A 51,310-nucleotide genomic window follows, 5' to 3' on the forward strand; every position below is an offset into this window, starting at 1 on the left:
CAAGGTGGGGAATTTTCTCCGCCAAAAGTGGGTACTTTTATTATGCCATTCACAGGCTGTCCATTATGAATGGGCTAAAAGGTCGTGGTGTCGGAAATATTTGGGTTCGTTACATTAAATATCCCAACAATGCTATTGCAACTTTCAAAGAACCTGCCACAATATACATATTTACTAAACAAAAAGTCCTGTCTATTCTATTCATTTACTTTACTAATATAATTGAGCAAAATAAGATACTCCACCATATGCATAAATTCGATTATTTGAATCTGGTGCACTAAAGTACAGATAATATACCTTGCTTGTAGATAAGCCAGTAAAGTTATATGCCCACAAATTTCCATCCGCTACATATTTTAAAACTACTTTTGATGGTATATATTTTTTGAATTTTACATATTTGACCGTTTGGGTGTTATAAATTAGTACTCCCCATTTGATAAGTTAAGTATACTATTAGTTACGATACCTTATATAAACAGTAAAAATGAGGGACAACTTTTATAATGTCCCTCATCAGCGCCTATTTATTCTTTTAAAAATTTCCCGTGGCAAATAACATTATATTCGCTTGGTGTGACAAATTTAAAATTATAGTTAGTTTCTGAATGAAGATTATAGAATTTTTCAGGTGTTTTTCGCTTGAATTTAATTCTATTGTAGCCGTGTACTTTATGCGACCTAACTTTATTCTCAACTTAGGCTGTTCATTAAGATTATTTATCGTCACAGAAGCTGGAACAAGCATCATACTATATAACATTGCTAACCAAGAAGAGCGGTTAACATTTTTCAAATATCTTAATGTTCTTTTTGTATTATGATATTGGCAATAGGGCCATCACATTGAATGATAACACCATAGACACCAGAAATATCAGTTTCCGAAATAGCATTTGAATCTTTTACTGTTACTGTTAATATACCGTCATTTATTTTGGCAGTAACACTTGAGTTAATATATAAACTATAATCGGAATTTCGATTGTCAATAATTAAAATATTTGTATCGTCTAAATTATAAAGGTGTATGTTCTTTGTAGCTGGAAAAGTAATATCGTGTTGCTTTAGATAACTTTCCAGGTCAGTTATTTTTAAAATCGTTAGTAGAGAATTATTTGAGTCATGTTGTTTATTAAAAAAAATGAAGCTACTTAGTAAACATATGGATAAAATAACTATTAAAGAAATGAAAGTTTTTCTTTTTTGTATCATAATTATTTTACCAAAATAACCATATGGTTTGTAGTAATCTTTTCAAGAATTCGGTTTGACATTGTGCTGTCAGATGTAAACAAATCATTCCAATTTACAACACCACGTCCCACAGCGTTATTGTGTAAATCCATTGATTTATGTTGTCGACCTGTAAATCCATTGGTGACTTTATTAAGTTCTGCTTCAGAAATGTCTTCGTGCGCCGTTGCAAATAACTCCGCTACTAGTTTACCAACATCACGAGCGTTTAAAGCATTCCAGTATCCGTGTCGGTAAGCGTCTGTCATATCACCATTGCCATTACGACCATAGACGGAAATAGTACTATTAGTTGCTTTGTTAGCGTTTCCTTGAATTGCAAGAGCTTCTTTTGGATATAGTACAACTAGACCTTTTTCTGAATTTGTGAGCTTTCCCCATTGTTCATACAAGCTAAAAGTAGTAGGTCTGTTTTCGATTTGTATAAGTATTTCTGAATTTTCCATTCCATCATCTTTCAGTTTGATAATGTTTTGGCAAATATCTAAGAATGTCGGATCAATAGAACCGCCGCTATTTTCAAGATATGTAACAACTTCAGAGATTGTCATATCTGAAATGCGTCCTTTGCCAGAATTATTAGGAGCGGCGAAAGCGGTAATGTTCATACTTAATACGAATACACCAGTAGTTATTATTGAAACTAATTTTTTAATTTTTTTCATAGATTATATCTCCTTTCTTTAAACACCTAATTTGAAACGATTATAAAATCACTTTTGCTTGCTGAAATGACGGTTTTATAAGCAAAAGGAATTTCCTCTTAAATTTAAGAGTCCTACTGGCTTTTTATTATAGAAACTAAAGATATTATATAAATTCCTAAAGATTATTTTAATTAACCACATTAATTATATACTCCTTGTATAAACGGTATACGGCATCAGAGGTCCGCAGAATCATAAAACGCCTGGAAATCCATTATACTCTAAAACATGGCAGTTGGTTAAATATAGCTGAAATCGAATTGAATTTGATGATACGTCAATGCTTATCCCTGAGAATTAATAAGCTTTCCTTTCTGCATTAGGAACTAATCATGTAGGAAACGCAAAGGAATAAAAATGCGAACACCATATGCTGGCAATTTAGAGCAGCTGATACAAGGATTAAATTAGCTTATCTTTACCCTGGATATTTAGGTGCTGGCATATAAAGCTAACACATGTGGTATTAAATATCATCGATATAATACACTAGATAGCATCAATTTCTGTCCATTAACTTCCACAGATTCAATCTGTTCTAATTGGATGTTATTAAGCCAAAAAAACGATGCATCTAAATCCTTGTGATTTGGAAATGTTATTACTGGTAATTCATTACTATAATTTTGAGTTGTAGAATAGACAGGATACGTACTACCATCTTTATAGTTTATTGTAATTTCAATTTCTTCATCAGAAAGACTTCCCTTTATGTAACCTGAAACTTCAGAAATACCAAATTCATATTTTTCATTCTTGTAATAACTTAATTCGTCTGTGACATTTAACACTATTTCACTTTGTTTTACTTCATCCAAAAACAAAACGGCATCTTTACTGTTTTCATCATCTACAAAATACATATTATAACTCTTGGTTCCTTCAGCCTCAGAACTCAAATCAACAATACACGACATACCGTCCAGAAAAACCCGTGGCTCATAGTTTTGTTCCTTTTCTGCTGTTTTAACTGTAAAGTTTATCACACCTCCTATGGAATCAAATCGAACTTCATTAATTGTTATCGTATGTGTATCATTGTTTCTGATTTTTTTTGCATAAAGTAATGCATAGGCTAAAAAAATAACTGCACAAATACCAATTATCAATAAATACTTTCTTTTATTGCGCATCTAACCTTTTCCTCTCTTTATGATTTAAACACTCGTAATACTCTGTAAAATCGCACACTTCATCTTTAAAATGTTTTTATTTTATAAAATTATATAATGATAATATACCGTTATAACATTTTTGTCAATAACGTTTTTAAATTTTAAAATAAAGTTAATAATTATTTACTTTTTCACAATATAAAGTTATAATATAAAATAAAAAGCAAAAATAGGGGAATGAACAATATGCTAGTCAAAAACAGTACGAATTCATGAGGGTGTCGCAAAAAGCATGATCTAAAAGCCCAACAGCTCCTTAACCTAAAAAAGCACAAGATGACTGATTTCATCAGTCACTCTCGTGTTTTTTTGCGTACTTTAACAGCCCTGCCTTCTTGGAGGACTTTTTATGATGATTTTACTTCAAACAGATAGTTTTTTAGCCGTTCATTTTGGACTTTTGTATGCAGTTTATTGATGTTGTACCCAAAACACAACAGCAGAATCTCCAGTTTTACTTTGGTTTTCCTTTTTAGCAGAAATCTCTGAAACTCATAGTTATTTTTCAGTACCCCAAAGGCTCCTTCCACCTGGATCCAACGGTTTACACGGTAACGGATTCCTGTTTCGGTGCGGATATTTTCATATGACCTTTTCTGCTTCTCTATAAAAAACTTTGGTACATACAGCTTCTTATTCTTCTTTGATTTCGTACATTTCTCCCAGTGCTTACAGCCACTACAGTCTTCACATCCGGAATCTTGCGATGGTTGTATGATCCGTGGCCTTCTGACCGGCAAGGAGCCACATGAAGTTGATATCCCGGCGACAGGCCTTTTCTATTTTTCCGGAAGAATAAATGGTTTGAGGATAAGCATAGATTAATATATTAAACATGATCTTTGGGGGGCCACTGCCGGATTTCTGACTTTGGCATAGTAAGCCAGGTAAAGCTTTGTATAATCCAATTTCTCCAATTCGTGGCTCAGTGGGTGGACAGAATTATCTTCAGGTATTAATCCACCTAATTCCAGCGGAAGTTTTAGTTGATAAACTCCTGATAATTCGGTATGATCTCTTTGGTATATTAATTTATTAGTCATATCTTATTATACTCTGAATGGCAGGTTCTCCTGAACCTGCCATTCGCTTTTTAGAGGCAAAAAGGTGCGTTGCTATTTTTGCAATGCCCCCTTTTTGCGGCCTTTGCCGCACAGCTATATTTGTTTTATCCATTACCCCCAGAGCTCATTGGCATCAGTTGCACTTCTGTTCATACGGGAGAAATCTGTTTTAACGAATGAATTGGTGGATAACAGTAAAAACACCAAACCAATGATTAAAATGACCGCAAAAGTCATAAATGGGGTAACTGTGAAGCCGTAAATATCAACTACCAGTCCTTCATTCCTGAGTTCAGCAATGGAAAGGTTGGTTTTTTCCAAAACAATCATGCGGAAAAATGCAGTAGCATACGTCATAGGATTTACATAGGCAACAAACCTAAGGCTACCGGGCAGCATAGATAAAGGAATATAGGCCCCGGAAAGGAAGGTAAGAGGCATTGTAACGGCGGTCTTTACAATCTGGAAGGTTTGACCGTTACGAACCTTAGTTGCCAAAAACAGCCCAACACCGGAAAAAGCGATGCCGATAAAAATCATTGACAGAAGAACATATAACGGGGTAGTCCAGGAGGTGAACTTAATTCCGATAAATAACCCTATTATCAGTATCAATACCCCTTGTAAGGTAGAGACTGTAGCCGCAGACAGTAATTGGCCCATTGCAACAGCAACCCTTTTCGCCGGAGAAACCAGCACCTCTTTCATAAACCCGCTGACCATGTCGTCAACCGTTGATGAGGCTAAATTCAGTGCACTTTCAAACACTGTGGTTATGATAACTCCGGAGAGCATATAGGAAATAGGATTTTCAATAAAATCATTTTTAAATATAGCACCAAATACGTAAACAAAGAAAAAGGGAAATATCAGCGAGAAAACAAGCCCTGTTTTATTTCTCACAAAGGCTTTCAGGCCTCTCTTCCACAATGCAAGCACAGTATTCATCTTAAGCTTCCTCTCTAATCTTTTTGCCTGTTATCTCCAAAAAAACATCATTAAATGTGCCTTTTTTAATCTCTATATTGGTAACGTATTCTTTATGAACACTGAGAACCTCCAATAAGCCGGCCAGATATTCGGCCTCCACTCGATAATAACCGCCTTTTTTTACATAGTTTAAATCATGTTCTTCCAGCAGGCGTTCAAGCTCTGGTTCATTTTTTGTATTAATATATGCCTTGTCCCTTGTATACTTTTTCTTCAAAGCATAAGGAGTGTCATGAGCCACAATAACGCCGCCGTCGATGATTGCAACTTTATTGCATATTTCTGCTTCTTCCATATAATGTGTTGTAAGAAAAATTGTAATATTTCTTTCCTTTTGAAGCTTAATAATATACTCCCATATATGGGCCCTGGTCTGAGGGTCAAGCCCTGTTGTCGGCTCATCAAGAAATAAAACCTTGGGATAGTGAATCAGCCCCCGGGCAATTTCCACACGCCGTTTCATTCCTCCGGACAAGGCTGCTACCAGCTTTTTTCTTTCGTCCACCAAATCCACCAGCTTTAAAACAAATTGTATGCGCTCTTCTACTTCATTGTTGGGGATATTATAAAAAACGCAGTGCATTTTTAAGTTTTCTTCAATGGTCATTTTTGCATCCAGGGTTGAATCCTGAAACACCACTCCTATGGCTGACCTGACCTCACCTTTTTGTGCGGTAACATCTTTTCCATCAATCAAAAGTGATCCTGATGTCTTTTCAAATATGGTACACAGCGTATTAATTGTCGTGCTCTTTCCAGCACCATTTGGACCCAGGAAAGCGAATACACTGCCTTCTTCCACATCAAAAGATATATCATTTACGGCAACAAAATCGCCGTATCTTTTGGTGAAGTTTTTAACTTGGATGATTGGGTTCATACTGTTTTGCTCCTCTATAGATTATATTATGTTTTGTGGGATTTATATTTTTACCTCATGGAGACAGGATATAAGCTTGCTCATTTTTAGGCAAAATCATGCTTCATTATAACATGGAAATCCACATTTATCGACGTTTTATTTTTAAAAAAATGCATTAAAAAAAGGAAAAAAACAGTACAACCAGACAATAATAAAATTCCCGGGAAGGCTTCTTAAATACCTTTCCCGGGAAAATCGTTAAACTTTATATCAATGATAATCTTCAAGAAACTTCCTGGACCACTCCGCATTATCTGGCTTGCTGTCCTCAATGGTCATCTGAATATAAGGCTTTTCCTTCCTTGCAAACTCCAGAATCCTGTCATACTTCATTACACCGGTTCCCGGCGCACTGGAAACCACTCTGTCACCCTCAATGACAAAATCCTTCATGTGCAGAACATCGGTATACTGCCCTAAATCCTCAATGGCCTCTCCAATCACCTGCTCACGAATTTCGCTGTTTTCCACGGAAAGGAGATTTACCGGGTCCAGAATGATCCTCAGATTAGGAGAATCAATGGCTTTCAGCACCTTTAAAGCCTGCTTGGAGTTGTAAACAATATGGCTCCATACCGGTTCAATGGCCATAATTACGCCGAATTTTTCCGCACATCTTACAACAGGGGTGAAATTTTTAATAAACGTCTCAAGGGCCTCTGAACTATGGCAGGCCGGTTCATAACGGTATTCCGCATTAGGTGCTCCTGTCTCTGTTCCCACCACACTGCAGCCTAATATGGAAGCAAAACGCAGATGAGCGAAATACCGCTCTTGAATCTTCTTAATCTCCTCAGGGTCCGGATGGGCCAGATTCAGATAACAGCCCAGCACTGCAATGTCCATATCGTATTTGGCAAACATTTTGCGCAGATATGTGGCATAGCCCGGTGTCAGTGCAGAATTATCCACGGAATGCTCCTTTACTGTCTTTGACAGTGCCAAATGGACGCAGGTAAATCCCTGGTCATGGGCAATTTTCACCCGTTCCTCCATAGTTCCCGGTGCTACATCGTGTAATCGGATTCCGATTTGCATATGAACTCCTCCTTTATCTCACTTCATAATGATCAATATTGCTCAGTTCAAAGGCTTCCCCTTCCTGACCGGAAATCTTCACATTTTCACAGATCAGGGTGTCTACATTGCTGATGCAAAAGCCTTTCTTTTTCCACACTCCAACTCCCGAAAGCATGGCAGGCTCCCCTGCCTTTGCCTGGTCTGCGAAGGAAATATCCACGTTCCTGAATTCAATCCGTTCGATCTTCTTTTCCGGAAGCCCGTAAAGGAAGGAGGCTGCCACATGGCAGTTTTCCGCCTTAATATTGGTAAAATACAGCCGGTTGATCTCCGGAGTCCGTTCATCCACCGGCAGAGGCTCGCGGCACTGCACATAGTCGGATTTTCCGTCAGGATCGCAGAAATAAAAGCTGTTTACAACAAAAGGCGTCATTACATGATCCATATGGATGTGGTCAAATGTTATATCAGAAAGAACCGAATCCTTTCCCCTGCCTCTCCTGGTTTTGATTCTCAGCCCCCTGTCCGTATGGCGGAACAGGCAGCGCTCCACATGGATGTTTTTCACCCCTGCGCCTACTTCACTTCCCACCGTAACGGCACCGTGACCGTTTTCCATCAGGCACTGGCGGATTGTAATATTCTCCGAAGGGGTCTGATATCTGCGGCCCATGTAAATCTTTCCGGACTTAATGGCAATGCAGTCATCTCCCAGGGAAAAATGCAGTCCCAGAATCTCCACGTTTTTACATGATTCCGGGTCCAGACCGTCGGTGTTGGGGGAATCCGCGGGGTTTTTAACATCCAGGTTCAAAAACTTTAAATCCTGGCTGAAATAAGGATGAAGCACCCATGAAGGGCTGTTTTTTAAAGAAAAACCTTGAAGAACCACATGTTTGCATCTCTCTAAAAATACGGTTCTGGGACGGAAGGCCACCTTCATCTGGCGTACATTGTCCCACCAGTTTTCCCTGGATGCCTGTCCATCGATCACTCCCCGGCCATAAATCACCACATCTTCCACATCAATTCCCGTTATGATACCTGCAAACATGGGCAGAGGATTCCCCTCCCAGGTTCCTAAGTTGTAATCATCTTTTTCGTCATAACTTTCAATCATTCCCGGAAACCTGGGATATTTATACCGGTCCGTATCAGCCAGAAGTTCCGCTCCCTCAGCCAGTTCCAGCCTTAAATGGCTCTTTAAAAACAAACTTGTAATCCGGTATTTTCCTCTTGGGATCAGTACCCGTCCGGCCTTTGGGCAGGCCATGATAGCCGCCTGAATGAAGTGGGTGTCATCCTGAATGCCATCTCCTTTTGCACCGGTCTCCTTTACATTTAAGGTCACAAACTCATAATCTGTGTGAAAATCAGCCTCTGCCTTTTCTCCGTCTCTCTCCAGGCAAATATGATACTCTGTATCCGGTTTTAAGTCAAACAAAGTGAAGACCACTTGCTTTGTTTGCCCAAAATCTTCTTCGTTCAATAGGATATTCCCCATTGTTTCAAATTCATAAATCTGCTCTGTCACTGTCTCAATGGTTACAGACCGGGACGTTTTATATATCACTTTTAATTCCATATGAACTCCAATCTCATCTGCAAAGTTTTCCTCTTTAAACTATTTTACTATATAAAAAAGAGCGCAGCAATGAAATACTGCGCCCGTTTTTTATTATCCTTTAACTCCTCCTGCCGCAATGCCGTCAATAAAGGCATCCTGTGCACAGAAGAACACGATCAGGGAGGGAATAATGGAGATTAAGGACATAGCCAAAATCCTGTTCCACTGGAATCCCACATCACCATCCATGGACATACGCAGGTAAATGGAGTTTGTATATTTCTGCATATCGGAAACATAGATCAATGGTCCCATAAAGTCATTGGAAGTCCACATGAACTGGAACAAAGCAACAGATACCAGGGAAGGCTTTAACATAGGCACAATCACATACCACAGGGTTTTTAAGGACCCGCAGCCGTCAATTCTGGCAGCCTCCTCCAGCTCTTTTGGAACGCCTCTTAAAAACTGCACCAGCATGAACAGGAAATAAGTATCGCCTGCAAAGAGGGCGGGAATCACCAGAGGCAGGTAGGAATTAGTCCATCCCCACTTGTTGAACATGATGTACTGGGGAGCATTGAGCACTACCTGAGGCAGGAACAGGGTAGAAATCATAAGGGAGAAGAGAATGGCTTTTCCCTTAAATTCAAACCGTCCGAAGCCGTAAGCTGTGATCGTTGCGGATATTACAGTAAAAATAACCTTTGGCACGACTATTTTATAGGTATTGAGCATGGATTTGATCAGGTTGATCTTTCCGCCGTAATCTACAAATGCATTGGCATAGCCGTCGGTTACAGGCTTTTTAGGCCAGAACCAGGCGCTGGTAAAAATCTCAGAGTTTGTTTTAAAAGTGGCGCCTATCATCCATATGAGAGGGTATACCATAATGAAACCTACTGCAATCAGCAAGGTATAGCGGATTGCTGTACTGATCTTTCTCTTAGTCTCTTTCGTCATGTCATTTACCTCCCGTCCTCATCTGAATAGTAAACCCATTTTTTCTGGCTTACAAATGCTACTGCAGTAAAGGTCATGACAATGAGGAATAATATCCATGCCTGTGCACTTGCCATTCCCATCTTATGACGAAGGAATGCATTGTTGTAGATCAAAATGGAGATCAGGGTGGTGGCTCCGTTTGGCCCTCCCTTTGTTACCAGGAACGGTCCGTTAAACTCCTGGAATGCCTGGCATAACTGGGTGATCAGGTTATAGAAAATAACCGGTGTGATCAGGGGAACCGTAATCTTGAAAAACTGGGTCCATTTTCCAGCTCCGTCAATGGAGGCTGCCTCATATAAATCCTCGGAAACTCCCTTTAAGGCTGCCAGGAAAATAACCATGGCAGAACCGAACTGCCATACCCTCAACAGAATAATAACAGCCATAGCGCCGTTGGCACTTGCCATCCAGTTGATCTTTCCCACGCCGAACACGCCTAAAACCGTATTGATCAGACCATCGGTATTAAATACTGCTCTCCACAAAATAGCGATGGCAATGGAACCGCCCAGTATGGAAGGGATATAATAAGCGGTACGGAAGAAGTTCACTCCCTTTAATTTAAAGTTCAGAATATATGCAATGAACAATGCAAATGCCAGTTTTAACGGAACATCCAAAATGGCATATTTGAAGGTGACTGCAAATGCCCTTCTGATATCAGAGTCCGTAAAAATCTTCTCATAGTTCATCATTCCGCCTTTTGTGATGCCGCTGAACAAGTCGTAGTTTGTGAAGCTGTAGTACAAGGATGAGGCGAAGGGATAAACCTTAAAAAGTATAAATCCGATCAGCCACGGTAAGACGAACCAGAATCCTGCATTGTCTGCCAATACCTTGCGGATACCTTTTGACTTCATACTGCTATACCTCCTGTTTTTTAAGTATTGTATATTGTGCCTTGAGCATTTCCTGTAATCCAGCACATGTATTGTCATCGTAGCTGTCTGCGATAGTTTTCCACACAAGTTCTCCGTACCCGCTGTATTTTTCCTTTTGAAGCACACCCATATTACATGCTTTAAGGATAGAATAACCGGTTTCCAGCTTTTCAGGAGAATCCGGGAGATAATTGATTTTCCCCCTGATAACCGTTTTAAATAAATCTCTCAACTCTCTGTAGTACTCATAGATCTCTTCTGACATCTGACTGATTGTTTCAATAAGAGCCACCAGATCCGTTCCCGTAAACCCATTTTTTTTCCGAAAATAAGCCACAATTTCATTATAATGTTCTTTTCTGTTAAAGCTGGTTTCATATGCCGTAACAAAGGGCAGGAAATCCAGCGTCCACTCCTTTTCCCTGATCAGTGCTTCGATTTTCTGCCTGTACAGCTCCTGACCGGTCTGTTTCAGGGCAAAAAAATAAGCTAAGCTATCCTGTACCGGCAGGAGATCTTCTCCATCCCCCAAGGCCTCCGGTTCATGTAAGCAGGCCATAACATAATCCTTATAGATTTCCTCTCCGGTGGCTTCATACATCTGCATGGCTCCCGTGAGCTGGTATGGTGTTAATTTCTTACTTTTGCATTCCATCGCTTTATCTGCCTTTTTCTTTTTAGAGCCGCCAAAGAATCCGGCGGCTCATATAAGTGATGTTTATGAAGGGCTGAATTAGCCTTCCAGAGTTTCTGTAACGCCTTTGATCAGTTCCTGAGCAGCCTGTGTAGAGTCGATTTCGCCAGCGCTTAACTTGCCGAATACCTTGTAGTAAACACCGTCAGGGTTGGCCTTTAAGTCGTTGTGCTCGAACTTGGTGTCAAGAACGAATTTGCTGTAGTTCATAACCTTTGTGTTTGCTTCGATGGTAAGAGGATCGCCAAGGTTATTTTCTTCCAGAATCTTTAAGCCTGCTGTAGAGCAAGGAATACCTCTTTCTGTAGAAGTAATCTTAACGCCTTCTTCCTCATTTAACAGGAAGTTGATCAGCATAGCTGCTTCCTTCGGATGCTTGGAACTGGCAGAAACTGCAAATCCCATGGAAATCTTGGTAAAGCCGCCGTTGTAATCGCCCATCTTAACGAATTCGCCTACTGCAAATTCCTGTCCTGCCTTGTTAACGCTGCCTTCTAATGCGCTCTTGAATTTGGATGCAGCGGAATCCCACTCGAAGATGCCCGCATACTTGCCGTCAATCCATTTTGCATTTTTATCAAGAGAGTCAGCCATATCGCCCTGAATGGTTGCGATGGTAGGAATGACATGTTTTTCTTCCAGGCTGGTGATGAAGTCCATACCATCCTTAACTTCTTCCTCTGTATAATTTACTTTGCCGTCTTCTACCCAGTTCTTGCCGTACTTGGATTCCAGATAGTATACCATTAAAATAGTACGGTCATACTCGCCAAGTGCTAAAGGATACATGTCAGGATCTTTTGCCTGGAAAGCCTCGCCTGCTGCATAGAGAGAATCCAAGTCAGTAGGAATATCAACTCCAACCTCTTCAAATGCTGTCTTGTTCCAGTAGAACACACGTCCTGTCAACGCAATCGGCACTGCCATCAGCTTTCCGTCTTCCTTGCAAAGCTCAAGGCTCTCTGGTGTAAACTGAGTTAAATCCAGAGCATCGGAGTAGTCCTCCAGGTTTGCAAAAGCAGTTCCGCCCTTACTGTAGGACTCAATCCAGTTCCAGTTGATCTGCATGACATCAGCACTGTTGCCGCCTAAGATGTTCAAGGACTGCTTCTCTTCCCAGCCTGTCCATGCGCCATACTCAGGAGTTACTTTTATGTTAGGATACTTTTCCTCAAACGCTTTAATTGCTTCCTCTGTTGCGGCGTGTCTGGAATCTCCGCCCCACCAGGAAAATGTCAGCTCCACCTGTTCTCCGGAAGCAGTTGTCTCTCCTGCTGCCGCAGTTGTGCCGTCAGTTGCTGCTGCGGTAGTCGCTCCGCCGGTGCTGCCGCCGCCGCCGCATGCAGTCAAAGACATTGCCATAACAGCCGCCAAGCTCATAGCTGTCCACTGTTTGATTTTTCTCATTTCTCTCTCTCCTTTTTTCTTTTACCCATTTTGGGATTTTTAAAGCAGGTATCAGCATTTTATGTTTCTTCATGCTCCGCCTTCTGCGTAAGCGCTTACACCACGCTTTTCATTTATTATAACATCAATATTTATATAATTCATTTCAAATATGGCACAAAACATTGCAAATATTGACCTCCTATGTTATTATTTTTATATCATCAGATAAGGAGATTGAGATTTATGAAAGTACTTACCTCATATTCCGAAGGCATTGACCAGTGTATGACCTCTCATTCCTTCTCCATTGTCCAGCCCCATAAGCAGACAGGGGTGACTGGCAGGCACAGTCACTGCTGCTATGAGTTCTATTTTTCTCCAGGAGGGGGAAGCACCTTTCTCATAGGGGATAAAAATTACCGGGTGAAACCGGGAGACTTATTTATGATCAACCAGAATGAGAAGCATCAAGCCATTCAGACAGATTCTTCTGTCTCCCAGGAAATACTGGCTATCTTCATTGATCCCTCTTATCTGGAAAGCATCTCTACAGAGCAGACGGATCTCACTTACTGCTTCACACACCGGACCAGGCAGTTTTCCCACCGCCTGTCCTTAACTCCAGACCAGCAGCGCAGATTCACCTATTATGTCAACAGGCTTGGAAAAGAAGGAGGGTTTGGGCAGGATGTGGAGGACCGCTCCGTCTTTTCCCAGCTTATGCTGTTCCTCACAAAATTGACTGCCGATGCGGCTTCCGGGGAAGAACTTGGAAGACACCGGACCTATTCCAATACAAAGGTGTCAGATATCATCACCTATATTCACTACAACATCGACTCACAGTTAAGCATTGGGGAAATCGCCTCTCATTTTTATTTGAGCACCTCCTACCTTTGCAGGCTGTTTAAAAAGGACACCGGCACCACTGTCAATTCCTACATCACTTCCCGCCGGATTGAGCTGGCACAAACCCTTTTATCAGGCGGTTACAGCGTCAATGAAGTTTACAGCATGTGCGGCTTTAATGATTACAGCAACTTTTTCAAGGCATTTACGAAAAAGGTGGGAGTCTCTCCCAGAAAATATGTACAGAGCAGCTTAAGCGGGTAAAGGCTTGAGCGGATAAAAAAAGGGGATTGGAATGCTTTTTGGCAGCATTCCAATCCCCTTTTTTTTATCCCTTATATTCCCAGCCGGTTCTTCTCATTTCCGTGTAGGCAAGAAGGAAAGGGCCTACCCCCTTGGCATCGTCCTTTACAATGGGCTCTGACATGTAGTACTCGTAAGTCCCGTCTCTCCGGTCCTTTCCTCCAAGTCCGGCCACCAGACAGATTCCGTCAAGGCTCATATTTCCTTCTTCCAGACTGAGGTATTTACGGCAGATTCCCTCAAAGGCCTTTTTCCCATAGGCTTCATAGGACTGATCCAGATAGCCCAGACGCACTCCTTTTAAGATGGCATAGGAGAAAATGGCGCTTCCGCTGGTCTCCAGATAATTTCTGTCCATGCCTCCTAAGTTGACTACCTGATACCACATGCCGCTTTCATCCTGGTATTTGATCATGGAGTCAATTAATTCCTTGAAGGCTTCCTCCATTCTCTTTAAAGGCTCAAGATCCTCTTTCCCTGCCTTGTCCATGGTGTCCAATAAAGCCATGGAATACCAGCCTAAGGCTCTCAGCCAGAAATTCTGGGACAGGCCCGTCACCTTGTCGCACCAGAACATTTCCCTGGAGGAATCGTAGGCGTGGTAATAAAGTCCTGTTTCAGAGTCACGCATGTGCTTTACTACGCTGTCAAACTGGCTGTATATGTCGGGGCAGTTTTTCCTGTTATGGAACCGGGCCTCATATTCCATGTAAAAAGGCTGGCACATGTAAAGCCCGTCAAGCCATACCTGATTGGGATATATATTTTTATGCCAGAAATTTCCTTCTTTGGTTCTGGGCATTTTTTCAATCTGGCTGTAGACCAGGTCAATGGCCTTCCGGTATTTTTCTTTTCCTGTCAGGTCGTAAAGTTCAAACAGGGTCTTTCCTGCATTGACGTTGTCGATGTTCAGTTCATCCACATCATAGCCGTCAATGGTGCCGTCCTCTTTCACCCGGAAATCAATAAATGTGTCGGCAAATTCCAGATATTTCGAATCCTGGGTTATGGCGTACATCTCCAGAATTGCCTTGATCATACAGCCGTCAATGTAATTCCAGCCCGCCTTTTCTCCCTGAAGAATCTTCTCAATGTTCCATACCGGACGGTCCGGCGTGCTCTTTTCCATCAGTTCATTGATATACCTTTCAATTACATCCATTTGTTTTCCTCTCCTCGCTTTTATCTTTACAGACTGCTATCAGCATAACCGGAAATGTGTCTGTTGTCAAATACTCTTGAAACTCCTCTTTGTCTTGATTAAGAAAAAATTTTAAGCTATACTCTGTTTTAAGAGTATTTTACAGCAAATAAAATCCCCATGAAAGGCTAAAATCATCATGAAACAATTCACACTGGAAATATTAATCACCGAGAAACAGGCCGGGCAAAAAAAGCTGACTCCTCCCGCCTCTTTAACTGCCTACCTTCTGGATTCCATCTCCGTAGCCCCTGACCGCCTGCGCCCCGCAGTAGTCATCTGTCCGGGAGGCGGCTACGGCCGCTTGTCAGACCGGGAAGGAGAGCCTGTTGCCGCCCAATTTCTATCCATGGGCTGCCACGTTTTCATTCTCCGCTACAGCACAGCACCGGATTGCTTCCCTTACCCTCAGATGGAACTGGCCTCGGCCATGTCCCATATCCGGTCCCACGCCCTGGAATGGCAGATCGATCCCGGTAAAATCATTGTGGCCGGGTTCTCAGCCGGAGGCCATCTGGCATGCAGTCTGGGGGCATACTGGAACCAGGAATTCCTTTACGGCCCTTTAAATTCAGATCCGGAATCCATTCGTCCAAACGGCATGATTCTCTCCTATCCGGTCATTACCTCAGGACCGGGCTGCCATGCCGGTTCCTTTCAAAACCTGTTGGGAGAAAAAGCGGGGGATGAGTCCCTTCGCCGCCTGGTTTCCCTGGAACATCAAGCGGGAATACATACACCCAAGACTTTTTTATGGCACACCTCCACCGACAATTCTGTCCCTGTAAAGAACAGTCTTCTCCTGGCAGACGCATTAACAAGCCATGGAGTTAACATAGAAATGCATATCTATCCCACCGGCTGCCACGGACTGTCCCTTGCAACCAGAGAAGTTTCCGGAGAGGATGGACAATATATAGAGCCTCAGTGCCAGAACTGGATTTCCCTGGCAAAGACCTGGCTGGAATGCTTCTGAATACGTTCCAGAAACCTTTCATACACAATACAAAAAAGCGTGGCACCCCAGAGAACAAAATCTCCGGGGTATCACGCTTTTTCTGAAATTTATTATAACATCAATCCATATACACCCAGACAGCCTACCGCACAAGCATCTTGCAAATCCTGAACTGGTCGTCAGGGATGTCCTTGGTCATGCTAAGTGCCTCCTGGATATCAAAGTCAACGTATTCCCCATTCTTATATCCTACCACACGGTTGCTCTTGCCTTCACAAAGAAGCTCTGCGGCCCTTGCCCCCATAATGGAAGCATAGACACGGTCCTTACAGGTAGGCGCTCCGCCTCTCTGCATGTGGCCCAGGATAGTAGCTCTGGTTTCAATGCCTGTAGCAGCCTCAACCCTCTTTGCCATGGAGGTGGAATGTCCGATTCCTTCGGCATTGATGATGATGTGATGCTTCTTTCCTCTCTTCCGGTTTTCAATGATCCGGTTGATCAGGGCCTGTTCGTCACCGTCATACCTCTCCGGCAGAAGAATATCCTCTGCACCGTTTGCAAAGCCGCACCAAAGGGCAATGTAGCCTGCGTTACGCCCCATTACCTCGATAATGCTGCAGCGCTCATGGGAGGTAGATGTATCCCGCACCCGGTCAATGGCTTCCATGGCCGTATTGACAGCCGTATCAAAGCCAATGGTATAATCAGTGCAGGCAATATCCAAATCAATGGTTCCGGGAAGTGCGATGGTATTAATTCCAAGGGCAGACAGCTTTCCGGCACCCCGGAAGGAACCGTCTCCTCCAATCACCACTATGCCGTCAATGTTGTGCTTCCTGCAGACCTCGGCACCCTTTTTCTGGCCTTCCTCAGTGGTAAACTCCTGGCATCTGGCCGTATAAAGAATGGTTCCGCCTCTGTGGATGATATCGGATACACTTCTGCTGTTCATATCCACAATCTCTTCCTGCAGAAGACCTGCATATCCTCTCATAATTCCCTTAACTTCCAGGCCTTTGTGGATTGCAGTCCTGACAACAGCACGGATTGCAGCGTTCATGCCCGGAGCATCACCGCCGCTGGTTAATATGCCGATCGTCTTTACTTGTTTTGCCATAGTAGCTTCCTCCTGATTTATGGATATCAATATTGAGATTATCTTAGTTCATACAGATGTTATTCTAATTCATTTTGCCAATCTTTTCAAGTTTTTTTTCTACAAGCTTGACATTTTTTTCACCAAGTTTCTTTATCAAAGCATCAACAAGAGTTCCCGTTGCATCCACATTGCGGTTGGATGGAAGGACCTTTTTGGCCCTTTCTTTTTCCAGATAAATGATGACGCAGTCATGGCCTTCTGAGTCTTTTAAGTCCTCAAAGATTTCCTTTTCCGCCGCCATATAAGCCTCTTTATCGGGAAACTTCAGCCAAAGCTCCTTGGGAAGAAGGGTAAAGGGCACCACTCTTTCACAGATCAGCTTTCCAACCGGGTCTTCTCCGATGGAAGCCCTTCCCTGTATAAACACCTTGGAATCCTCCACAAACAGCTCCCGTTTGCTTTCATAGTCCTTGGGAAATACGATTACCTCCACAGATCCTGCCAGATCTTCTAAGGTGATAAACGCCATCATCTTGTTATTTCTGGTAGTCTTCACCGTTTTCCCGGTAATCATGCCTCCGATGGTCACATAGGAGCCGTCGGCCACATTGGCCTTTTCCGTCTCCTCATCCACCAGAAAATCTACAGAAACCGCAGTAATGTTATTTCTCCAGGTGGATTCATAAGCTTCCAGAGGATGGCCGCTTAAATAGATGCCCAGAGTCTCCTTTTCAAAGGCCAGAAGGTCTTCTTTTAGAAACTCTCCCACATCGGGAAATGTGACCTGGAACCGGCTTTTTTCCTCGTCTCCTGCAATATCAAACAAGGTGATCTGCCCTTCCATGGTATTTTTCCGCTCCTTGCTTCTCTGCTCTAAAAGCTCAGGTGCAACCAGAAGCTTCTGCTTTCTGGTACCCGGAAGTGTGTCCAAAGCACCTGATTTGATGAAGTTTTCCAGAGTCCTTTTATTGACCTCCTTATTGCTCATCCGGTCAATAAAATCCTCCATATCATGAAATATCCCGTTCTGCTCCCGCTCTGTCACAATCAGCTCCACCACTGACTTTCCAACGCTCTTAATGGCAGAAAGGCCGTAGCGGATAAATTTACCTGATACGGAAAACCCGCTTTCCCCTTCGTTAATATCCGGAGGAAGAATGGAAATCCCCATCTGCTTGCAGCTTAAAATGTACTCTGAAACCTTTGACACATTGTCCATGACCGAGGTTAAAAGAGCTGCCATAAATTCCTGGGGATAATAATATTTCAAATAAGCGGTCTGGTAGGAAACCACTGCATAAGCCGCCGCATGGGACTTGTTAAAGGCGTATTTGGCAAAATCAATCATCTCATCGTAGATGTGATTGGCTGTTTTTTCATCAATCCCATTGGAAACACAGCCTGCTACTCCTTCTTCCGGGTTTCCGTAAACAAAGTTTTGGCGCTCTTTTTCCATGACAGAAGTCTTTTTCTTTGACATGGCTCTGCGCACTAAATCGCTTCGGGCCATGGTATAGCCTGCCAGATCCCTTACGATCTGCATAACCTGCTCCTGGTACACGATGCAGCCGTGAGTAGGTTTTAAAATATGCTCTAATTGGGGGCAGTCATAGGTGATAGAGGTCCGGTCGTTCTTTCCCCGCAAATATTTAGGAATAAAGTCCATGGGACCGGGACGGTAAAGGGAGATTCCCGCAATAATATCCTCCAGGCTTTCCGGCTTTAACTCCTTCATAAAGCTTTTCATGCCTGAACTTTCCAGCTGGAACACGCCGTCATCCCTTCCGGTTCCGACAGAATCCAAAACAGCCTTGTCGTTGTAATCAATGGTGTCCAGATCTAAAACCAGATCTCTGTTTTTCTCTATGGCTTTAACTGCATTCTGGATAACAGTCAGGGTACGAAGGCCCAGAAAGTCCATTTTTAAAAGCCCCAGCTCTTCCAGGGTAGTCATGGTAAACTGAGTGGTAATGGTTCCGTCCGCACCTTTTGAAAGGGGAACGTATTCATCTACGGAAGCCTGGCTGATGACTACTCCGGCTGCATGCATGGAGGTATGCCTGGGAAGACCCTCCAGACGCATGGACATATCGATTAAATACTTTACCTCAGGATCTTCATTATAGGCATTTCGCAGGTCAGGACTCTGTTTCAGCGCCTTTTCCAGGGTCATGCCAAGATCTCTTGGAATCATCTTTGCAATGGCGTCACAGCGGGCATAAGGCATGTCCAGAACTCTTCCCACATCCCTCACCACACCCTTTGCAGCCAGAGTACCGAAGGTGACGATCTGAACCACCCGGTCCTTTCCGTATTTCCGGACCACATAGTCAATGACTTCCTGGCGCCGTTCAAAGCAGAAGTCAATATCAATATCGGGCATGGATACACGTTCCGGATTTAAGAAACGCTCAAACAGCAGGTTATAAGGAACGGGATCAATGTTGGTGATTCCCAGACAGTAAGAAACAAGGCTTCCTGCCGCAGACCCACGCCCCGGGCCGACAATAATGTCCTGGGATCTGGCATAGTGAATGAAATCCCACACAATGAGAAAATAGTCCACGTATCCCATGGTATGTATGACTTCCAGCTCATAATCCAGCCGTTCCTTTAAATCCTGGCCTGCCTCCGGATAATGATGTTCAAAGCCTTCCCGGCAGAGCTTGTTTAAATAAGACCAGGAATCATAACCTTCCGGCACCTCATACTTGGGCAGCTTGGTCACTCCAAACTCAATCTCCACGTTGCACCGCTCTGCAATTTTATGAGTGTTGTCAATGGCCTCCAAGGCATAGGAGAAAAGCTTTCTCATCTCTTCCTCAGACTTGCAGTAATACTGTCCGCCTTCATAGCGCATCCGGTTTTCATCAGTTACCTTTTTTCCGGTCTGGATGCAAAGCAGCAGATCGTGAGGCGTGGCATCCTCTGCAAAGGTGTAGTGAATATCATTGGTGGCCACCAGTTCAATTCCAGTCTCCCCGCTCATCCGGAGAAGGCCCTGGTTTACGGACTGCTGGGCAGGTATTCCATGGTCCTGAAGCTCCAGGAAGAAATTTCCCTTTCCGAATATTTCCTCATAGCGGAAAGCAGACTCCTTTGCCTGGTCATACATGCCCCTGGAAATGAATCTCTGCACCTCTCCTGCCAGACAGGCGCTTAAGGCGATAATTCCTTCATGATATTCCCTTAATACCTCATAGTCCACCCTGGGCCTGTAATAAAAGCCATCTACAAAGCCCTTGGACACAATCTTCATCAGGTTCTGGTAACCCTGGTTATTTTCCGCTAAAAGAACCAGGTGGTAATAACGGTCTTCTCCGCTTCCTGTTTCTCTGTCAAATCTGGAGCCGGATGTCACATACACCTCGCACCCTATAATGGGCTTTATTCCCGCCTCTCTGGCTGCCCTGTAAAAGTCAATCACACCATACATGACTCCATGGTCTGTAATTGCCATGCTGTCCATGCCCAGCTCCTTTGCCCTTGCAGCAAGCTCTTTGATCTTGCTGGAGCCGTCTAACAGGCTGTATTCCGTATGAACGTGCAAATGTGTAAATGCCATTTATTCCTGTCTCCTTTCCTATCTGACGTATAAGAGGCAGAGCCCCATTGTAAACAAATGGAAATCCCCGCCCCATAAATGCAGTATCTTTTTTTCTTATTATTCCTGATTAGACAGGTACTTCTGGATCTCAGCAATGGCCTGTTCCTCGTCTGAGCCATCGGCTGTAATCGTAATCGGTTCTCCCGCACAAAGTCCTAATGTCATCATGCCCATAATGCTCTTGGCATTAACTCTTTTAGACTCCATCTCAACGTAAATGTTGCTTTCATACTGGCTGGCAACCTGAACCAGCATGGCAACCGGTCTCGCCTCCAAACCTGACGCAAGCTCAATGGTGACTGTTTTCTTTACCATAATTATCCTCCTCAATCCTATGAACGGACCTGTTCCACTCCACCATCTTCACGCATCCGCCCTGCCAGGTCGCAGAGCTTTCTGAGTCGGTGGTTCACTCCTGATTTTCCCACAGGAGGGTCCAGAGCTTCTCCAAGCTCTTTCAATGTCGCTTCCGGCCTTTCAAGCCTTTCTCTGGCAATTTCACTCAAATTGTCAGGAAGCTGGTCCAGACCGATTGTATCTCTGATATATTTTATATCTTCTATCTGCTTTACAGCAGCCGATACCGTTTTATTGATGTTGGCAGTCTCACAATTCACCTGCCGGTTCACACTGTTGCGCATATCTTTTAAAATCCTGATGTTTTCCAGCTCCATCAAAGCCACCGGAGCCTCCATCACATTCAAAATATCCACAATCTGGTTTCCTTCTTTTATATAAACCACATAATACCGCTTTCTCTTTACAATCTTAGCTTCTAAGTCAAAGGTTGCAATGATGGACTTCAGCTGCATGGCCTTGTCCTCTGTGGCACATACGATTTCAAAATGATAAAATTTTTCCGGATCACTTAAAGACCCTGAGGAGAGAAATGCTCCCCGGATGAACGCTCTTCTGCAGCAAGACTGCTGGATGACCACGTTCTGTACTGTATTTAAGTTTTCCCCGATTTCTCCTTTTTCATTAAGGAGTTTTGTGGCATGAAGGACTCTTAAGGCTTCTTCATGTTCCCTGACCGTCACCGTATAGGTGCGGTTTTTGTTCAAATAGGCATTTCTTCGAATGGACACATCCGTACTTATATTAAATGTTTTTTTCAATAATGTAAAGTACTTTCTTGCAACTGCCACATTTTCTGTATGAATTTTTATGGTATAGCGGTCATCCTCTGATATGATTATTTTCCCGCAAAGGCTTATAATAGCCGCCATCTCCGCAATCTGGCAATGTCTTGCCGGACTGATCTGCCTGGAGAGTTCTTCTTTTAACTTGGAAGAAAATGACATATCCGGACCATCCTTTTCTTATACTGTTCCCGGCATATCTTCAAATCACTTATCAATATCCCGGTGTTCCATCTTAATCCCAAATTCCTCCCTGGGCTTAAGCCTGTTGTAAACCGCATTGGCAATGGTGACGGACCGGTGCTTTCCGCCTGTACACCCAATGGCGATAACCAGCTGGTTTTTCCCTTCCAGCACGTAATTGGGAATGAGGAAATCCAGCATATCATTAAGCTTGTCCAAAAACAGCCCGGCGGTCCCATTTTGCATTACATAGTCCCGCACCACCTTTTCCTCTCCGGTTCTGGGCCGCAGCGCCTCCACATAGTAGGGGTTGGGCAGAAACCGGACGTCAAATACCAGGTCCGCATCCGATGGAATCCCGTATTTAAATCCAAAGGAAAGGACGGTGATATACAGATTCTGGTAAGTTTCCCTGTTTACAAAAATCTTTTCCAGCTCCTGCCTCAGCTCTTTGGTGAGAAGTTTACTGGTATCAATGATATAATCCGCATTTTCCTTTAAAAAGGCCAGCTTTCCCCGTTCCTTTAAAATTCCGCTGTCAATCCTTCCACCGGCTGCAAGGGGATGAGCCCTTCTGGTTTCCTTATAGCGTTTGACCAGAGTTTCATCTCCTGCATCCAGGAAAAGGATCTCAAAAGGCAGCCGTTTCCTGGACCATTCATCAAATATCTTGCTTAAAACCGATAAATCCTCTCCGCTTCGGATATCGATTCCCAAAGCCGCATTCCTGATGCCTCCCTGGTTGTTCAATGTCAGCTCAGCAAAGGTTTCCATCAGAGGGATGGGAAGGTTATCCACGCAGTAAAACCCCATATCCTCCAGCATCTTAAGGGCCTGGGTTTTTCCTGCGCCCGACATGCCTGTCACAATGACCAGCCTCACGTTGCCTCCTTTGCACTGTTAAAACTTTCCCAGCGTCTTTACTTCCATTTCAAGTTTCACACCAGAATTTTCAAACACCCTTTTTTTGACTTCCCCGCACAGGGCAATGACATCCGCTGCAGTGGCTTCATTTTTGTTGATGACAAATCCGCAGTGCTTTTCCGAAACCTGGGCTCCTCCCAGAGAAAAGCCCCGCAGTCCGGCTTCTTCAATCAGCTTTCCGGCAAAGTATCCCTCCGGCCTCTTAAACGTGCTTCCTGCGCTGGGATATTCCAGGGGCTGTTTTTCCCTTCTTCTGGAAGCCAGATCCTCCATCCTGCTGCGGATGGCCTCCTGATCTCCCGTCTCCAAACAAATGTCTGCTTCCAGCACCACATACTCCCTGGGGATGATGCAGCTTTTCCGGTATCCTAATTCCAGGTCATTGACAGACAATTCCAGCTCTTCCCCAGACGGTGCCAGCACCCGTACAGAACGGAGAACCTCTCCGATCTCATGGCCGTAGGCTCCGGCGTTCATGGCGACCGCCCCTCCTAAGGTTCCCGGTATGCCTCCGGCAAATTCAAAGCCTGTCAGGCAGGCCCGGCAAGCCTCATGGGATATTTTTGATAAAAGCACCCCTGCACCGGCCCTTAAAATTCCTGTCTTTTCATCTGCCTGGCAGACGGAAAAATCCGCCATGGAAATGATCACTCCGTCAAAGCCTTTGTCTCCCACCAGAAGATTGCTTCCATTGCCCAGTATAAAGTAAGGCATGTTTTCCTGCCGGCAGAGAGCGATAACAGCTGCAAGCTCTTTACCGTCAGAAGGGGTCACAAAGCAGGCGGCAGGACCGCCTACCCGGAATGTGGTATGTTTTCCCATGCTTTCATTTTGCTTCACATGGTCCTTATCAGCCGCATTCACCAGCTTTTCATAAAATCCAGTCATCAGACACCTCAACTATCCTGTTTTCTTAAAAGGTTTGCCTGGACGCGGTTATATAATTCCTGAGCCGCATTGTACCCCATCTTCTTCTGTCTGTAATTGACGGCAGCGGACTCCACAATAATAGCAAGGTTACGTCCCGGACGGACTGGAATAGCATGGCACACCACCTGGTTTCCCAAGAACTCGGTATACTGTTCTTCCAGACCCATTCTGTCGTATTCCCTGTCTCTGTCCCAGTCCTCCAGCTTAATTACCATATCAATGGACTGAGTATCCTTTACGCTTTCCACACCGAACAAGGTTTTCACGTCAATGATACCTATGCCTCTTAACTCAATAAAATGCTTAGTAATTTGAGGAGCGCTTCCGATCAGGGTTTCATCACTGACCTTGCGGATCTCCACCACATCATCAGTTACAAGGCGATGGCCTCTTTTAATCAGCTCCAGAGCTGCCTCGCTTTTTCCGATTCCGCTTTCTCCCATGATCAGTACGCCTTCGCCGAATACGTCCACTAAAACTCCGTGAATGCTGATACAGGGAGCCAGCTTCACCTTCAGCCAGCGGATGATTTCAGCCATTAAATCAGAGGTAGTTTTATCCGATACAAGGCAGGACACACCGTAGTGGTTGCACAAATCCAGCATATCCTGATCAGGGTCCTGGCTTCTGCTGTATACCATACAGGGAATCTGGCTGGACAGCAGCTTATGATACATCTCCAGCTTTCTCTCATGGGTCATCTGCCTGATGTACTCCTGTTCCACATATCCGATGACTTGTACCCGTTCATTATCAAAATGGGCATAAAATCCAGCCAGCTGCAAAGCAGGACGGTTGACGTCCGGGTGGCTCAGCACAATCTTTTCTGCATCAATCTCCGGTGTCATATTCCGGAGATTCATCTTTTCAATCAACTCTGTAATGACTACTCCATGCATGGGGAATCACTCCTTTTTCTCTATCCGTTTTTCACAATCCAATGAATGGTGCCAAAAAACAGCACGTTCTATAAGTCATACTAACACAGGTTTTCCATTTTGAAAAGCTATAAGTAGGATGTTCTGTGTCAGTGAAAAAATTCATAAACACTTTTTGCCGCACGGGCATTCATGCCCGGAGTGGCCTCCAATTCTTCCATGGTGGCCTCTTTTATGGCTTCCAGACCTTTGAAACTGCGCATCAGCGCCTTTCTCCGGTTGGGTCCGATATCAGGGATGTCATCTAAAATGGACTTGACCTGTCCCTTGCTCCTTAAGCTTCTGTGGTATTCAATGGCAAACCGGTGGGCCTCATCCTGGATTCTGGTAACCAGCTTAAATCCTTCGGAATGCCTGTCAATGGGAATTTCCACGTTGTTGAAATAAAGTCCTCTGGTCCGGTGATTGTCATCCTTTACCATGCCGCAGACCGGAATGGAAAGGTCCAGCTCCCGCAGAACGTCTAAAGCAATATTTACCTGCCCCCGTCCTCCATCCATCATGATTAAATCAGGGAAACGGGTAAAGCTTCCCAGCTCTTCATCAACGCCCTTTTCCCTTAAACTTTCTGCCTCCTGTAAGCCATGGGAAAATCTTCTGGTCAAAACCTCCCTCATGGAAGCATAATCATTGGCTCCCTTGACCCACTTGATTTTAAACTTTCTATAATCATTCCGCTTGGGCTTTCCATCTTCGTAAACGATCATGGAGCCTACGGACTCAAATCCGCTGATGTTGGAAATATCAAATGCCTCAATCCGTTTAACTGCGGGAAGTCCAAGCCAGCCTCCCACCTCGTTCATAGCGCCGATGGTGCGAAGCTCCTGCCGTTTGATCTTTTCCTTATCCTGGGAGAGAACCAGGGCCGCATTTTTTTCCGCCAGTTCCACCAGACGTTCCTTCTGGCCCTTCTTGGGAACCACGATTTTCACCTTCTGGCCCCTTTTGGCTGAAAGCCATTCTCCTATGACTGCTTCATCCTCAAGTCCGGTCTGAATCCACAGTTCTTTGGGTACAAAAGGAGTTCCTGCATAAAACTGTTTCACAAAGCTGGTCAGAATCTGTTTGTTATCCTCTGCCGTGGCAATGTTCACATGGAAATGCTCTCTTCCGATGAGCCTGCCTTCCCGTACAAAGAATACCTGTACCACCGCGTCCTTTTCATCCTTTGCCATGGCAATGATATCACGGTCTTCCATACCGCTGTCCGTGATCTTCTGCTTCTGGGCAATCTGCTTGACGCTGTTTAACAAGTCCCGGTACTCAATGGCCTTTTCGTAATCCATTTCCTCTGATGCCGCCTGCATCTTTTCCTCCAGCATGTGAAGGACAGGACCGTATTTTCCTCCCAGAAAATCCAGAGCCTGGTTAATGGAATTTCCGTATTCTTCCCTGGTGATATAGCCCTGGCAGGGGGCCTCGCACTGCTTGATGTGGTAATTTAAGCAAGGCCGCTCCTTTCCGATGTCCCTTGGCAGGTTCCGGTTGCAGGTTCTTATTTTGTAAAGCTTATGAATCAGCTCAATGGTGTCCTTAACCGCTCCTGCGCTTGTGTAAGGCCCGAAATACTTGCTTTTGTCCTTTTTCATGTCTCTGGAAAAAAGGACTCTGGGGTAGTCCTCATACACCGTCACCTTAATATAGGGATAGGTCTTGTCATCCTTTAACATGGTGTTGTAGCGGGGGCGGTGTTCCTTAATCAGGTTGCACTCCAGAACAAGGGCTTCCAGTTCCGAATCTGTTATAATGTATTCGAACCGGTGTATCCGGGATACCATCTGTTCAATTTTTGCCGTTTTATTTCTGCTGCTCTGAAAATACTGCCTGACCCTGTTTTTTAAGCTGATGGCTTTTCCCACATAGATAATTTCGTCCCGCCTGTCGTGCATAATATACACGCCAGGCTGGGACGGCAGTTTTTTTAACTCTTCTTCTATATTAAATTCGGTGTGATCCACTTAAATGCTCACCTCAACCTTGTTCCATCGTATTTATTCTGCAGCTCCAGATAACGCTCCACTGCATAATATTTTTCTTCCGGTTCAGAATCTGCTCTTCCAACTTCCATGATTTCGCAGATAGCCAGAAGCTCTTCCGGAGAAAATTTATCTTTACGCTCCTTTAGAACCTCCAATTTATCATAATACGTGTCTGCGTCAAGAAATGCAAGAAGATTTTGATTGGATTTCTGATTTTCCCTATTCTCCGTCACCGGAGCCGGGCTCACCGGTTCTGCCGGGCTCACCGGTTCTGCCGGACTCACCGGCTCTGCCTGGGGCATCTCCACCCGTTCAAACCGGTATTCCTGTTCCACATCGGGATACTTTTCCCGGTCCACCGGGCTGATGAACATGGGCAAGGGACGGACATAGGTGCCAAAGGAGCCGTACAGCGCCTGATATACCACCATTTCTTCCCCTGTTTCTGAATGAGCTGCAACAGCTATGATCTGATACATCTTATCTTTAAAATGCTTATAAAATTCCCCTGGCTTTGGCCTTCCCTGTTCCATGGCTTTCCTCACTTCCTAGTTCCCGGCACTTCCTGTAGTCACAATGACTACGGGAGGCTTGGTCCTGGCTTCCTTTTTAGTTTCCTTTATTTCTTTCGTTTCCACAGGCAGGGTTTCTTCCGGCCTTACCTGATTATTTGTTTCCTGTTGCTGTTTCTCACCGGCCTGGGTTGCAGGCTGGAAAACCTCTGCTTCAGAAGAATCTCCGGACTCTTCTTCCGTTTCTTTTTCTGACTGCTCCAGGGCACGGGATGCTTCTTCCGCTTCTTTTTGAGCCTTTGACGCTGCCTTGGCCGCCTCTATGGTGCGGGTCAGCTCCTCTGCCTCTGCCTGTCCTGCTTCCTTGGTCAAAAGGCCATCCCAGGTATAGCGGTTTGAGGCACTCCAAAGAATCCATTCCTCATATCCAGCATCATAGACCGCCTGAATCTGGGCTCTGATTTCCTTTGGGCCGTAGGGAATGTAATTCTTAAGATAAGAAGCTGTAAAATCCTGAAGCCATGGGCGCACAATGGCCTGGTGCTGCCCTTCCACACTGGCAGCCTCCAAGTCCTTACTGGACATCTGCAAGGCTCCCCTGATGGTGCGGTAAGGCTCTGTATCCGGATGGTCGATGCCGAAATTGCCGTCTCCGTAATGGGAGGGGTAAATCATGGGGCAGATGTAGTCTAAATGAGCTGCCATATCGTGATATATCTGTCCTACGGTATCGGCATCCACCTTGCTTCCTATGATGGTTCCGAATACATCGGCAGATACAAACACATTTTCTTTGGACAGCTTTTCATAAGCATATTTCACGAATTCCGTAATTACATCGGTCTTGGAACGCCCCTTTTTATCAGCTTCATCAAAGACCACGTTCTTCATAGTGCTGTCGGTGGCAAACCGAATGTAATCAAACTGGATCTCATCAAACCCGGCTTTTGAGGCCTCAGTCCCCACCTCCACCAGATAGTCCCACACTTCTGTCCGGTAGGGGTTGACCCAGGCCAGTCCCTGCTTGTCTCTATGAATACTTCCGTCTTTGTTCTTCAAGCTCCATTCCGGTTTCTTCTCAGCCAGATAAGGGTCTCTGAACGCCACCACCCTGGCAATGGTATAGATTCCTCTGGCCTTTAAATCCGCCATCAGCTTGTCAATATCCCTGATATACCGTTCCGTTGCTCCGATCTCATTGACCGTGGGTGCATCCTCCATGGCAAAGGTAATCCTGCCGTCGTCATTCTTCACATCAATGACCACCGCATTGATTTCAGTTCCTTCGATTTTATTCAAAATATCCTGAAATCCTTCTGAACCTGCCATATAGCCGGAAATATAAATCCCCTTTACCTTGACCGGCTTCTTTCCCTGTCCTGCCGGAACCTCCAGAATCACGCTTAATTCCTCTTCTTCTGTAGCCGGCTGGGTTTCTTCCGTCTTACTGTCTTGTTCTTCCGGTTCGGAAGGGCCTTTCAGCCTTCCGCAGCCCGAAGCCACCAGTGAGCATACAACCACTGCCAAAATCCATTTTTTCATAATACTCCCGTTCACTTTCTTTATGGTTTAAGGTCTGTTGTAATAAATATTTAATATTTTAACACATTTTGTAAAATTTTCCAACAAAATTTGTATTTTCCTTTTCAGACCAAGCAAAAGCCGCCGTAACCGGCGGCCGGGAGTTTTCCTGCGTTCTTAATTCTCATCTTCTCCAAAGCATTCCTTAAGCCCTGCAAGAAGCCCCTCATGGTCATTGTCCAGGGTGATGCGGGAAGCACTTTCCTGAACCTCTTTGGGGGCATTTGCCATGGCATAGCTGGTTTTCACCGCCCGGAGCATATCCATATCATTGTGTCCGTCTCCGAAGGCGATGGCCTGATCAATGGAAATCCCGAAATGACCGCAGAGAAATTCCACGCCCACTGACTTTCTTACCGCCCCATTCATGACCTCCAGGTAATACTCGTTTGATCTTGCCACAGTCAGATGAGGATAGTCCTTATGAAGCCGTTCCTGTACCTTCATAATCTCCTCGCCTTCTCCCATGAGAAGAAATTTATGGATTCCTCCGGCCTCTGCAAAGGTACTTTCCACATCACCTGCACTGGATTTTAAGGTAGTGATGGACTCCTCTCTCATGACCCAGGGATTTTGGTCGTTATCCACCAGCCATTTGCTTCCGCCATAGGTGTTGCAGCAAATGGAGGGGTACTCCTCATCAAGCATGTTTTTGATCTTCACAGCTTCCTCTAAGCTCATCTGGCAGCTATAGAGGTGCTCTCCGTCTTTCCCTACCACCAAAGCACCGCTGTAGCACACCATAGGGCTGCTGATTCCAGCCTGGGCCTGAATGGTGAACATGGCTTCCGGCATACGTGCCGACACCAGCACAAAGGGAACTCCCTGGGCCTCCAGCCTTTGGATCTCCCTTGCGGTATCCGGGGTGACCTGATGGCTGCTGTTTAAGAGGGTGCCGTCAATGTCGCTGAATACGGCCCTGTACTTCCTGCTGCCCCCTGTGTTTTCCTTACCTGTTTCCATTGTACTCGTCCTCCTGTTTTACTGTTTTCATAATCCGCTTATGATAATATTAACATCAGTCCTTTTATTTTCAAAGTTCTTTTTCTTTTTATGCCTTCATCTTTATTTTTTCTGCGGCACAAAAAAAGGGCGGCATTTGCCACCCCTTCATCGTTTCTTACCTTGCAAGCACTTCAGGCCCATCCTCTGTGATCAGAATTGTATATTCCCATTGGGCGGATAAGCTTCCGTCTTTTGTGGAAACGGTCCAGCCATCTTCTTCGTCGTGAATGACATCGGCATTTCCTGCGTTTACCATGGGTTCAATGGTGAAGATCATTCCCGGAACCAGAAGCATGTCAGTCCCCCTTGTGCCGATGTGGCTTACCCAGGGTTCCTCATGGAAATCAAGCCCTACTCCGTGTCCTCCGATTTCCCGTACCACTGTATATCCGTTGGCATAGACGTGTTCGGAAATGGCGGCTCCCACATTTCCCAAATGGCTCCAGGCCCGGGCTTCCTTTAAGCCCAGCTCCAGGCTTTCCTTTGCCACTCTGACCAGCTTTTCCGCCTCAGGGGACACCTTTCCAATGCAGTACATCCGGGAGGCATCGGCATAATATCCGTTTACAATGGTGGTCACATCCACGTTGACGATGTCCCCCTCCTGTAAAATCCGCCCCGGGTCCGGAATTCCGTGGCAGACCACTTCATTGATGGAGGTGCACACGCTTTTAGGGTAGCCTTCAAAATTCAGGGGGGCGGGGATTCCTCCTAGTTTGATGGTGTTTTCATGAACCAGGGTGTTGATATCTTCGGTGCTGATGCCCGGCTTGATAAATTCATCCACCAGATCAAGAATCTGATTGTTGATGACTCCGGCATGGCGGATTCCCTCGATCTGGTCCGGCAGCTTGATCATATTCCGCTCAGGAACCTCAACGCCCATAATGGCATAATTTTCAAGCTTCTGGTCAAAAGCCAGGTGACAGTTCTTATATTTTGCGCCTCTGCCGCACCAGCAGGGATCGTTTCTTCCTATTTTGTACATATCTTTCCTCCAATCTTCCTAACCCCCAGAGGGGCTTTTCTTTGCCTTTCGGGCAAATTCACCTAATGAAGGTTTTAACACGTTTAGAGTCCATTGTAAAGAAAAAATCCATGGTAATTTCAGAATTAGTATGATACAATTAACGTTATGGTTCAGCCATGCCATTAATTATTTGGCTGACACAACACATTTTTGAAAAAAGCAAATTTTGGTTTTATAACCGGAGGGACAAATGAAATTCGGATTTGATAACAAAAAGTACTTAACCATGCAGTCAGAACACATCAAGGAGAGAATCGGCCAGTTTGGAGACAAGCTCTATCTGGAATTCGGCGGAAAGCTGTTTGATGATTACCACGCTTCCAGGGTGCTTCCCGGATTTGAGCCTGACAGCAAGCTGCGGATGCTGATGCAGCTGGCAGACCAGGCTGAAATCGTCATTGCCATTAATGCCGCCGATATTGAAAAGAATAAAATCCGCCATGATCTTGGAATCACTTATGATGTTGATGTTTTCCGCCTGATCCAGTCCTTTACGGATAAAGGGCTTTATGTGGGAAGTGTTGTCATCACCCAGTATTCCGGACAAAAGGCTGCAGATTTATTTAAAAGTAAGCTGGAAAAAATGGGAATCAAGGTATACCGCCACTACATCATTGACGGCTATCCCGGCAACATCGCAACTATTGTCAGCGACGAAGGATACGGCAGAAATGATTATATAGAAACCACAAAACCTCTTGTGATCATAACCGCACCGGGACCTGGCAGCGGAAAGATGGCCACCTGCCTTTCCCAGCTTTACCATGAAAACACGCGGGGAGTCAAGGCCGGATATGCTAAATTTGAGACATTTCCCATTTGGAATATTCCTTTAAAGCATCCGGTGAATCTGGCTTATGAGGCCGCTACTGCGGACTTAAATGACGTAAATATGATTGACCCCTTCCACCTGGAGGCTTACGGCAAAACTACCGTTAATTACAACCGGGATGTGGAGATTTTTCCTGTGTTAAGTGCTATTTTTGAAGGTATTTATGGGGAATGCCCTTACAAATCACCGACTGACATGGGAGTGAATATGGCTGGTTTCTGCATCGTAGATGATGTTGTATGCAGGGAAGCCTCCATGCAGGAGATCATCAGACGGTATTATCAGGCTCTTACCCGTCTGGCAAGGGACATGGGCTCCAAGGACGAGGTCTATAAGCTGGAGCTTCTGATGAAGCAGGCAAAAATCACCTCTGACATGAGGAAACCTGTAAAGGCTGCCAATGACCTGGCTCTTATAAAAGGTGCTCCGGCTGCTGCTCTGGAACTGGAGGACGGCACCATTGTCACCGGAAAGACCACCAATTTATTAGGCGCTTCCGCCGCTCTTTTGTTAAATGCGGTTAAGGTTCTGGGAGATATTCCCCATGACGTTCACCTGATTTCTCCGTCCGCCATTGAGCCTATCCAGAAATTAAAGGTCAACTACCTTGGCAGCAAGAATCCCAGGCTTCATACGGATGAGATTTTAATTGCGCTGTCCACTTGCGCTGCCACTGATCCCAATGCACAAAAAGCATTGGAACAGCTTCCCAGGCTGAAGGGGTGCGATGCCCATACTTCTGTGCTTCTTTCTAATGTAGATATTAAGACATTTAAAAAATTAGGAGTGAATCTGACCTGCGAACCGATTTATGAGCAGAAGAAGATTTATCATTAATTATTGAAAAACGGCTGCTTTGATTTTGATTTCAAAGCAGCCGTTTTTCTGTTGTTTTTCATTGTATCACCTCTGCATTCATCATATAAACAGAATATTATAATTAGCAATCATTACAATCGGTGTATACATACACAGCAGACTCAACCGCTGCCATAACCCTTCATTAGTGAGCAGTGTCTCAGCAAATCTTTCTTTATCTCCCATAATAAACAGGATAAAAAATAATAGCCCAAAAACATAGAATATCAGTGATACAATCCCAAGCAAAAGCTGGTTTGACCGAATAAATATTATACCGATTACCATGGGGGAAAAGGTTAAAAGAGAAAAACCTAAAGCAGCCCCGTATCCGTGTATTTTTTGCGAAATAGTAATTAGTTCCTTCGTTTCTCCAACGGAAAATATTCCTGATAAAATACAAGCGCCTATAGCATAAAGTAATATAATCAGAGTAAGCCATAACGAAAGAGGTTTAGAAAAAGATGAATATATATCATACATTTTTATACTGCCAATCATAAACATAACGCCAGCCAATACTAACCAAAGGTTATATATAAAATGCAGCGGGCAATTCCGATTTCCCAATAGACTCATTACCATTGTCATGTGATTGTATTTATTATAAAAGGGCGCAAGAATAAAAGGAATAATCAAATCACCAACTGGGGCAATGATCAATAAAACCAGACCTGCGTCAGACATTGTCAAATGGCTTGAAGTCTCCCAAGCCTTTCAGTATTTTAATGGCAGCCTCTTTCATAACATCTGCTTTGGCAATAGCAATCCCCTGTTCCTCGTCCCCTAATACCAACAGGGTATCTCCCGGTTTTATGTCAAACAACTCTCTTGCCTCTTTTGGAATTACTATCTGCCCCCGTTCACCCACCTTTACCGTTCCAAATATGTGTTTTCCTTTTGGCATGGACATATTCTTTACCTCCTTGATTCTTATTCATGCTTTTCATATTAATATGAAAAGTATACCAATCAAAAGAGGTTAAGTCAATATCATGTATTTACAAAAACTTTTAATTGACTTTTTTAATGAACTTAGCCGGAACACCGCCCACAATGGTGTTTGCGGGAACATCTTTTGTCACTACGGCTCCAGCCGCAACAACGGCTCCGTCGCCAATGTTGACTCCGGCAAGGACTGTTGCGTTAGAGCCAATCCACACATTTTTCCCAATTACAATAGGGGCCGGGTGCATAGTGCCGCGGTTTTCCGGGGCAAGGTCATGGTTGAGAGTAGCCAGAACCACGTTGTGCCCAATCAGGGAACCGTCACCAATGGTAATGCCGCCCTGATCCTGAAATTTACACCCCGCATTGATGAATACACGTTTGCCTATGGTGATATTTTTTCCGCAGTCCGTATAGAAGGGTGGAAACATGGCAAAGGATTCATCCACCGGCTTTCCAGTCAATTCTGACATGATGCTGCGGATTTCTTCCGGCGTATGATAGGTATTGTTTAATTCCGATGTAATCCGCAATGCTTCCTGACTCACCTTATGCATAAATAGATGGGCTTCCGATCCTCCAGTAACGGCCAGTCCACGATTTAAATGATCTAAAAAGTCTTTTAATTCCACGTCATTTTTCCTCACTTTCAATATTGAATCTTTTTTATACTTTTATTATATGGAACCCATACTCTTCTATAAAATACTTATATTAAATATTACTTTATGCTTAAAAGGCATCACTTTAGAAAATCAAAAACCGCCCGGTGCGTTAAAAACGTACTGAACGGTTTTACTGATCTTATTTATATTAGCGCTTAAACTATCCGGCAAATTCTTTTTGCAGTCTCTTTAAGAAAACTTCCGCCGCTTTTGAAAATACCTGATATTTTTTCCAGACGATATGCCAGCGGGCTTCCAGTTTAGGCTTTAACGGCCGGAAGCAAAGTTCGCTGTCTTCCGAGGTGCTGATGATCTTGTCAAGACACAATGCGCAGCCAATATTGTCCTTTACCAGAAGAGATGCATTATAAAGAAGGGTGTAGGTAGCTATCTGATTTAGTTTTTCGTAGTCATCCTTTAGCCATTTTGAAAACGCTTGACTGGTCAGCCGCTGACTTGAGCTGATGAGAGGAATCCCCCATAAATCGCTGGCCTCAATGGCATCTTTCTCCGCAAGAGGATGGTCTTTCCGCATGAGAAGTCCCCACGTATCCGCAACAGGCAGAGAAATCGAGTCATATTTTGAAATATTAGACGGCTCGGCCAAAACTCCGAAATCAATTAAACCATGATCCAGCCGTTCCGTCACATTGTCCGCATTTCCGCTGAAAAAGTGAAAGTGTATATCGGGATATTCTTCCCGGATTCCTTTGATTTCTCTGGACAGCAGGCTGATCACATGGGTTTCACCGCTGCCGATGTGTATATTGCCGCTGATGCTCTCCCCCGGTGCCACCAGCTCTGATTCTGTTTTTTCTACCAAGTCCAATATTTCTTCTGCCCGTTTACGGAGCAGCATTCCTTCTTCTGTCAATGTAATGGTCCGATTTCCGCTGCTGCGCAAAAACAGTTTCACGCCTAAATCCGATTCCAATTCCATAAGCTGGCGAGAAAGTGTGGGTTGTGTTACGTGAAGGTTTTTTGCAGCATTTGAGATATTTTCCTCTCTGGCAACAGCTAAAAAATAACGAAGCACTCTTATATCCATAAGTTTTTCCTCCCCTCTCCCTATGATTCATATAATTTATCGTATCACAAACAATTATACTATTCAAGCATGATTAAACATTAAATATAAGTATTTTATATATTTGTTTCTAAGGAATATAATATGACATGGAAAGAGTTAAAAAGTTATGGAACCAATGATACCAGGCAGGAAGGTGATGATATGACGGAAGATGATAAAAATGAAAAAGTACTTAGAAATCTGTTGGATGTAGGGTGCAGCAGAGACTTTGCAGATGATTTCTTTCAGCTTAAAGACAGGCAGAAGAAACTGTATCTGCTTTCCTGCCACAGATGTTCTCTTCTGGACAGAATCCATGAATATCAAAAACAGTTATACTGTCTGGATTATTTGATTTATTCCATGAAGGATAAGACAAAGTGAGCTGATTTGTTTGGATAAGGAAACAAACTATGCTCAGAATAGCAGAATGGAGAAAAACCGGAAGCCTATGCTTGGTAAAAGGAGAACAGGGATGAAAGAACGAATTTTAATCATTGTGTTTACATTGACTTTAATTATAATGACAGGCTGCAGCAAAGAACCTGATAGCAAGGCTTTACAGGGAGAAATTTCATTATCGCCAAATACTACGCTGGGCAGTACAGAGGCTTCGTCTGCTTTGCCTGCCTCTGAGAAAAGCTCTCAACCTGAGAAAAAAACAGTGTCGGAGCCAGTTATTCAAATTAGTGACGGAAAAAATGTGGTCACCTTTCAATTAAATGACTCAAAGGCTGCAAAGGAACTTTATGAACAACTCCCACTGTCTTTGGCGGTTCAGGATTACAGCGACAATGAAAAAATCTTCTATCCTCCGAAAGCACTGGATGTCAGTGATACACCAAAGGCTGGGGGGGAATAGGAACTTTGGCATATTACGAACCATGGGCCGATGTTGTCATGTTCTTCGGAAGCTATAGTCCAAACGGCAGTTTATATGAACTGGGACAGGCGGCTTCCGGCAGTGAGCAGATTCACTTGCTGGAGGGAACCATTACCATCGAGGCCGCCCCTTAAATTATAAAGAGCACAAAAGTATTGAAAGGGGCACTTCAAACCGGAAATCCCTTTTCAATATTTTAAGTTCTTATAAAAATACTTCACAGAAATTTATTTTTCATTTTACCCCATAAAAACACTTGTGCTAACATCATGTAAAAATGTAAGGCAAAAAGTTCTTGACCTTAAGTCAAATTAAGGGTTTATAGTCAATCTATCAGAAAAGCTGATGCACAAAAAAATGTTTTGAAAAGGAGATAATTGTTATGAAAGTAACAGTGATAACAGGAAGCCCCCATAAGAACGGCACCACTGCCCTATTGGCAGATAAATTCATTGAAGGAGCTGCAGATGCCGGGCATGAGGTATATCGTTTTGATGCGGCATTTGAGGATGTAAAGCCCTGCCTTGCATGCAAATATTGTGCAAGCCACCAATCGGAATGTGTACATAAGGATTCCATGAATATGCTGAATGGTAAACTGCTGGAATCGAATATAATAGTATTTGTAACTCCGGTTTATTACTATACCATGTCTGCCCAAATCAAGGCGGTGGCCGACCGTTTTCATGCTAACAATGCAAAATTGTCAGGAAATAAAAAAGCCATGCTTTTTACAGCAGCCTACGGAGCAGATGATGGAACCTTTGAAGGGCTCCAAAAAACATATGAAGCCATGCTGCGCTTTTTGAATTGGCAGGATGCAGGTATATTGTTCGCGAAAGGATGTCCGGCAAAAGAAGTCCTCGAAACAACAGATTATCCCCAGCAGGCATATGAAATGGGCAGAACCATAGCATGAGAAACAGGAATATTGACAATACGGAAACAAAAGAGCTTGAGAAAAGGAGTTTACAAACACAGCATCAAAAATTATGAATGTACCGGAACAAGCATTCATTGTACTGCTTAAGGTAAATAAAGATGACAATATTGGGGTAGGCGCACAGCTATTATCTGAAAGAATTTCTTAAAAACAATCTGTGTATGATACAAAACAGCCGTCAATCTTTTTATATTAGCGGCTGCTGTCATTTATAGATTTATACACACATCTGACCTGGATTCTGCTAAATGGTTTATAATAATGACAATAGCAGCTATCCAAACTAATACTAAGGAGTGACCGCATATGACAATAAAAGAAGCGTAAGAGTTAACAGGCATATCCATTGATAATCTGCGTTACTAAGATGGCGATATAATAGGACTATACCAAAGGAACAAAAAAAACAAAGGGTCTCACTAGTATAGTCCTATTTTCTAATTCAGAAAGGAAATCTAACGTCAGACGGCGGCAGACTCCCCACTTCTTCCTTTTCCAGCATGTAAAAAGCATTCCCGAAGGAACGCGCAGCAGGTGCTTAACAGGCAAACGCGAAAGAGAAGGTCTGACGGGGCTTGGGGCGGAGCCATTCCGACCGGAGGAAGGCATGAGCGCAGCGAGCCTTTGTGGACACAAAGGCCCTGCTTGCGATGTTTAATCAGCACGTAATGATTAAAATTGTTATCATCATAAATAATTCATCACTTTGCAAAACAGTCAAGTAATCATGGGATTCTCTGTACATTGGCGTTAATTAATAACAGGAGAATTTTCAAAGTCTTATTATCAAATAGGTAGGGAATATTTGGGATGAATTCCCAGTTAAAAGCTAACCAAATACTTTGATAATAAATGATATACATATAGACAAAAGCACCTTTGGATAAACAGGAATTGTCCAGCTCAAAGGCGTCTTTGTCTCTTGTATTTAAAAATGTACTTCAATCGAATATCCTGTTTTCCTGTGAAAATGAAAGGAATCATTTTGAGATTCGGCTGAATGGATTGAAAAAATAATTATATACACCAAATTTAAAGGAAATCTAATACATTATTAGAAATAATCAGGGCAAATGCTATCCCCGAAATTCAATTGATTCTCCGTCAGGCCCTTGAAAGACAACTCTCTTCCAACCAATTTCCTGAGGTGTTCTGGGTTCAGGAATGTGAGGCTCAGTTACGACAGGAATTCCTACCGCTTTTAGCCTTTGATAATCTGAATCAAAATTATCGCTGATGAGGCAGAAATGATACCCCTTATTCTCTTTTTCATTTGTCCAATGCTCGAGCTCGAGTACAGTATTATTCAATTGAAGATAAACAACCTTCTCAAGACCGGGAACACCGGGAACATCATGTTCAAAATATTTTTTGAACCCAAAGTTTTTCTCATAAAAATTAATCGACTTTTGTCTGTCTTTTACAGAAAATGCAACATGGTCAATTCGTGTAAACATGAATTAATACCTCCCATTCATTCATAATTTAAATAAACATTGTTTAATCTTCTTAGGAAACGTCAATTTTAATTTGCAACACAACCCAATTAGCGGAGCTGGAATTATTGAATCCATGGGATTCCCCATTCGGCGAAAAAATGATGTCATTTTCTTTCACAAGCATTTTCTCATTGTTTATTGTGATTGTACCTTCACCAGAAACTACATAAAAGACTTCATCAATATCAGAGTGCTTATGATCAGGTGTTGTCTGCCCTGGAGCATAAAGCAAAAGTCCTGTATCCAGCTTCCCCTTTTTGAATATTGCCTTACGCGCACTTTTTTTAACCGCAAATTCAAGAATATCACCAATGTTAATTTTTTCCATTACTTTTTACTCCTCTTTGAAATAGTATTCAGCTATCATTAACAATTTAAACCAAAACTGATTGATTTGAATTGTACTGCTGTAAGATCACTATAATATTACTGTAAACTTTTTGCAATAAGGCACTATTTTGTGATATACTGACCAAACAGTAAGTATAACACAATAATTGATAGGAGTGATAATAATGCCGTGTGATAAATTATGTCCCATTGAACATACTGTCAACTTGATTGGTCATAAATGGAAAGTGCTCATTCTGAGAAATTTATTCAATAATGGTACACAACGATTCATTGAACTGAGCAAAGGAATTAATGGCATAAGCCAGAAGATGCTTACACAACAGCTTCGGCAACTGGAAGCTGATGGGATAATTTGCAGAAAGGTTTATCCGGAGGTACCACCAAAGGTTGAATATTCACTCACGGAACTTGGAAAATCTTTAAGACCAATTTTAGATGAAATGAACACATGGGGATTAGAGCATCTAAAACAAAGTAAGCAGAATCAGTAAAATAATGGGTGATCATCTGCAGGAGACATTGTAATTTTGTCTGCTTTTCGAAGTAAACGAGAATGCTTCTTTGACTATTGAAAAGTGCGATGCAGTACTATGAAAAAAATTAAATATTGGAAATGCCGTGATGATTTCATAAAGGATATTTTACAGTACGGAACGGAGGAATTCCATGAAACAGCGTGAAAAACTCACGGCAATTTACTGCCGAGAATGTGTTAAAAATTATTAGTCCCTACTTGACAGCATCATATGAAAGAATCGGTTTGATCCCGGAAGTTCCAAGAACCCCCTCCGGCATCCGCAGCTATGATGAGATGTCCTTGCACTGGATTGAATTTGCCATGCGTTTTAAAAAAGGCGGGTTCCCTTAGAATCCATTCATGAATACATTCAATTGGCCTTAAAAGGGGAGTCAACTAAGGCTTCAAGAAAGGAAATATTATTAGAGGCAAAACAAAACCTGGAAGAAAAAATGCGGACCTGTCACCCAAGAACTGATAGAAGCATGGAAAGAAAGCAAATGCGTAAAAGGCTGATAAGTCACAGTTCTGCAAAGTACCCAAGGCTTCACCTTAGATGGGCTGCTTCCCAAGAGGGCTATCCCCTGCTAAATTTTTAGCCAGTGTGATAGCCCCTGTTATATTAATTACCCATACTATCCTTTAAAACCTGTAAAACCTCATCACTGGACAATACCTTATAACCTCCGTCCAGAATAAATACGCCTTTTGCAATACCTTCCAGCATATCCTCTGTCACACCAAGTTCTTTAATATTCATAACCACCCCGATTTCTTTCATATAGCTTTCCATACGGGACAGACCTTCTTCTGCAATCTCTTCATCGCTTTTGCCTTCCGGCTGGACATCCCAGACATTGATTGCATACCGTTTAAATTTCTGAAGTCCATAAGGCATGATCTGTCGATAGTAAGGAAGGGAAACAGCCGATAACGTCATACCATGAGTCGCATCGGTATAAGCTCCCACTGACTGTCCAAGCATATGCACCATCCAGTCTGTTGTCTTTCCCTTAGCCACAAGCGTATTAAGTGCCCAGGTGGCTGTCCACATAATATTGCTTCTGGCCTCATAATCCTCTGGATTTTTAACTGCAATTTTAGAGCTGTGAATCAGAGACTTTAAAAGGCCTTCCATCAGATAATCGGAAGTGTTGTCATCTTCACCGGAAAAATACTGCTCCAGGATGTGTGACATAATATCGTAAAAACCAGCCACCATCTGATACTTGGGAAGGGTAAAGGTGTATACCGGATTGAGAATTGAAAACTTAGGAAATACGTTTTCGCCGAATACATGACCGATTTTCAGCTTCTGTTCCTGATTGGTGATTACAGCACCGCCATTCATCTCTGAACCGGTTCCCACCATAGTCAATATACAACCTACCGGGACAATTTCATTATCCACATCTTCCATGCGAAGATAATATTTATCCCACGGGTCTTCTTTGCAATGAACGGATACCGAAACTGCTTTGGCATAGTCGCATACAGAACCGCCGCCAACAGCCAGAATCAAATCCACGCTTCCTTTTCTGGCGCGTTCACATCCTTCATAGAGTTTTTCCACGGTTGGGTTTGGCATAACTCCGGCATCTTCGAAAATTTCCTTGCCGCATGATTTTAAAATCTCAACAACCTGATCGTATATGCCATTCTTTTTGATGGAGCCTCCCCCATAAACCAGAAGAATGTTTTTTCCATATTTCTGCAGCTCCTCCCGCAGATAATCCAATGAATTTTCGCCAAAATAAAGCTTTGTCGGGTTTGAATAAGTGAAATTTCCTAACATAATTAAATTCCTCCTGTATGATTTTTCAGCCTTTCCAGCAGATTCTATTATTTGATTTTTAATTTATTTTAAGTCACAAATCTTTAAATATCAAATGCTTATAAGTAATGAATTTCTATACTTAAAAAGCATGAAGTGTCTCTGAGCTTTATCATTAATCCAGGATATCGAATGTAAAAGAATTAATATCCTCTTCATAATTATCTCGTATCAAAATATAGTTACAGTTATATTTTTTACACAGTCGAAAGTTTTCAGCATTTTCACGGATCACTGATTCCATGGTACAATAGGAATCATCAATTCTGTTTTCAACCGTATTAGCATATTTTTTTATATCCGAAAAATGGGACCTGATATATTCCTCTGTCATGACCAGACAATAGTATTGAATCTCTTTCAAATATTCATCACTAAAATCATTTTTCCACCCAAAAGGTATATACAATCCTTCAATCACAAGATTTTGATAATTTTCTATTGCTGTTTTTATAATTTCCCGCACAATAGGCCAGAGATATTCTGTTAACTTCCCATCATCTTCCGGTGTTAATTTTGTATTACCGCTTCTGATCAGTCCCATCTTCAAATGGTCAATGGATAAGTATGGATATTTATACTTTTCCAACAGCCTTTGTGCCAATGCGGTTTTTCCTGCATGGGAAGCCCCTGCAATTAAAATAATCATTGTTTTTACCTCAACCTGACAAGTCGGTTTCTCTTTACTTACCAAACTTTATTTAAAAATATAGCACTGCATATCTTATTATTAATATGCAGTGCTAACAGATGAAAGCAGCTTTAAACTGCTTATAAAGAATCTTTCTTTTGTGCTGCCAGCTTAACCGCCGCACTTGCGCCCACACGGCTGCATCCGGCATCAATATAAGCCTTTAAATCCTCCAGGGTCCGAACCCCTCCGGCTGCCTTAATTTTTACATCAGGACCAATGTGCTTTTTAAATAATTCAATGTCCTGGAGCGTTGCTCCCGCGGTTCCAAATCCGGTGGAAGTCTTGATATAATCGGCCCCTGCTGCTGTCACCGTCTTGCACATGGCAATTTTCTCTTCCTCTGTCAGATAACAGGTTTCAATAATAACCTTTAAAATATTGCTTCCTGCGGCCTTTTTCAGCTCTGCAATTTCCTTTTCCACTTTGCTGTAATCACCATTTTTTACATCACTGATGTTGACCACCATATCCACCTCAGCGGCCCCGTCCTCAATGGCTTTCTCAGTTTCAAGCACCTTTGATTCCGTCACGCTGTAGCCCAGAGGAAATCCCACTACCGTACAGATATTTAAGCCTGGAAAAGCCTTTCTGACCCGGTTGATATAACAGGGTGGAATGCAGACAGAAGCTGTGTGATACTCCACCGCTTCACTGCAAAGTTCCTCTATCTCCTCCCATGTGGCAAATGCCTTTAACAGGGTGTGATCTACATAACCCAACATTTCTAAATCCGTCATCTGTTTCTGCTACTCAAAATATGGACAAATATATCCATATCGAGATTGTTGCTGTTTCATCCTATATGCTTTCGATTTGATTAATCAATATCTACTCATAGGTTCTTGTATAGTCCACAGCCGTAAATTCCCGACTAGCCATCGGTACATACCTACGCTTGCTTTTCTATGCAACTTTGTAGGTTTTAGCATCTCTCAAATTAAGACTTGCATTATAATCTCTATCTACACGATATCCACACTCACAAATGTATTCTCTATCTGATAATTTTAAATCGGATTTGATACAACCGCATTTGTGACAAAGTTTGCTTGATGGATACCATCTATCTACAATCCTTAATTGTGTTCCTGTTTCTCTGCATTTTGCTTCCATCTTCCTTCTAAATTCATAAAACTTCTGCGAAGCGACTGCTTTTGAAAGATGCCTGTTTTTCATCATTCCTGATATGTTCAAATCTTCCATCGTGATATAAGATGGTTTGGTTTTTACTATCTCATTTACACACTTGTTGACATAATCAGTCCGAGCATTATCTATTCTATGATGAAGTTTTTGTATTTTGGCTATTTGTTTCTGGATATTCTGTCTAGTAGCTTCTCCTTTCTTTTTTCGCATTTTATCGTCTTCGTATTTTCTCGACAGACAGCGTTGTTCTCTTTTTAATTGTTTTTCCAGTTTCTTTACTCTGTTTGTTTTATTTATATTTTTGCAAACAATTCCATTACTTAACACTGCAAAATCTTTGACACCAAGATCAATTCCTATGCCGAAATTATTTAATTCTGATTGTGGTTTTTCTTGTTCCTCTACCAGTATCGAAACATAATATCTTCCTGCTTTACAAGAAACAGTACCGCTTTTAATAGTATGAGTGTCTGGATTGGTTGGAAGATAGCCCTTCTCTTTAATTCTCACCCATCCAAGAGTAGGAATTTTGATTCGATGTCTTTCGCATGGAATAATTACCTTTACATCTGTTTTAACAAAATACATTTTTACATCTGATTTCCCCTTTTTCTTAAAATTAGGAAACTTACTTTGTCTTTTGAAAAATCTTTTAAATGCTCTGTCCGCATCCATAATACTTTGTTTAACAGATTTACTGCTCACTTCTTTTATCCAGGAATATTCAGGATTTTCTTTCAAATATACGTTATTCAGCCACTTTGAAAAATCCATACCAGATATAAACTTCTTTTCTTTTTCATAAGATTCTTTGTTATAAGCAAGGTAAAAGTTATAGACGTACCGACAAGTGCCAATGGTCTTATTTATTATTTGAATTTGATCCATTGTTGGTTTTATTTCTGTTTTGTAGCTCCTTAGCAATATCAACATCTTCCTTTATCTGATTTTTGTATTTCCTTAAACCGTATAATCTACAACTGAATACGTGTAAGATTGATATAATGTCTTGAACCAGTTCTTCATTTGGTGACAAACTTTCGTTATTTACAACAATGATAGAAGTGTTAAATTTCATACAGAACTTTTCAAACCGATCATATCCAAAACGTATAAATCTATCTTTGCTTGATATAATTATTGTTCCAATTTTACGTTCCATCACCTCTTCGAGAAGTGGGTTCCACTTTTTTCGATTATAATTTAGTCCGCTCCCAAAATCTTCAATGCACTGGTGTACTATAATTCCTCTTGCATTGCAAAATTGTTTTAAAAATTCCACCTGATTATATAAATCATCTTTTTGTTTTTTTGTGGAAACTCGCGCATAAATAACTATGTCTCTTGTATCATTCTCTGTTTGTATATCTTTAAATTGTAAATGTTGGTCATAAGTAATACCGTCTGTCAGTAGGTGTGCGATTTGCTTTTAATATTCCATCTCTGTCCCAACGCTGTAATGTTTTAACGGATACTCCTAACAATTCTGCAAAATCTTTAGGTTTGTAGTTTGTGATATTTGATGTGTTCATAATAAAATTCTCTTTTATCCTTTATGAGCACATTATGACACCAATAAACACATTTATCTATAATTTTATTTACTTAAATTATCTCCTTCCTTTTTACCCAAGGGGAGGCCTCTCTTTGCCCTTTGGGCAAATTCACCTTATCCCTTATTTCTATTACACCAAACGCTCCACACCTGCACCGGTGACTCTGGCGTAAATCAAAGGCTCCTCTTCCGGCTTCTGCCCGCCGATGGTAACAGCCTTTAAAAGTTCATGTTCAGCATCGGCAAAGAGATCTCTCTTGGAAGCATAAAGTACTGCAATCGTCTCTCCCTCTTCCACCTGCTGGCCCACCTTTTTCTTAAGAGCGATTCCTGCCGTATAATCAATCTGGCTCTCCTTGGTAATTCTTCCTGCTCCTAACAGAGAGGAAGCAATTCCGCACTGCTCCGTATTCATATGGGTGATATAACCGCTCTTTAAGGCCTTTACCTCTTTTTCAAAGGGTGCTTTGGCAAAGAGTGAAGGGTCTGTGATCACTGCCGGATCGCCTCCCTGGGCTTCTACCATGGCAGCCAGCTTCTTTAAAGCACTTCCGTCTGCAATGGTTTTCTCCGCCATCTCCCTGCACTCCTCCAAAGAGCCTTTTCCGGCTAAAAAGAGCATGCCTGCTGCCAGGCTCAAACAAACCTCAGTCAAATCTCCAGGGCCTTTTCCCTGAAGAGTTTCCACTGCCTCAATAACTTCCAGACTGTTGCCGATCAGACTTCCCAAAGGGATGTCCATGTTAGTAATTAAAGCCATGGTTTTCTTACCTGAATGCTCCCCAATTGCCACCATCTTTTCCGCCAGAGTGATAGAATCCTCCAGGGTTTTCATAAATGCTCCGCTGCCGGTCTTTACGTCCAATAAAATACAGTCATTTCCTGCTGCCAGCTTTTTACTCATAATAGAAGCAGCAATCAAAGGAATACTATCCACTGTTGCAGTCACATCCCGAAGAGCATAAAGCTTTTTATCTGCCGGAGCCAAATTTCCTGACTGTCCAATGACAGAGAGCCCCGTGGAATTGACTACGGAGAAGAACTCTTCCTCTGTCAAGGTTGTCCTCATACCCGGAATGGCTTCCATCTTATCAACCGTTCCCCCAGTATGTCCCAGACCTCTTCCCGACATCTTTGCCACCTTGACGCCGCAGGCAGCCACCATAGGAGCTACTACCAAGGTGGTTTTATCCCCCACTCCTCCGGTGGAATGCTTATCCACCTTAATGCCTTCAATCCGTGATAAATCCACCATATCTCCGGAATGAGCCACAGCATCTGTAAGAATTGCGGTTTCCTCATCACTCATTCCTTTTAAATAAACAGCCATCAGCATAGCGGACATCTGGTAATCCGGAATATCCCCCTTTACATAGCCCTCCACCATGAAACGGATTTCCTCTTCCGTCAGAAGCTCTCCGTTACGTTTTTTTGCAATGACATCATACATCCTCATGCCACACGAAACCTCCCTTATCTTTTACTAACCCCCAGGGGAGTACTCACTTTTCCCTTAGGGGAAATTCATCTTATTATTCAGAATCCAGATCTTTTTTCGTAAATCCCAAGGGGAGCAATTCCCTTAAGGAATATACAGCCGTTTCTTCCCCTGCCCCTAAAATGACTTTAAACTCGTCAGGGTCGCAAAACTCCGCCATTACCTGGCGGCACACTCCGCATGGAGAGCAGAGTTCTCCTTTTTCCCCCTTTTTATTGCCCACAACGGCAATAGCTTCAAATTCTGTCACCCCTTCTGAAACCGCCTTAAAAAATGCCGTCCGCTCGCCGCAGTTTGTAGGCGAGAAAGCCGCATTTTCAATATTACAGCCTCTGTATATCTTTCCGTTTTTCCCCATCAGAGCCGCTCCCACACAAAAATTCGAGTAAGGAACGTAAGCCATTTTCTGGGCTTCATAGGCTTCCGCCACCAGTTTCTTTTTTGCTGCCTCGTCCAATTTCACCAATACCCCTCTCTTTACTTTCTTTTTATTTATCGGGAAAGGGGATTGCCCTGCAATCCCCCTCCTTTTTCTTAAATCTTTTCAAATCGTTCCACATCCGTGACAAATATGGTCGCTCCTCCAAGCTCCACTGTCACAGGCATCATAATATAACCGGCTGAAACAGAGGCGATGTTAGGCGTAGGAACATTGCTGGTTATCTTCTGGCGCTTCCCGCATGTATCTTTAATCAAAGTAATGACTTCATCTACCTGTTCGTCCTCAGTACCGATCATTAACGTGGAATTGCCCTTTTTCAAGAAACCGCCCGTTGTTGCAAGTCTTGTCACGCTGAACTGGTGTTCATTCAGCACATCAGTCACCCGGTTTCCGTCATCAGAACTGACGATTGCATAAACAATTTTCATATTTACCACCTCACTGTTTAATTTGGCAAAACCTTTATTAGCTGTCTCTATTATAAAACATAATCAGGAAAAATAAAACAGCAAATCGGAAAATAATTGTCAATTTTCTGTTAATAATTTATTTCCTTCCCCTTAGCCAACAATTTTGAGTAAATCCGTTCCTTCATCCACTTCTCATTAATCACGTTCAGACACTCATCTACACCAAACCAGCCCACATCACTGTTTTCATCCTCCTTCTTGCGAAGAACTTCCCTGTCATCCCCTTCCAAAAGGTAGGTCACATTCAGATGAAGGTGGGAGGAAACGTAAACGCCCTTTTTCTCATGCCCGTCTACCGTCAGCACTTCCAGAGAAAAAATATCCTCCATAACCGGCTTTACAGTTGTAATTCCCGTTTCCTCCATGACCTCCCGGACCGCAACCTTCAAAAGGTCTCTTTCTCCGTCTGCGTGTCCTCCGGTCCAGGCCCAGGAATCATAGATATTATGATAGGCCAAAAGAACCTTGTCACGAGAATGATTCACCACCCAGGCTGATGCCGAAAAATGGGCGCCCCTGTTTTCTCTGATAAATACATCTTCCCCTGATGATAAATACTGAAGCAGCAGCTCCTTATCCCGTTCTTCCTGCTCATTATAGGGCAGAAATGCCTCGATGTCTCTTTTTAATTTTCTCTCCTGATCCATACGTTTACCTCCATCTTCCTGTATAGAAAGACTTCAGGAGAAACGGCTTATTCTATAGTAACGGTTAAGCCCTCCTGATGTCCTTTTCCCATCTTGTGTCTTGCTTTTCTGTTTTCCACTGTATCAAAAATAATGGAAAAGTCGTAATCCTCCGGGTAAAGTTCCTCTGTCGCCACCAAAAGCTTTACCCTTTTGTGGTTGATCCAGATTTTCCCGTCAGGCATCTGTACCCGCAGCACCCCTTTTTCATTGACCGGCATGCATACAATACCTTTTTTCTTATCCGGGTAGACCATAACGCTGTCTCCGACGGCAAACTTTTCCCTCATGGAATTTTTATTGCCTGAAGGCTTTTTCTGCTTTTCAATTCTGGGACCAGACTCCCCAGAGCCCTTTCTCTTTGCACATTGGGCAAATTCGCCTTGTGTTTTTTCCCTGCTGCCCTTTCCTGTGGGGAAAACTGCCGCAGCAGCCGGGCCCTGATCCTGTAAACTCTCCCTTTTGCCGTAAGCATAGAGTTCAGCTCTCTTTATCATGGATTCCGGCATTCCCAGCCTTTGGGCGATAAAAAGGGCGCAGCTTTCTCCTGCTTCTCCGATTTCCATCCGGTAAAGGGGCTTTAAGGTCTCCTTATCAAAGGCCATTCTTGCATTGGTGATCCCTTCCGCTTCCTTGGCATAAGTCTTTACCTCAGGGTAATGAGTGGTTGCCAGGAAAAGACAGCCGCTGTTTTGCAGCTCTTCCAGTATGGCGATGGCAATTCCCATTCCCTCTGCCGGGTCTGTTCCGGAACCCAGCTCATCAAGAATCACCAGGCTTTCCCGACCGGCTGTATGAAGAATCTTCATCACATTGGTGATATGGGCAGAAAATGTGGATAAGTTTTCTGTAATGTTCTGCCCGTCTCCGATATCACAGAGAATCTGGCTGTTCATGCAAAGATCGGCTTCTATAGCAGGCACATGAAGTCCGCACTGGGCCATAAGGGAGAAAAGGCCCACTGTCTTGATGGACACAGTTTTTCCCCCTGTATTGGGGCCTGTAATGACGATTCCACGTTCTCTTTTTCCCAGTTCAAAATCAAGAGGTACCACGGTTTCCGGGTTCATAAGGGGATGGCGTCCCTTTACAATTCTCATGATTCTGTCCGTGTTGACAGAGGGCTCGATTCCTTCCATGGAAAGGCTTAAGCTTCCCTTGGCAAACAGGAAATCCAGCTTTTCAAGGAGCCGTTTATCCGCTTCCAAAGCCTCCATATTTTCTTCTACCACTGCGGTCAGGGTATAGAGAATCCTTCTCGTCTCATTTTCCTCGCCGATTCTTAAAAGCTCCAGTTCTTCATTGAGTCCCGCAATGGCAGCCGGCTCAATAAAAAGGGTGGAGCCGGTAGCAGACTGGTCAATCACGCTGCCTGGAACCGATGTTCTATAGTCTTTTTTCACCGGGAGGCAGATTCTGCCGTTCCGGAAGGTCACATAGGAATCAGAAAAATACTTTTTATTTCCTCTCAAAATGGATTCTGCTTTTGTCCGCAGCTTCTCTTCCAGCCTGGCTATATCCTGCCGGATTCCTTTTAAATATTTGCTGGCACTATCCTCCACTCTGCCGTTTCTGACGCTTTCAAATATTTCCCGTGCCAGATCCTCCAAAGGGTCTAAATCCAACTCATAATAGGCCAGCCCCAGCTCCAGATATTTGCATCGGTTTAAAAATTCCTTAAACCGTTTTACTCCCGTAAGCATAACTCCTGTGTTCTCCAATTCCTCCGGAGACAGGCAGCCGCCCTGTTTTGTGGTATGAATAATTGCCTGCAGGCCGTTCATGCTGACTGCAGGGGGAAGGCCCATCCGGTCAATAATGGTCCTGGCTTCAGTCGTGTCCCGAAGACTTTTCCGTACCTCTCCTTCATTTAAGGATGGACATAAATTCTCTATTCTCTCCCCGGCAGCTTCCGTGTGGGCAAATTCCTTTAATTTCTCTAAAATATGATTAAATTCTAAAATCTGAAATGTGTGATTCATGTGGTTTCTCCTTTTTTATATACAAAAAACCTGCAAGACTACAAATTGACGTCTTACAGGCTCTCAACCTCATCTGTCTATCTTGTATCCTCATGGGCAAAACAGGTACACAAAACAGAGGAAAAGCGGGGCGCTTTCCTCATAGAATCCCTGTTCTCATTATGCAACTGCTTTATGCTCCATGTTCCGATACAATTAACAAACACACACTTCCTATCTGAATATACTGCTGTTACTATACCACGGAACAAATATGAGGTCAATATTTTTTTCATCTCCTGCTGTCTGGAACATCGGCTTTACTGATCTGGAAAACCATGGTATTATCTTTGATAGATTTATAGGGACAATCGTGTCCTGTCAGGGAGGATATTATGAATACCACCATAAAACAATTAAAATCCGGGGTAAGGGATGGAATTCCCATTGGCCTGGGATATTTTGCTGTGTCTTTTACTTTTGGGATTATGGCCTTAAATGCAGGATTGTCAATCTGGCAGTCTGTTGTCATGTCCATTACCAATCTGACCTCAGCAGGGCAGTTTGCCGGACTGGGAATTATAACAACAGGAGCATCTTTTGCTGAAATGGCTGCAGCCCAGTTTGTGATCAACTTACGCTACAGTCTGATGTCCTGCTCCTTGTCTCAGAAACTAAACCATAGAGTTCCCTTTTTCCACCGTCTGATCATGAGTTATGGGGTGACGGATGAGGTCTTCGGTGTTTCTGTCTGCAAGTCCGGGGAATTAAGTCCATGGTACTTTTACGGCTTGCTTCTGGCTGCCATTCCAGGCTGGACATTAGGAACGGCGGCAGGAGCTGTATCCGGAAGCCTGCTGCCTGAAAGGGTTTTAAGCGCTTTGGGCATCGCCCTTTACGGAATGTTTTTGGCAGTTATCATCCCACCGGCCAGGGATAATAAAATTCTGGCAGGTGTAATCCTTCTTTCCATGGTGTGCAGCCTTTTGTTTTCCCTGATTCCGGTATTGGCCGGAGTCTCTTCAGGGTTGAAATTGATCATTCTGACCATCGGAATAGCCGGACTGGCAGCCTGTCTGTTCCCGGTTCCGGATAGGGGGGAGGTTTCTTGTGAATAGCCGAATTTATCTTTACATCCTGATCATGGCGGCGGTTACTTATCTGATCCGTGTTCTGCCCCTGACCTTGATCCGGAAAGAAATAAAAAATCCCTTTATCCGGTCTTTCCTTTATTATGTCCCTTATGTGACCTTGTCGGTGATGACATTTCCTGCTATTATCACTTCTACCCAAAGCCTGTGGTCCGGTGCGGGAGCATTGGCGGCGGCAGTGATTCTGGCCTTTAAAAGAAAAAGCCTGATCCAGGTTTCCATCACTGCCTGCGTTGTTGTTTTCATTATGGAGCTGTTTTTGTAGATCATACAAGAAAGAATCCCGCTTGCGGTATTCTCCGCCTGCGGCGGGTCGCCTCAGCGACATCCACCCCTACCGCCGCAGTGCGATCCTCCCGGAGGGTTTTTATCGTATAGGACGAACTT

The 51,310-nt window shown here is 43.3% G+C and carries 51 protein-coding genes and 2 pseudogenes; 11 read left to right on the plus strand and 42 right to left on the minus strand.

The features are described 5' to 3' along the window. Positions 1-284 (plus strand): hypothetical protein (locus V7M78_RS19220; RefSeq protein WP_333651999.1); only part of this gene is annotated, 284 nt, incomplete at its 5' end. A gap of 520 nt (positions 285-804) precedes the next feature. Here the strand turns inward: V7M78_RS19220 and V7M78_RS19225 are convergent. The 13 genes and pseudogenes from V7M78_RS19225 to V7M78_RS19285 all read right to left on the minus strand — a co-directional run bounded on the left by V7M78_RS19225 (position 805) and on the right by V7M78_RS19285 (position 12,695). Then, on the minus strand, positions 805-1,218 hold the full coding sequence (locus V7M78_RS19225) for a hypothetical protein (protein WP_333652001.1): 414 nt from the start codon (positions 1,216-1,218) through the stop codon (positions 805-807). A gap of 2 nt (positions 1,219-1,220) precedes the next feature. Continuing rightward, a complete protein-coding gene (locus tag V7M78_RS19230) occupies positions 1,221-1,925 on the minus strand; it encodes a DUF6973 domain-containing protein (RefSeq protein WP_333652003.1) in 705 nt (234 codons plus the stop codon). 515 nt (positions 1,926-2,440) lie between these two features. Beyond that, positions 2,441-3,100: a hypothetical protein gene (locus tag V7M78_RS19235; protein WP_333652005.1), complete on the minus strand. Its 660-nt coding sequence runs from the start codon at positions 3,098-3,100 to the stop codon at positions 2,441-2,443. A 389-nt stretch (positions 3,101-3,489) separates the two neighbouring features. Further along, a pseudogene (locus V7M78_RS19240) lies at positions 3,490-3,834 on the minus strand (transposase); the annotation flags it as partial. After that, positions 3,830-3,979, minus strand: coding sequence for a transposase (locus V7M78_RS19245; protein ID WP_333652009.1), 150 nt, complete (start codon positions 3,977-3,979; stop codon positions 3,830-3,832). The gene V7M78_RS19245 and the pseudogene V7M78_RS19240, both read right to left, overlap by 5 nt. A 338-nt stretch (positions 3,980-4,317) precedes the next feature. Further along, positions 4,318-5,154 (minus strand): ABC transporter permease, encoded by an 837-nt coding sequence (locus V7M78_RS19250; RefSeq protein ID WP_333652011.1) that lies wholly within the window; start codon positions 5,152-5,154, stop codon positions 4,318-4,320. 1 nt (position 5,155) lies between these two features. Continuing rightward, positions 5,156-6,076 carry an ABC transporter ATP-binding protein gene (locus tag V7M78_RS19255; protein WP_333652013.1) on the minus strand — a complete coding sequence of 307 codons (921 nt, stop codon included), beginning with the start codon at positions 6,074-6,076 and terminating at the stop codon, positions 5,156-5,158. A gap of 252 nt (positions 6,077-6,328) precedes the next feature. Beyond that, positions 6,329-7,156, minus strand: a complete 828-nt coding sequence (locus V7M78_RS19260; protein WP_333652015.1) for a sugar phosphate isomerase/epimerase family protein — start codon at positions 7,154-7,156, stop codon at positions 6,329-6,331. A 13-nt stretch (positions 7,157-7,169) separates the two neighbouring features. After that, positions 7,170-8,723, minus strand: a complete 1,554-nt coding sequence (locus V7M78_RS19265) for a glycoside hydrolase family 28 protein (RefSeq protein WP_333652017.1) — start codon at positions 8,721-8,723, stop codon at positions 7,170-7,172. Positions 8,724-8,816: 93 nt separating this feature from the next. After that, positions 8,817-9,668, minus strand: a complete 852-nt coding sequence (locus tag V7M78_RS19270; protein ID WP_333652018.1) for a carbohydrate ABC transporter permease — start codon at positions 9,666-9,668, stop codon at positions 8,817-8,819. Between the two features lie 5 nt (positions 9,669-9,673). Then, positions 9,674-10,573: a carbohydrate ABC transporter permease gene (locus tag V7M78_RS19275; RefSeq protein WP_333652020.1), complete on the minus strand. Its 900-nt coding sequence runs from the start codon at positions 10,571-10,573 to the stop codon at positions 9,674-9,676. Positions 10,574-10,577: 4 nt separating this feature from the next. After that, entirely contained in the window at positions 10,578-11,249 is a 672-nt protein-coding gene (locus V7M78_RS19280; protein ID WP_333652022.1) for a hypothetical protein, read from the minus strand. Between the two features lie 78 nt (positions 11,250-11,327). Further along, positions 11,328-12,695, minus strand: a complete 1,368-nt coding sequence (locus V7M78_RS19285) for an ABC transporter substrate-binding protein (RefSeq protein ID WP_333652024.1) — start codon at positions 12,693-12,695, stop codon at positions 11,328-11,330. Between the two features lie 225 nt (positions 12,696-12,920). Here V7M78_RS19285 and V7M78_RS19290 point away from each other — a divergent pair, with 225 nt between their 5' ends. Further along, entirely contained in the window at positions 12,921-13,790 is an 870-nt protein-coding gene (locus V7M78_RS19290) for an AraC family transcriptional regulator (RefSeq protein ID WP_333652026.1), read from the plus strand. A gap of 64 nt (positions 13,791-13,854) precedes the next feature. Here the strand turns inward: V7M78_RS19290 and V7M78_RS19295 are convergent, their stop codons facing one another. Next, entirely contained in the window at positions 13,855-14,991 is a 1,137-nt protein-coding gene (locus V7M78_RS19295) for a glycoside hydrolase family 88/105 protein (RefSeq protein WP_333652028.1), read from the minus strand. Between the two features lie 178 nt (positions 14,992-15,169). Here V7M78_RS19295 and V7M78_RS19300 point away from each other — a divergent pair, with 178 nt between their 5' ends. After that, positions 15,170-16,006: an alpha/beta hydrolase gene (locus V7M78_RS19300; RefSeq protein WP_333652030.1), complete on the plus strand. Its 837-nt coding sequence runs from the start codon at positions 15,170-15,172 to the stop codon at positions 16,004-16,006. 124 nt (positions 16,007-16,130) lie between these two features. Here V7M78_RS19300 and pfkA read toward each other — a convergent pair whose 3' ends face one another. The 12 genes from pfkA to map all read right to left on the minus strand — a co-directional run bounded on the left by pfkA (position 16,131) and on the right by map (position 30,876). Continuing rightward, the gene (gene pfkA / locus V7M78_RS19305; protein ID WP_333652032.1) at positions 16,131-17,105 is read right to left on the minus strand and encodes a 6-phosphofructokinase; all 975 of its coding nucleotides are present in this window, start codon (positions 17,103-17,105) and stop codon (positions 16,131-16,133) included. A gap of 64 nt (positions 17,106-17,169) precedes the next feature. After that, on the minus strand, positions 17,170-20,652 hold the full coding sequence (locus V7M78_RS19310; RefSeq protein ID WP_333652034.1) for a DNA polymerase III subunit alpha: 3,483 nt from the start codon (positions 20,650-20,652) through the stop codon (positions 17,170-17,172). Between the two features lie 99 nt (positions 20,653-20,751). After that, positions 20,752-21,009, minus strand: coding sequence for an HPr family phosphocarrier protein (locus V7M78_RS19315; RefSeq protein ID WP_333652036.1), 258 nt, complete (start codon positions 21,007-21,009; stop codon positions 20,752-20,754). A gap of 17 nt (positions 21,010-21,026) precedes the next feature. Next, on the minus strand, positions 21,027-21,998 hold the full coding sequence (whiA, locus tag V7M78_RS19320; protein ID WP_333652039.1) for a DNA-binding protein WhiA: 972 nt from the start codon (positions 21,996-21,998) through the stop codon (positions 21,027-21,029). A gap of 45 nt (positions 21,999-22,043) precedes the next feature. After that, positions 22,044-22,901, minus strand: coding sequence for an RNase adapter RapZ (gene rapZ / locus V7M78_RS19325; protein ID WP_333652042.1), 858 nt, complete (start codon positions 22,899-22,901; stop codon positions 22,044-22,046). 18 nt (positions 22,902-22,919) lie between these two features. Continuing rightward, a complete protein-coding gene (gene murB, locus V7M78_RS19330) occupies positions 22,920-23,831 on the minus strand; it encodes a UDP-N-acetylmuramate dehydrogenase (RefSeq protein ID WP_333652045.1) in 912 nt (303 codons plus the stop codon). 8 nt (positions 23,832-23,839) lie between these two features. Beyond that, entirely contained in the window at positions 23,840-24,772 is a 933-nt protein-coding gene (hprK, locus tag V7M78_RS19335) for an HPr(Ser) kinase/phosphatase (protein WP_333652048.1), read from the minus strand. Positions 24,773-24,900: 128 nt separating this feature from the next. Beyond that, positions 24,901-26,769, minus strand: coding sequence for an excinuclease ABC subunit UvrC (uvrC, locus tag V7M78_RS19340; protein WP_333652051.1), 1,869 nt, complete (start codon positions 26,767-26,769; stop codon positions 24,901-24,903). Positions 26,770-26,777: 8 nt separating this feature from the next. Next, positions 26,778-27,323: a DUF1653 domain-containing protein gene (locus V7M78_RS19345; RefSeq protein WP_333652054.1), complete on the minus strand. Its 546-nt coding sequence runs from the start codon at positions 27,321-27,323 to the stop codon at positions 26,778-26,780. Positions 27,324-27,338: 15 nt separating this feature from the next. Then, on the minus strand, positions 27,339-28,844 hold the full coding sequence (locus V7M78_RS19350; protein ID WP_333652056.1) for a putative glycoside hydrolase: 1,506 nt from the start codon (positions 28,842-28,844) through the stop codon (positions 27,339-27,341). A 156-nt stretch (positions 28,845-29,000) separates the two neighbouring features. Continuing rightward, positions 29,001-29,846: a Cof-type HAD-IIB family hydrolase gene (locus V7M78_RS19355; RefSeq protein WP_333652059.1), complete on the minus strand. Its 846-nt coding sequence runs from the start codon at positions 29,844-29,846 to the stop codon at positions 29,001-29,003. A gap of 157 nt (positions 29,847-30,003) precedes the next feature. Continuing rightward, on the minus strand, positions 30,004-30,876 hold the full coding sequence (gene map / locus V7M78_RS19360) for a type I methionyl aminopeptidase (RefSeq protein ID WP_333652062.1): 873 nt from the start codon (positions 30,874-30,876) through the stop codon (positions 30,004-30,006). 232 nt (positions 30,877-31,108) lie between these two features. Here map and V7M78_RS19365 point away from each other — a divergent pair, with 232 nt between their 5' ends. Beyond that, a complete protein-coding gene (locus V7M78_RS19365; protein ID WP_333652064.1) occupies positions 31,109-32,587 on the plus strand; it encodes a DUF1846 domain-containing protein in 1,479 nt (492 codons plus the stop codon). A gap of 81 nt (positions 32,588-32,668) precedes the next feature. Here the strand turns inward: V7M78_RS19365 and V7M78_RS19370 are convergent, their stop codons facing one another. The 4 genes from V7M78_RS19370 to V7M78_RS19385 all read right to left on the minus strand — a co-directional run bounded on the left by V7M78_RS19370 (position 32,669) and on the right by V7M78_RS19385 (position 35,269). After that, entirely contained in the window at positions 32,669-33,295 is a 627-nt protein-coding gene (locus V7M78_RS19370) for a DUF998 domain-containing protein (RefSeq protein WP_333652116.1), read from the minus strand. Further along, positions 33,288-33,521, minus strand: coding sequence for an AbrB/MazE/SpoVT family DNA-binding domain-containing protein (locus V7M78_RS19375; protein ID WP_333652067.1), 234 nt, complete (start codon positions 33,519-33,521; stop codon positions 33,288-33,290). Before V7M78_RS19375 ends, V7M78_RS19370 begins: the two co-directional genes overlap by 8 nt. Positions 33,522-33,621: 100 nt before the next feature. Then, complete coding sequence (locus V7M78_RS19380; protein ID WP_333652070.1) at positions 33,622-34,188, minus strand: DapH/DapD/GlmU-related protein; 567 nt, start codon at positions 34,186-34,188, stop codon at positions 33,622-33,624. A 193-nt stretch (positions 34,189-34,381) separates the two neighbouring features. Continuing rightward, positions 34,382-35,269 carry a LysR family transcriptional regulator gene (locus V7M78_RS19385; RefSeq protein WP_333652073.1) on the minus strand — a complete coding sequence of 296 codons (888 nt, stop codon included), beginning with the start codon at positions 35,267-35,269 and terminating at the stop codon, positions 34,382-34,384. Between the two features lie 123 nt (positions 35,270-35,392). Here V7M78_RS19385 and V7M78_RS19390 point away from each other — a divergent pair, with 123 nt between their 5' ends. The 4 genes from V7M78_RS19390 (at position 35,393) to V7M78_RS19405 (ending at position 37,092) form a co-directional block, all read left to right on the plus strand. Further along, on the plus strand, positions 35,393-35,674 hold the full coding sequence (locus V7M78_RS19390) for a hypothetical protein (RefSeq protein WP_333652076.1): 282 nt from the start codon (positions 35,393-35,395) through the stop codon (positions 35,672-35,674). A 91-nt stretch (positions 35,675-35,765) separates the two neighbouring features. Next, positions 35,766-36,152: a cyclophilin-like fold protein gene (locus V7M78_RS19395; protein ID WP_333652079.1), complete on the plus strand. Its 387-nt coding sequence runs from the start codon at positions 35,766-35,768 to the stop codon at positions 36,150-36,152. A 5-nt stretch (positions 36,153-36,157) separates the two neighbouring features. Further along, complete coding sequence (locus V7M78_RS19400; RefSeq protein WP_333652082.1) at positions 36,158-36,307, plus strand: hypothetical protein; 150 nt, start codon at positions 36,158-36,160, stop codon at positions 36,305-36,307. A gap of 248 nt (positions 36,308-36,555) precedes the next feature. Then, the gene (locus V7M78_RS19405) at positions 36,556-37,092 is read left to right on the plus strand and encodes a flavodoxin family protein (protein ID WP_333652084.1); all 537 of its coding nucleotides are present in this window, start codon (positions 36,556-36,558) and stop codon (positions 37,090-37,092) included. Positions 37,093-38,192: 1,100 nt separating this feature from the next. Here the strand turns inward: V7M78_RS19405 and V7M78_RS19410 are convergent. Next, positions 38,193-38,573 carry a VOC family protein gene (locus V7M78_RS19410; protein ID WP_333652087.1) on the minus strand — a complete coding sequence of 127 codons (381 nt, stop codon included), beginning with the start codon at positions 38,571-38,573 and terminating at the stop codon, positions 38,193-38,195. 52 nt (positions 38,574-38,625) lie between these two features. Further along, positions 38,626-38,943, minus strand: coding sequence for a cupin domain-containing protein (locus V7M78_RS19415; protein WP_333652089.1), 318 nt, complete (start codon positions 38,941-38,943; stop codon positions 38,626-38,628). A gap of 187 nt (positions 38,944-39,130) precedes the next feature. Between V7M78_RS19415 and V7M78_RS19420 the strand changes: the two genes are divergently transcribed. Continuing rightward, complete coding sequence (locus V7M78_RS19420; protein WP_333652091.1) at positions 39,131-39,460, plus strand: winged helix-turn-helix transcriptional regulator; 330 nt, start codon at positions 39,131-39,133, stop codon at positions 39,458-39,460. Between the two features lie 648 nt (positions 39,461-40,108). On the opposite strand, the gene V7M78_RS19425 is transcribed toward V7M78_RS19420, so the two are convergent. From V7M78_RS19425 to V7M78_RS19470, 10 genes and pseudogenes are all read right to left on the minus strand, one after another. Then, positions 40,109-41,281 carry an iron-containing alcohol dehydrogenase gene (locus tag V7M78_RS19425; RefSeq protein ID WP_333652093.1) on the minus strand — a complete coding sequence of 391 codons (1,173 nt, stop codon included), beginning with the start codon at positions 41,279-41,281 and terminating at the stop codon, positions 40,109-40,111. A 154-nt stretch (positions 41,282-41,435) separates the two neighbouring features. Next, positions 41,436-41,969 carry an adenylate kinase gene (locus tag V7M78_RS19430; RefSeq protein ID WP_333652095.1) on the minus strand — a complete coding sequence of 178 codons (534 nt, stop codon included), beginning with the start codon at positions 41,967-41,969 and terminating at the stop codon, positions 41,436-41,438. A 122-nt stretch (positions 41,970-42,091) separates the two neighbouring features. Beyond that, the gene (deoC, locus tag V7M78_RS19435) at positions 42,092-42,751 is read right to left on the minus strand and encodes a deoxyribose-phosphate aldolase (protein ID WP_333652097.1); all 660 of its coding nucleotides are present in this window, start codon (positions 42,749-42,751) and stop codon (positions 42,092-42,094) included. A 166-nt stretch (positions 42,752-42,917) separates the two neighbouring features. Next, on the minus strand, positions 42,918-44,048 hold the full coding sequence (locus tag V7M78_RS19440) for an RNA-guided endonuclease InsQ/TnpB family protein (RefSeq protein WP_442914682.1): 1,131 nt from the start codon (positions 44,046-44,048) through the stop codon (positions 42,918-42,920). Continuing rightward, positions 44,023-44,677 (minus strand): annotated as a pseudogene (locus V7M78_RS19445) (IS607 family transposase). Before V7M78_RS19445 ends, V7M78_RS19440 begins: the two are co-directional and overlap by 26 nt. A 168-nt stretch (positions 44,678-44,845) precedes the next feature. Further along, positions 44,846-46,171, minus strand: a complete 1,326-nt coding sequence (locus tag V7M78_RS19450) for a pyrimidine-nucleoside phosphorylase (protein ID WP_333652101.1) — start codon at positions 46,169-46,171, stop codon at positions 44,846-44,848. A gap of 76 nt (positions 46,172-46,247) precedes the next feature. After that, positions 46,248-46,676: a cytidine deaminase gene (locus tag V7M78_RS19455; RefSeq protein ID WP_333652103.1), complete on the minus strand. Its 429-nt coding sequence runs from the start codon at positions 46,674-46,676 to the stop codon at positions 46,248-46,250. A 71-nt stretch (positions 46,677-46,747) separates the two neighbouring features. Beyond that, on the minus strand, positions 46,748-47,083 hold the full coding sequence (locus V7M78_RS19460) for a cyclic-di-AMP receptor (protein WP_333652105.1): 336 nt from the start codon (positions 47,081-47,083) through the stop codon (positions 46,748-46,750). Between the two features lie 110 nt (positions 47,084-47,193). Further along, positions 47,194-47,772, minus strand: a complete 579-nt coding sequence (locus V7M78_RS19465; protein ID WP_333652107.1) for an NUDIX hydrolase — start codon at positions 47,770-47,772, stop codon at positions 47,194-47,196. A 47-nt stretch (positions 47,773-47,819) separates the two neighbouring features. After that, positions 47,820-49,793 (minus strand): endonuclease MutS2, encoded by a 1,974-nt coding sequence (locus V7M78_RS19470; RefSeq protein WP_333652109.1) that lies wholly within the window; start codon positions 49,791-49,793, stop codon positions 47,820-47,822. 374 nt (positions 49,794-50,167) lie between these two features. Here V7M78_RS19470 and V7M78_RS19475 point away from each other — a divergent pair, with 374 nt between their 5' ends. Both V7M78_RS19475 and V7M78_RS19480 read left to right on the plus strand, forming a co-directional pair. Next, complete coding sequence (locus V7M78_RS19475; protein ID WP_333652111.1) at positions 50,168-50,890, plus strand: AzlC family ABC transporter permease; 723 nt, start codon at positions 50,168-50,170, stop codon at positions 50,888-50,890. Continuing rightward, positions 50,883-51,188, plus strand: coding sequence for an AzlD domain-containing protein (locus V7M78_RS19480; RefSeq protein WP_333652113.1), 306 nt, complete (start codon positions 50,883-50,885; stop codon positions 51,186-51,188). The genes V7M78_RS19475 and V7M78_RS19480 overlap by 8 nt, the downstream gene beginning before the upstream one ends. Positions 51,189-51,310 lie beyond the last annotated feature (122 nt).

It is taken from the genome of Lacrimispora sp., assembly GCF_036758025.1.
Taxonomy (GTDB): Bacteria; Bacillota; Clostridia; order Lachnospirales; family Lachnospiraceae; genus Lacrimispora.

What these genes read in the sequence shown, in the direction of transcription:
- V7M78_RS19395 (WP_333652079.1), top strand. Translation starts at nt 35,766, where the DNA reads ATGAAAGAACGAATTTTAATCATTGTGTTTACATTGACTTTAATTATA.
- V7M78_RS19405 (WP_333652084.1), top strand. Translation starts at nt 36,556, where the DNA reads ATGAAAGTAACAGTGATAACAGGAAGCCCCCATAAGAACGGCACCACT.
- V7M78_RS19250 (WP_333652011.1), bottom strand. Translation starts at nt 5,154, where the DNA reads ATGAATACTGTGCTTGCATTGTGGAAGAGAGGCCTGAAAGCCTTTGTG.
- V7M78_RS19470 (WP_333652109.1), bottom strand. Translation starts at nt 49,793, where the DNA reads ATGAATCACACATTTCAGATTTTAGAATTTAATCATATTTTAGAGAAA.
- V7M78_RS19390 (WP_333652076.1), top strand. Translation starts at nt 35,393, where the DNA reads ATGACATGGAAAGAGTTAAAAAGTTATGGAACCAATGATACCAGGCAG.
- V7M78_RS19345 (WP_333652054.1), bottom strand. Translation starts at nt 27,323, where the DNA reads ATGGAACAGGGAAGGCCAAAGCCAGGGGAATTTTATAAGCATTTTAAA.
- V7M78_RS19230 (WP_333652003.1), bottom strand. Translation starts at nt 1,925, where the DNA reads ATGAAAAAAATTAAAAAATTAGTTTCAATAATAACTACTGGTGTATTC.
- V7M78_RS19265 (WP_333652017.1), bottom strand. Translation starts at nt 8,723, where the DNA reads ATGGAATTAAAAGTGATATATAAAACGTCCCGGTCTGTAACCATTGAG.
- V7M78_RS19290 (WP_333652026.1), top strand. Translation starts at nt 12,921, where the DNA reads ATGAAAGTACTTACCTCATATTCCGAAGGCATTGACCAGTGTATGACC.
- pfkA (WP_333652032.1), bottom strand. Translation starts at nt 17,105, where the DNA reads ATGGCAAAACAAGTAAAGACGATCGGCATATTAACCAGCGGCGGTGAT.
- V7M78_RS19450 (WP_333652101.1), bottom strand. Translation starts at nt 46,171, where the DNA reads ATGAGGATGTATGATGTCATTGCAAAAAAACGTAACGGAGAGCTTCTG.
- whiA (WP_333652039.1), bottom strand. Translation starts at nt 21,998, where the DNA reads ATGTCATTTTCTTCCAAGTTAAAAGAAGAACTCTCCAGGCAGATCAGT.
- V7M78_RS19410 (WP_333652087.1), bottom strand. Translation starts at nt 38,573, where the DNA reads ATGTTTACACGAATTGACCATGTTGCATTTTCTGTAAAAGACAGACAA.
- V7M78_RS19460 (WP_333652105.1), bottom strand. Translation starts at nt 47,083, where the DNA reads ATGAAAATTGTTTATGCAATCGTCAGTTCTGATGACGGAAACCGGGTG.
- V7M78_RS19355 (WP_333652059.1), bottom strand. Translation starts at nt 29,846, where the DNA reads ATGGAAACAGGTAAGGAAAACACAGGGGGCAGCAGGAAGTACAGGGCC.
- V7M78_RS19255 (WP_333652013.1), bottom strand. Translation starts at nt 6,076, where the DNA reads ATGAACCCAATCATCCAAGTTAAAAACTTCACCAAAAGATACGGCGAT.
- V7M78_RS19315 (WP_333652036.1), bottom strand. Translation starts at nt 21,009, where the DNA reads ATGGTAAAGAAAACAGTCACCATTGAGCTTGCGTCAGGTTTGGAGGCG.
- V7M78_RS19385 (WP_333652073.1), bottom strand. Translation starts at nt 35,269, where the DNA reads ATGGATATAAGAGTGCTTCGTTATTTTTTAGCTGTTGCCAGAGAGGAA.
- V7M78_RS19475 (WP_333652111.1), top strand. Translation starts at nt 50,168, where the DNA reads ATGAATACCACCATAAAACAATTAAAATCCGGGGTAAGGGATGGAATT.
- hprK (WP_333652048.1), bottom strand. Translation starts at nt 24,772, where the DNA reads ATGCATGGAGTAGTCATTACAGAGTTGATTGAAAAGATGAATCTCCGG.
- V7M78_RS19270 (WP_333652018.1), bottom strand. Translation starts at nt 9,668, where the DNA reads ATGACGAAAGAGACTAAGAGAAAGATCAGTACAGCAATCCGCTATACC.
- V7M78_RS19235 (WP_333652005.1), bottom strand. Translation starts at nt 3,100, where the DNA reads ATGCGCAATAAAAGAAAGTATTTATTGATAATTGGTATTTGTGCAGTT.
- V7M78_RS19365 (WP_333652064.1), top strand. Translation starts at nt 31,109, where the DNA reads ATGAAATTCGGATTTGATAACAAAAAGTACTTAACCATGCAGTCAGAA.
- V7M78_RS19425 (WP_333652093.1), bottom strand. Translation starts at nt 41,281, where the DNA reads ATGTTAGGAAATTTCACTTATTCAAACCCGACAAAGCTTTATTTTGGC.
- V7M78_RS19225 (WP_333652001.1), bottom strand. Translation starts at nt 1,218, where the DNA reads ATGATACAAAAAAGAAAAACTTTCATTTCTTTAATAGTTATTTTATCC.
- V7M78_RS19285 (WP_333652024.1), bottom strand. Translation starts at nt 12,695, where the DNA reads ATGAGAAAAATCAAACAGTGGACAGCTATGAGCTTGGCGGCTGTTATG.
- V7M78_RS19280 (WP_333652022.1), bottom strand. Translation starts at nt 11,249, where the DNA reads ATGGAATGCAAAAGTAAGAAATTAACACCATACCAGCTCACGGGAGCC.
- V7M78_RS19310 (WP_333652034.1), bottom strand. Translation starts at nt 20,652, where the DNA reads ATGGCATTTACACATTTGCACGTTCATACGGAATACAGCCTGTTAGAC.
- V7M78_RS19260 (WP_333652015.1), bottom strand. Translation starts at nt 7,156, where the DNA reads ATGCAAATCGGAATCCGATTACACGATGTAGCACCGGGAACTATGGAG.
- V7M78_RS19245 (WP_333652009.1), bottom strand. Translation starts at nt 3,979, where the DNA reads ATGTTTAATATATTAATCTATGCTTATCCTCAAACCATTTATTCTTCC.
- murB (WP_333652045.1), bottom strand. Translation starts at nt 23,831, where the DNA reads ATGACTGGATTTTATGAAAAGCTGGTGAATGCGGCTGATAAGGACCAT.
- deoC (WP_333652097.1), bottom strand. Translation starts at nt 42,751, where the DNA reads ATGACGGATTTAGAAATGTTGGGTTATGTAGATCACACCCTGTTAAAG.
- V7M78_RS19370 (WP_333652116.1), bottom strand. Translation starts at nt 33,295, where the DNA reads ATGTCTGACGCAGGTCTGGTTTTATTGATCATTGCCCCAGTTGGTGAT.
- map (WP_333652062.1), bottom strand. Translation starts at nt 30,876, where the DNA reads ATGTACAAAATAGGAAGAAACGATCCCTGCTGGTGCGGCAGAGGCGCA.
- V7M78_RS19295 (WP_333652028.1), bottom strand. Translation starts at nt 14,991, where the DNA reads ATGGATGTAATTGAAAGGTATATCAATGAACTGATGGAAAAGAGCACG.
- V7M78_RS19300 (WP_333652030.1), top strand. Translation starts at nt 15,170, where the DNA reads ATGAAACAATTCACACTGGAAATATTAATCACCGAGAAACAGGCCGGG.
- V7M78_RS19440 (WP_442914682.1), bottom strand. Translation starts at nt 44,048, where the DNA reads ATGGATCAAATTCAAATAATAAATAAGACCATTGGCACTTGTCGGTAC.
- V7M78_RS19375 (WP_333652067.1), bottom strand. Translation starts at nt 33,521, where the DNA reads ATGTCCATGCCAAAAGGAAAACACATATTTGGAACGGTAAAGGTGGGT.
- V7M78_RS19415 (WP_333652089.1), bottom strand. Translation starts at nt 38,943, where the DNA reads ATGGAAAAAATTAACATTGGTGATATTCTTGAATTTGCGGTTAAAAAA.
- V7M78_RS19275 (WP_333652020.1), bottom strand. Translation starts at nt 10,573, where the DNA reads ATGAAGTCAAAAGGTATCCGCAAGGTATTGGCAGACAATGCAGGATTC.
- V7M78_RS19465 (WP_333652107.1), bottom strand. Translation starts at nt 47,772, where the DNA reads ATGGATCAGGAGAGAAAATTAAAAAGAGACATCGAGGCATTTCTGCCC.
- V7M78_RS19350 (WP_333652056.1), bottom strand. Translation starts at nt 28,844, where the DNA reads ATGAAAAAATGGATTTTGGCAGTGGTTGTATGCTCACTGGTGGCTTCG.
- V7M78_RS19420 (WP_333652091.1), top strand. Translation starts at nt 39,131, where the DNA reads ATGCCGTGTGATAAATTATGTCCCATTGAACATACTGTCAACTTGATT.
- V7M78_RS19430 (WP_333652095.1), bottom strand. Translation starts at nt 41,969, where the DNA reads ATGATTATTTTAATTGCAGGGGCTTCCCATGCAGGAAAAACCGCATTG.